53 protein-coding genes (2 of these 53 running past the window's edge) are annotated in these 57052 nt (G+C 62.2%); 26 read left to right on the forward strand and 27 right to left on the reverse strand.

The genetic code is table 11. The features are described from left to right. Window positions 1-495, reverse strand: partial view of an HlyD family secretion protein gene (locus I2H36_RS11990; protein ID WP_196264133.1) — the beginning only. Its footprint begins 693 nt before the window's first position; the window shows 495 of its 1188 coding nt (coding positions 1-495); it begins with the start codon at window positions 493-495; its stop codon lies beyond the left edge, outside the window. A gap of 134 nt (window positions 496-629) precedes the next feature. Between I2H36_RS11990 and I2H36_RS11995 the strand changes: the two genes are divergently transcribed. Beyond that, a complete protein-coding gene (locus I2H36_RS11995; protein WP_196264134.1) occupies window positions 630-1298 on the forward strand; it encodes a TetR/AcrR family transcriptional regulator in 669 nt (222 codons plus the stop codon). 70 nt (window positions 1299-1368) lie between these two features. Next, window positions 1369-2283, forward strand: a complete 915-nt coding sequence (locus tag I2H36_RS12000) for a DMT family transporter (protein WP_196264135.1) — start codon at window positions 1369-1371, stop codon at window positions 2281-2283. Here I2H36_RS12000 and I2H36_RS12005 read toward each other — a convergent pair. Beyond that, window positions 2280-2966 (reverse strand): Crp/Fnr family transcriptional regulator, encoded by a 687-nt coding sequence (locus I2H36_RS12005; RefSeq protein WP_196264136.1) that lies wholly within the window; start codon window positions 2964-2966, stop codon window positions 2280-2282. The genes I2H36_RS12000 and I2H36_RS12005 overlap by 4 nt on opposite strands. Window positions 2967-3169: 203 nt before the next feature. Here I2H36_RS12005 and I2H36_RS12010 point away from each other — a divergent pair, with 203 nt between their 5' ends. The 4 genes from I2H36_RS12010 (at window position 3170) to I2H36_RS12025 (ending at window position 7075) form a co-directional block, all read left to right on the forward strand. Continuing rightward, a complete protein-coding gene (locus tag I2H36_RS12010; RefSeq protein ID WP_196264137.1) occupies window positions 3170-5047 on the forward strand; it encodes an ABC-F family ATP-binding cassette domain-containing protein in 1878 nt (625 codons plus the stop codon). Window positions 5048-5409: 362 nt separating this feature from the next. Continuing rightward, window positions 5410-5547, forward strand: a complete 138-nt coding sequence (locus I2H36_RS12015) for a hypothetical protein (RefSeq protein WP_196264138.1) — start codon at window positions 5410-5412, stop codon at window positions 5545-5547. Between the two features lie 88 nt (window positions 5548-5635). After that, on the forward strand, window positions 5636-6046 hold the full coding sequence (locus I2H36_RS12020) for a hypothetical protein (RefSeq protein ID WP_196264139.1): 411 nt from the start codon (window positions 5636-5638) through the stop codon (window positions 6044-6046). Between the two features lie 360 nt (window positions 6047-6406). Next, window positions 6407-7075 carry a calcium-binding protein gene (locus I2H36_RS12025; RefSeq protein ID WP_196264140.1) on the forward strand — a complete coding sequence of 223 codons (669 nt, stop codon included), beginning with the start codon at window positions 6407-6409 and terminating at the stop codon, window positions 7073-7075. Between the two features lie 78 nt (window positions 7076-7153). Here I2H36_RS12025 and I2H36_RS12030 read toward each other — a convergent pair whose 3' ends face one another. The 5 genes from I2H36_RS12030 to I2H36_RS12050 all read right to left on the reverse strand — a co-directional run bounded on the left by I2H36_RS12030 (window position 7154) and on the right by I2H36_RS12050 (window position 12871). Beyond that, entirely contained in the window at window positions 7154-7534 is a 381-nt protein-coding gene (locus tag I2H36_RS12030; RefSeq protein ID WP_196264141.1) for a hypothetical protein, read from the reverse strand. Continuing rightward, window positions 7534-9087, reverse strand: a complete 1554-nt coding sequence (locus tag I2H36_RS12035; RefSeq protein WP_196264142.1) for a S10 family peptidase — start codon at window positions 9085-9087, stop codon at window positions 7534-7536. Before I2H36_RS12035 ends, I2H36_RS12030 begins: the two co-directional genes overlap by 1 nt. Before the next feature lie 101 nt (window positions 9088-9188). Next, complete coding sequence (locus tag I2H36_RS12040) at window positions 9189-10703, reverse strand: alpha/beta fold hydrolase (RefSeq protein WP_196264143.1); 1515 nt, start codon at window positions 10701-10703, stop codon at window positions 9189-9191. A 100-nt stretch (window positions 10704-10803) separates the two neighbouring features. Continuing rightward, on the reverse strand, window positions 10804-11256 hold the full coding sequence (locus I2H36_RS12045; protein ID WP_196264144.1) for a DNA polymerase III subunit chi: 453 nt from the start codon (window positions 11254-11256) through the stop codon (window positions 10804-10806). A gap of 121 nt (window positions 11257-11377) precedes the next feature. After that, on the reverse strand, window positions 11378-12871 hold the full coding sequence (locus tag I2H36_RS12050; protein ID WP_196264145.1) for a leucyl aminopeptidase: 1494 nt from the start codon (window positions 12869-12871) through the stop codon (window positions 11378-11380). 214 nt (window positions 12872-13085) lie between these two features. Here I2H36_RS12050 and lptF point away from each other — a divergent pair, with 214 nt between their 5' ends. From lptF to I2H36_RS12080, 6 genes are all read left to right on the forward strand, one after another. Continuing rightward, window positions 13086-14246: an LPS export ABC transporter permease LptF gene (gene lptF / locus I2H36_RS12055; protein WP_196264146.1), complete on the forward strand. Its 1161-nt coding sequence runs from the start codon at window positions 13086-13088 to the stop codon at window positions 14244-14246. A gap of 2 nt (window positions 14247-14248) precedes the next feature. Continuing rightward, a complete protein-coding gene (lptG, locus tag I2H36_RS12060) occupies window positions 14249-15334 on the forward strand; it encodes an LPS export ABC transporter permease LptG (protein ID WP_196264147.1) in 1086 nt (361 codons plus the stop codon). Between the two features lie 34 nt (window positions 15335-15368). Continuing rightward, window positions 15369-17912, forward strand: a complete 2544-nt coding sequence (locus I2H36_RS12065; protein WP_196264148.1) for an LPS-assembly protein LptD — start codon at window positions 15369-15371, stop codon at window positions 17910-17912. A gap of 24 nt (window positions 17913-17936) precedes the next feature. Further along, entirely contained in the window at window positions 17937-18938 is a 1002-nt protein-coding gene (gene pdxA, locus I2H36_RS12070) for a 4-hydroxythreonine-4-phosphate dehydrogenase PdxA (protein WP_196264149.1), read from the forward strand. Further along, window positions 18935-19795, forward strand: a complete 861-nt coding sequence (gene rsmA, locus I2H36_RS12075) for a 16S rRNA (adenine(1518)-N(6)/adenine(1519)-N(6))-dimethyltransferase RsmA (RefSeq protein ID WP_196264150.1) — start codon at window positions 18935-18937, stop codon at window positions 19793-19795. Before pdxA ends, rsmA begins: the two co-directional genes overlap by 4 nt. 149 nt (window positions 19796-19944) lie before the next feature. Further along, window positions 19945-21057, forward strand: a complete 1113-nt coding sequence (locus I2H36_RS12080) for a D-alanine--D-alanine ligase family protein (RefSeq protein ID WP_196264151.1) — start codon at window positions 19945-19947, stop codon at window positions 21055-21057. A gap of 8 nt (window positions 21058-21065) precedes the next feature. Here I2H36_RS12080 and gmk read toward each other — a convergent pair whose 3' ends face one another. The 7 genes from gmk to fabD form a co-directional block, all read right to left on the reverse strand. Next, entirely contained in the window at window positions 21066-21716 is a 651-nt protein-coding gene (gene gmk / locus I2H36_RS12085; protein WP_196264152.1) for a guanylate kinase, read from the reverse strand. Between the two features lie 4 nt (window positions 21717-21720). After that, the gene (locus I2H36_RS12090; protein ID WP_196264153.1) at window positions 21721-22608 is read right to left on the reverse strand and encodes a YicC/YloC family endoribonuclease; all 888 of its coding nucleotides are present in this window, start codon (window positions 22606-22608) and stop codon (window positions 21721-21723) included. A gap of 93 nt (window positions 22609-22701) precedes the next feature. Next, window positions 22702-24063 carry an endolytic transglycosylase MltG gene (gene mltG / locus I2H36_RS12095; protein ID WP_196264299.1) on the reverse strand — a complete coding sequence of 454 codons (1362 nt, stop codon included), beginning with the start codon at window positions 24061-24063 and terminating at the stop codon, window positions 22702-22704. 95 nt (window positions 24064-24158) lie between these two features. Continuing rightward, on the reverse strand, window positions 24159-25421 hold the full coding sequence (gene fabF / locus I2H36_RS12100; RefSeq protein WP_196264154.1) for a beta-ketoacyl-ACP synthase II: 1263 nt from the start codon (window positions 25419-25421) through the stop codon (window positions 24159-24161). Window positions 25422-25488: 67 nt separating this feature from the next. Then, window positions 25489-25725 (reverse strand): acyl carrier protein, encoded by a 237-nt coding sequence (locus I2H36_RS12105; RefSeq protein WP_036347903.1) that lies wholly within the window; start codon window positions 25723-25725, stop codon window positions 25489-25491. Window positions 25726-25960: 235 nt separating this feature from the next. After that, window positions 25961-26698 carry a 3-oxoacyl-[acyl-carrier-protein] reductase gene (fabG, locus tag I2H36_RS12110; protein ID WP_196264155.1) on the reverse strand — a complete coding sequence of 246 codons (738 nt, stop codon included), beginning with the start codon at window positions 26696-26698 and terminating at the stop codon, window positions 25961-25963. A 14-nt stretch (window positions 26699-26712) separates the two neighbouring features. After that, window positions 26713-27660 (reverse strand): ACP S-malonyltransferase, encoded by a 948-nt coding sequence (gene fabD / locus I2H36_RS12115; protein WP_196264156.1) that lies wholly within the window; start codon window positions 27658-27660, stop codon window positions 26713-26715. A 412-nt stretch (window positions 27661-28072) separates the two neighbouring features. Here fabD and rpoZ point away from each other — a divergent pair, with 412 nt between their 5' ends. From rpoZ to I2H36_RS12135, 4 genes are all read left to right on the forward strand, one after another. Beyond that, on the forward strand, window positions 28073-28480 hold the full coding sequence (gene rpoZ, locus I2H36_RS12120; RefSeq protein ID WP_196264157.1) for a DNA-directed RNA polymerase subunit omega: 408 nt from the start codon (window positions 28073-28075) through the stop codon (window positions 28478-28480). 190 nt (window positions 28481-28670) lie between these two features. Continuing rightward, window positions 28671-30842, forward strand: coding sequence for a RelA/SpoT family protein (locus I2H36_RS12125; protein WP_196264158.1), 2172 nt, complete (start codon window positions 28671-28673; stop codon window positions 30840-30842). Between the two features lie 6 nt (window positions 30843-30848). Continuing rightward, on the forward strand, window positions 30849-31550 hold the full coding sequence (locus I2H36_RS12130) for a gamma-glutamyl-gamma-aminobutyrate hydrolase family protein (RefSeq protein WP_196264159.1): 702 nt from the start codon (window positions 30849-30851) through the stop codon (window positions 31548-31550). A gap of 21 nt (window positions 31551-31571) precedes the next feature. Then, window positions 31572-32267 carry an HAD family hydrolase gene (locus I2H36_RS12135; protein WP_196264160.1) on the forward strand — a complete coding sequence of 232 codons (696 nt, stop codon included), beginning with the start codon at window positions 31572-31574 and terminating at the stop codon, window positions 32265-32267. Window positions 32268-32328: 61 nt separating this feature from the next. Here the strand turns inward: I2H36_RS12135 and I2H36_RS12140 are convergent, their stop codons facing one another. Continuing rightward, on the reverse strand, window positions 32329-33132 hold the full coding sequence (locus I2H36_RS12140; RefSeq protein ID WP_196264161.1) for a LuxR C-terminal-related transcriptional regulator: 804 nt from the start codon (window positions 33130-33132) through the stop codon (window positions 32329-32331). Between the two features lie 375 nt (window positions 33133-33507). On the opposite strand from I2H36_RS12140, the gene pyrE reads away from it, so the two are divergent. Beyond that, entirely contained in the window at window positions 33508-34095 is a 588-nt protein-coding gene (gene pyrE, locus I2H36_RS12145) for an orotate phosphoribosyltransferase (RefSeq protein ID WP_196264162.1), read from the forward strand. A 238-nt stretch (window positions 34096-34333) separates the two neighbouring features. After that, window positions 34334-34978 (forward strand): LabA-like NYN domain-containing protein, encoded by a 645-nt coding sequence (locus I2H36_RS12150; protein ID WP_196264163.1) that lies wholly within the window; start codon window positions 34334-34336, stop codon window positions 34976-34978. A 67-nt stretch (window positions 34979-35045) separates the two neighbouring features. On the opposite strand, the gene I2H36_RS12155 is transcribed toward I2H36_RS12150, so the two are convergent. The 3 genes from I2H36_RS12155 to dapA are packed head-to-tail and all read right to left on the reverse strand — an operon-like array spanning window position 35046 to window position 36997. Then, window positions 35046-35576, reverse strand: coding sequence for a glycine cleavage system transcriptional repressor (locus I2H36_RS12155; protein WP_196264164.1), 531 nt, complete (start codon window positions 35574-35576; stop codon window positions 35046-35048). Between the two features lie 51 nt (window positions 35577-35627). After that, a complete protein-coding gene (gene smpB / locus I2H36_RS12160; RefSeq protein WP_196264165.1) occupies window positions 35628-36101 on the reverse strand; it encodes an SsrA-binding protein SmpB in 474 nt (157 codons plus the stop codon). An 11-nt stretch (window positions 36102-36112) separates the two neighbouring features. Then, on the reverse strand, window positions 36113-36997 hold the full coding sequence (dapA, locus tag I2H36_RS12165; RefSeq protein WP_196264166.1) for a 4-hydroxy-tetrahydrodipicolinate synthase: 885 nt from the start codon (window positions 36995-36997) through the stop codon (window positions 36113-36115). Between the two features lie 190 nt (window positions 36998-37187). Between dapA and I2H36_RS12170 the strand changes: the two genes are divergently transcribed. Beyond that, complete coding sequence (locus I2H36_RS12170; RefSeq protein WP_196264167.1) at window positions 37188-39230, forward strand: lytic transglycosylase domain-containing protein; 2043 nt, start codon at window positions 37188-37190, stop codon at window positions 39228-39230. Window positions 39231-39275: 45 nt separating this feature from the next. Beyond that, complete coding sequence (locus I2H36_RS12175) at window positions 39276-40157, forward strand: alpha/beta fold hydrolase (protein WP_196264168.1); 882 nt, start codon at window positions 39276-39278, stop codon at window positions 40155-40157. A gap of 129 nt (window positions 40158-40286) precedes the next feature. Here I2H36_RS12175 and I2H36_RS12180 read toward each other — a convergent pair whose 3' ends face one another. The 6 genes from I2H36_RS12180 to I2H36_RS12205 form a co-directional block, all read right to left on the reverse strand. After that, window positions 40287-41498 carry a porin gene (locus I2H36_RS12180; RefSeq protein ID WP_196264169.1) on the reverse strand — a complete coding sequence of 404 codons (1212 nt, stop codon included), beginning with the start codon at window positions 41496-41498 and terminating at the stop codon, window positions 40287-40289. Window positions 41499-42011: 513 nt separating this feature from the next. Further along, on the reverse strand, window positions 42012-43118 hold the full coding sequence (gene hppD / locus I2H36_RS12185; RefSeq protein WP_196264170.1) for a 4-hydroxyphenylpyruvate dioxygenase: 1107 nt from the start codon (window positions 43116-43118) through the stop codon (window positions 42012-42014). Between the two features lie 85 nt (window positions 43119-43203). Next, entirely contained in the window at window positions 43204-43830 is a 627-nt protein-coding gene (maiA, locus tag I2H36_RS12190) for a maleylacetoacetate isomerase (RefSeq protein ID WP_196264171.1), read from the reverse strand. Continuing rightward, complete coding sequence (locus I2H36_RS12195; protein ID WP_196264172.1) at window positions 43827-44330, reverse strand: MarR family winged helix-turn-helix transcriptional regulator; 504 nt, start codon at window positions 44328-44330, stop codon at window positions 43827-43829. The genes maiA and I2H36_RS12195 overlap by 4 nt, the downstream gene beginning before the upstream one ends. 105 nt (window positions 44331-44435) lie before the next feature. After that, entirely contained in the window at window positions 44436-45200 is a 765-nt protein-coding gene (locus I2H36_RS12200) for a hypothetical protein (protein WP_196264173.1), read from the reverse strand. Between the two features lie 2 nt (window positions 45201-45202). Next, window positions 45203-46291 carry a TRAP transporter substrate-binding protein DctP gene (locus I2H36_RS12205; protein ID WP_196264300.1) on the reverse strand — a complete coding sequence of 363 codons (1089 nt, stop codon included), beginning with the start codon at window positions 46289-46291 and terminating at the stop codon, window positions 45203-45205. Between the two features lie 73 nt (window positions 46292-46364). Between I2H36_RS12205 and I2H36_RS12210 the strand changes: the two genes are divergently transcribed. The 4 genes from I2H36_RS12210 to I2H36_RS12225 all read left to right on the forward strand — a co-directional run bounded on the left by I2H36_RS12210 (window position 46365) and on the right by I2H36_RS12225 (window position 48914). Further along, the gene (locus tag I2H36_RS12210) at window positions 46365-47384 is read left to right on the forward strand and encodes a fumarylacetoacetate hydrolase family protein (protein WP_196264174.1); all 1020 of its coding nucleotides are present in this window, start codon (window positions 46365-46367) and stop codon (window positions 47382-47384) included. Further along, window positions 47384-47737 (forward strand): VOC family protein, encoded by a 354-nt coding sequence (locus I2H36_RS12215; protein ID WP_210331056.1) that lies wholly within the window; start codon window positions 47384-47386, stop codon window positions 47735-47737. The genes I2H36_RS12210 and I2H36_RS12215 overlap by 1 nt, the downstream gene beginning before the upstream one ends. Window positions 47738-47881: 144 nt before the next feature. Then, a complete protein-coding gene (locus tag I2H36_RS12220) occupies window positions 47882-48631 on the forward strand; it encodes a tellurite resistance TerB family protein (RefSeq protein ID WP_196264176.1) in 750 nt (249 codons plus the stop codon). Between the two features lie 67 nt (window positions 48632-48698). Beyond that, the gene (locus tag I2H36_RS12225) at window positions 48699-48914 is read left to right on the forward strand and encodes a dodecin (protein ID WP_196264177.1); all 216 of its coding nucleotides are present in this window, start codon (window positions 48699-48701) and stop codon (window positions 48912-48914) included. A gap of 28 nt (window positions 48915-48942) precedes the next feature. Here I2H36_RS12225 and I2H36_RS12230 read toward each other — a convergent pair whose 3' ends face one another. Both I2H36_RS12230 and I2H36_RS12235 read right to left on the reverse strand, forming a co-directional pair. Next, on the reverse strand, window positions 48943-49884 hold the full coding sequence (locus I2H36_RS12230; RefSeq protein ID WP_343234440.1) for a DUF6454 family protein: 942 nt from the start codon (window positions 49882-49884) through the stop codon (window positions 48943-48945). A gap of 274 nt (window positions 49885-50158) precedes the next feature. Beyond that, window positions 50159-51967: an ABC-F family ATP-binding cassette domain-containing protein gene (locus I2H36_RS12235; RefSeq protein ID WP_196264179.1), complete on the reverse strand. Its 1809-nt coding sequence runs from the start codon at window positions 51965-51967 to the stop codon at window positions 50159-50161. A gap of 112 nt (window positions 51968-52079) precedes the next feature. On the opposite strand from I2H36_RS12235, the gene I2H36_RS12240 reads away from it, so the two are divergent. Then, the gene (locus I2H36_RS12240) at window positions 52080-54143 is read left to right on the forward strand and encodes a sensor histidine kinase (RefSeq protein ID WP_196264180.1); all 2064 of its coding nucleotides are present in this window, start codon (window positions 52080-52082) and stop codon (window positions 54141-54143) included. On the opposite strand, the gene I2H36_RS12245 is transcribed toward I2H36_RS12240, so the two are convergent. Next, a complete protein-coding gene (locus I2H36_RS12245; protein WP_196264181.1) occupies window positions 54127-55554 on the reverse strand; it encodes an aldehyde dehydrogenase family protein in 1428 nt (475 codons plus the stop codon). The genes I2H36_RS12240 and I2H36_RS12245 overlap by 17 nt on opposite strands. A 135-nt stretch (window positions 55555-55689) precedes the next feature. Between I2H36_RS12245 and I2H36_RS12250 the strand changes: the two genes are divergently transcribed. Continuing rightward, a protein-coding gene (locus tag I2H36_RS12250; protein WP_196264182.1) for an ABC transporter ATP-binding protein crosses the window boundary here: on the forward strand, window positions 55690-57052 show its 5' portion. It continues 251 nt past the right edge of the window; 1363 of the gene's 1614 nt are visible here — the first part of the coding sequence; the start codon lies at window positions 55690-55692; the stop codon falls past the right edge of the window.

Here is a 57052-nt window from a genome sequence, read left to right on the forward strand (position 1 = left end):
TTTTGCAGCGGCGATCTGCGCCTGAGCCTGCGCCACAGAGGCGCGACCAGCCTCGATCTGGCGGCCGATGCGCGTGACGGCGCTCTGCTGAGTCGCGAGCTTGTCCTTGGCAGACTGGAGGGCGAAGCGGTAATCGCCGTCGTCGATCCTGGCGATCAGGTCGCCGGCCTTGACGCTCTGGTTGTTGGTAACGGCAACCGATTCAACATAGCCGGACACCTTGGCCGACAGGATCGTGATGTCTGCCTGCACATAGGCATCTTCGGTCGAAACCATGAAGCGCCCGTTCGTCCACCACTCATGGCCCTCATAGGCGCCAAAAGTCAGCGCGGCCGCCAGAACAGCAAGGATTACAGGCTTCTTGCCGAGGCCCTTCTTCTTGGCTTCAGAGGCAGCCGCTTTCGGAGCGCCCTGATCAGGCTGGTGCGCTGGAACCTCCACAGCACCTTCGGGGACGCTCTTTGCGCCCGGCTCAAACTCTTGCCGATAAGCCATGTTAAACCTCTGCAAAGCCTGTAGAATCTATATGAACCGATTGCCAGACAGGCCTTGATCTCTGTTGTCTGCTGGCCATATATGAGTTGACCGAACCGTTCGGTCAATAGTCTAAAAGGGAATTTGTAGAAGTTATGAGCGCCGTGCATGACAGCACCCGGGATCGAGAGTTCTCGCCAACCGCCGAGGAGAATGCCGAGAGCGCCAAGCGCCGCCAGATCCTGGAAGGCGCCCGCAAGGTGTTTTTGGCTCAGGGGTTCGACGGCGCCAGCATGGGCGAAATCGCCAAGGTCGCCGGCGTCTCCAAAGGCACGCTCTATGTTTATTTCGACAGCAAGGAAAGCCTGTTCGAGGCCCTGACCACGGAAGAGAAGCGGGGCTTGGCGGAAGTGCTGTTCAAGCTCGACCCTGATGACCCCGACGTTCGCGGAGTCCTGCGAAATCTCGGCCTCATCTATTTGCGCCGCATGGGCAAGCCCGAGCATATCTCGTCGATCCGGATGGTCATGGGCGCGGCGGAGAAGTTCCCGCGTCTGGGTCAGGCCTTCTATGAGGCCGGCCCCTGCCAGGGCATCGCCCGGCTCAAGGCCTATTTCGACCGGCAGGTCGAAGCGGGACGGCTTTCTATAGAAGACACGGAAATTGCTGCCCAGCATTTCCTCGATCTCTGCGTCTCCGGCATGCTGCGACGCCTACTCTTTTCCGTCGGCGAACCGCCGGCCGAAGCTCAGATCCAGAAGAACGTGGAGAACGCCCTGCGGGTCTTCTTCGCGGCTTATGGGCCGGATGCTCCGAAACAATAAGCATCGACTGGAGCTTCCCCGCCGCCTTGCCCTTCACTAGTCTGTCTCCGCAGGCGGCGGAGAGCGGGCGATGGGGAAGCGTGAGGGCAGCGAAGCAGGACACGTCGTGGCCTTTGCCGGGATGGCGCTGATCTGGGGCCTGACCTGGCTTCCGATGAAGATCGCCTCCGAGGCGGTGCCGCCGATCTTCCTGGCGTTGATGCGCTTCCTGCTCGCGAGCCTCTGCTACCTCGCCTTCATTCTCATCAAGGGGCTGCCGTTGAAGATGGCGCAGCCGGGGCGGGTCATCGTCGCGTCGGTTCTCATCACGACCGGCTGCTACAGCCTGCTGTTCTGGGGCGTGGCCCGGGCGCCGACCGGCCTGTCGTCCATCGTCAATCTCTCCCTGATGCCGATCTTTGTGATCCTCATTGGCGCCCTCTACGGCCAGGAGCGGATTATGCCCCGCAGGCTGGGAGCCATCGCGCTTGGCGTCCTCGGTCTCGTGATGCTCTTCTCCGGACGGACCGGCTCTTCACAGGATGGCGCCCTGGTCGGCCTCGCCGCTGTGGCCCTGGCAACCTTGAGCTATGCCTGGGGCGGTGTGGTGAGCCGGCCGCTGATGCAGACCATGCATCCGATCACCCTCGCCTTCTGGGAGACGAGCATCGGTGCACTCGGCCTCATCCCGGTTTCGCTCGTGGTAGAGGGGTATGATCCGGCCTACTTCGCGGGGCTCACCGACGGACGGGCGATCATGGGCCTCACGATCCTGGTCCTCGGCGGGTCGCTCGGAGGGTTCTCGATCTATCTCTGGCTGGTGCGCGACTGGGGCGCCTTCCGGGCCGGGCTGTACTCCTTCGTCAGCCCCGTCGTGGCGGTCGCCGTCGGCGTCGCCTTCGCCAATGAGGCCTTCGGCTGGCCGGAAGCCATCGGGATGGCCGTGATGCTGTCTGCTACGGCTCTCGCCCTTACCGAGGGCAAGCGTGCCGCGATATCGGCCTAATGATCGGTCCTAAAGGCCTCGGCCACCCGGGCCTTGAGCACATCCGGCTGGCGCAGGATCAGAGCGCCTCGGGTCCGCTCGATCAGGCCCTCCTGGGACAACATCGTGAATTCACGAGTGATCTGCTCGCGGCGACACCCGATGCGGGCGGCCACGATATGATGGAAGGGCGGCGGCGTGATCACCCGCTCTCCGGACTTGTCCGTTCGCGGCGTCGACAGCCGCAGGAGCTCCGAATAGAGCCGGTGCCGCAGATCGAGAACCGTCTGCTCCATGAAGCGGGCATTCAGCTCGCGGATGCGGGAGGCCATGAGGCAGAACAGGCGCTCGGCCACGGGCTGGTGGGAGAACAGCATCTCCTTGAAGACGGAAGCCGGCATCACGCAGGCCTCACCTCGAGTCAGCGCCGTGACATTGGCCGATCTGGGAACGCCGTCGAGGGCGGCCAGCTCGCCGAACAGGTCGCCGGGCTTCATCTCGTGGAGGATGACTTCCTTGCCGGAGGCCGTGCGCATGAGAACCCGCACCTCCCCGGAGAGAAGGAAATACACGTCCGTTGAAGGCTCGTCGAAGTCGACGACGACTTCCTCAGGGTCGAAGCGACGCCAATTGGCCCGCGTCTCGAACGGCGCAAGGTCTATCTCCAGCCCCTTGAATAACTTGATCCCAGTGAGCCGACCCATGGGTTTCCTCCCTGCACGATATCTTGGCTATACCATAGATCCCGTACTTTTTGTACGGAAGAGATGCCTTATCCCTTTGTCAAGTCTTCAGTATCTTGTCACTGGCGATTCCGGCTATCGCACAGGCTTTGTTCGCGGCACCGGCAGAGCGTGAAGCCGCCCAGACACCTTGCCAGCACGGCTTTCCCGCGCCAAAAGGCGGCATGCTTCACGTCAACGACCTGACCTACCGCATCGGCGACCGGCTGATCCTCGACCACGCCTCCTTCAACCTGCCCGACGGTGCGAAGGTGGGGCTTGTCGGGCGCAACGGTGCCGGCAAGACCACCCTGTTCAAGATCATCCAGGGCGATCTCGCCACCGAGAGTGGCAGCGTCACCCTGCCCCGGGGCATGAAGATCGGTGCCGTGGCCCAGGAGGCGCCGGGCGGCCCCGAGACCCTGATCGAGGTGGTGCTGGCGGCCGACAAGGAGCGGGCTGCCCTCCTCACCGAGGCCGAAACCGCCGATGGCCTCCGCAGGGCCGAGATCGAGATGCGGCTCACCGACATCGACGCTCATTCAGCCCCTGCTCGCGCGGCCGCCATCCTCCATGGACTTGGCTTCGACGCCGAGGCGCAGAAACGGCCCTGCTCGGACTTTTCCGGCGGCTGGCGCATGCGCGTGGCCCTTGCCGCCGTGCTCTTCACCGAACCCGACCTGCTGCTGCTCGACGAGCCGACCAACTACCTCGACCTGGAGGGCACGCTCTGGCTCTACGATTATCTCGGGCGCTATCCCCATACCGTGCTGGTCATCAGCCACGACCGCGAACTGCTCGACACCTGCGTCAACCACATCCTCCATCTGGACCGGGGCAAGCTCGCGATCTATCGCGGCGGCTATACCTCATTCGCCAAGCAATACGCCGAAAAGCGCGAGCTCACCGCAAAAGCGGCCGCCAAGCAGGAGGCCGAGCGCAAGCACCTGCAGGCCTTCGTGGACCGCTTCAAGGCCAAAGCCTCCAAGGCCCGGCAGGCCCAGTCCCGCGTCAAGCGGCTCGAGAAGATGGAGGCCATCACCACCATCGTGGAAGACGACGTTCTGCCCTTCAATCTGCCGGGTCCGGAGCGGCCCGCTGCGCCACCACTAATTACGGTGGAGAGCGGCGCCGTCGGCTATGGCGAGCGCATCATCCTCGACCGCCTCAACCTGACGATCTCGCCGGACGACCGGATCGCGCTCCTCGGCTCCAACGGCAATGGCAAGTCCACCTTCTGCAAGCTCATCGGCGGAAGGCTGGCGCCCATGAAGGGCGAGATGCGCACGCCAACCCGCATGGATGTCGCCTATTTCGCCCAGCACCAGCTCGATGAGCTGAACCCGAAGGCGACCGCCTATGACCATGTGGCTGAGCGCATGCCGGACACGCCCGTCGCCAGGATCCGCGCCCGCACGGCGCAGATCGGCTTTCCGGGCGCGAAGGCCGACACGCCTGTCTCCGCCCTCTCCGGCGGCGAGAAGGCGCGCCTGCTCATGGGTCTTGCCGCCTTCAACGGCCCTCACCTGCTCATCCTCGACGAGCCGACGAACCATCTCGACATCGACAGCCGCACGGCCCTGATGGAGGCGATCAACGATTATACGGGCGCGGTTATCCTGGTGAGCCACGATCGCTTCCTGATCGAGGCTTGCGCCGATCGCCTCTGGATCGTCGGCAACGGCAGCGTGAAGCCGTTCGACGGCGACATGGACGATTACCGCCAGCTCGTTCTCTCGGGAGAGCTCGATCCGCAGAAGCGTTCCGACAAGCCGCAGGCTCCGATCGCTTCCAAGACCGACGAGCGCCGGGCCGCCGCCGAGCGCCGGGCAGCGCTCGCCCCCCTGCGCAAAAAGCTGGAGGCGCTCGAGAACCGGATGGCGAAACTTACGGACGTTATCGGCAAGGTCGATTCAGCCCTTGCTGACGGTACCGCCTTCCAGAAGGATCCGGCAAAGGCATCCGAGCTGTCCAGAATGCGCGCGGAGGCCGCGTCAACCCTGGAAACAGTCGAGGAGGAGTGGCTGGCCCTGAGCAGTGAGATCGAGGAGGCGGGCGTTTAGGAGCAGCCTGGCCCTACTCCCCCAGAGCAGTGTAGCTACCTCCTCGGAGTGCACCCAAAATCGAAGCATGATCGTAAGCTGATCTTAGCCTTTGGGGGTGGCTGACCATGAAAATCCTGATTTCCGCCTGCACCGACAGGGCCTTCACGGGGGGCCTCATACCGATGGCCCATCTGACGATCGGATCGGCATCGGCCGTGAATGACAACGCGGCTCAGGCGCAATCCAAATGGAAGCTTCGTCTGCACCGGACACATTCTGCCGATCTGACACGGCAGGTTGCCTCTTAAGCCGGGTGCGGCGGAGCACATCGGGCTTTTCCGTCTCGGGCTAGCTTCCTGCTACCCTCGATGGAGGCTTCAATGGCTCAAATCCTGTCCTATTGCACCACGAAACTGTTCTCCCACGCCATTCTGCCGCTGGTGATGATCAAGCCGCAGCAGGTCGCAAGCGCCAATGACGACGATCCCCTGGCGCCGTTCCCGAGTGTGTGGCGGTAAGCATCCACCCCGGTTTTGAACACACGCCATTACTGCGGCGTTCATCATGAGAGGCGTATATTGGTACACCTGGAATGGAGAACGGACCATGTTTCGTGCAGTTTTGGCCACGGCTTTGCTCATCGGTGGCGCAATCGTCGGGATGCCGTCGGGGGCACAGGCGCAAGGATTGGTGCCTTGCGCTCGGGAGGACGGTTTCTGCCGCGTTCCCTATCCGACCCGTGTGATCTACGGCATTCCCGGTCGGAGCGTCGAGGTTTTCGTCCGGGACGGCGGCATTCCTTGTTCCAACCGGATGTTCGGCGATCCTGCTCCGGGCGTTGCCAAGCGATGCGCCTATATCGCCCGCGGGGCTGAGAGAGGCCCGAGACGATACGAGGAGCGGCCGAGAGGATACGACGACGGATATCGCAGGTCCTACCGCCAGTATGATCGTGGCCCGCAGGATTATTATGAAGACGGGTATGAGCGTCCCTACAGATCCTATGAGGTCTACTGAGCCGCGAAACTGACGGCCGATCCTCAACACAGATTCAAGTAGGCGAGCGTGCGGGACTGGCATGCTCGCCTTTTCGTTGATGGGGAGGATGTGCTCCACCTATCAACGAATGATGAAAAGGGTCACGCCATGTATCTTGTTGTAAGCCCAAATCTTCATCAATCGTTAATCATGATCTCAGTTAGCGGCTAAAGCAGCGGTTATACGCCCGATGAACGGACCGCCTTGCCAGCATTCAGCCGTCCCGTCCGATGATGCAGTCACCAGGGGTTAACCGCCCTATGGCACTACTTGGGCCTGATACCTTCGACGGGTTTTGCCATGAAAGCAGCCCGGCAACAGAAGACTGCGGAGACAACGATGGCGACCATCTACGGGGATGATTTCGACGAAACGATCGAAGGCTTCGATAGCTCAGACACCATCTACGGCTATGACGGCAATAATCTGATCTACGGCTGGGATGGGCACGATGATATCTATGGCGGCTGGGATCACGATACGATCGATGGCGGCTTCGGTGATGACTACATTATCGCGGGCGCCGGCCATGACGACCTTTACGGCGATGCAGGGTTCGACGATCTCTACGGCGGGTCCGGTCTCGATTATCTCTCCGGCGGCTTCGGTGACGATCTTCTGTCCGGCGGCACCGGACGCGACACGCTGGCCGGAGGTGCAGGAGAAGACGAATTCGTCTTCAAGAAAGGCGATTCCGGCCTCACGAAGAGCACGGCCGACACGATCATGGACTGGAACCGCTACGACGATTTCATCGACATGACGATCAAAGGAACGTCACGCAACTACCGTGAGGTCAAGACGGATGCGTATTCCATCGCAACCGCCGCCTCCGATGCCGACTTCCTGTTCGGTGACACGAATGTCAGACACGTGTTCCTGTACAACCCCAAGACGGACAAGGGCTTCCTGATCTCCGACCTCAATGCGGACGGCTATTTCGAGACAGGCGTCGTGCTCAAGAATGCCGGACTGGCATCCGACATGAGGTTCGATTACATCATCTGAGACCGAACTTCTCGTGAACAAAAATGGCCGCACATATTGCGGCCATTTTTTGTTTGGAAGGCTCGAAGACGCTGACCCTTAAGGCTTCACGACCCGATCAAGCCTGTTGTTGACGAAGAAGTAGAGTTCGCGACCGCCGGGCTCGGAATAGAGCACCTGCACCTCGCGCTGGCCCTTGCCGCTCTCGCCCACGAGCACGTCCGTGGCGGGCTTGCCCTTCAGGCGCACGAGATCGCATTCGGCGATGCCGGGCTCGATGGCAGTCGCCGTGCCTGCGGACGTTCCGGTGCAGCGGCCATCGGGGCCGAGAACAGGACCGTCGATTTGCGGACCGATAGAGGCCGTCGGCGCAGGAGCCACGGGCGCTGCCACCGGCGATGCCGATTGGGTGCTGGTACACGCGGACAGGATTATCGCCGCAAGGGCTACACTCGACAGAACTCTTATACGCATTCCCATCAATCCTTGTTATCCGCCGCCCTCGCCTGCAGGGCCTCATCATAGAGCCGCTGCACATCGGCCTTGAAGGCCTGCCGTGACGCCTGCCGCGAATAGAACATGTGACCGCCTTCGTAAACTGTCAGGTCCACGCGCTTCCGAGGGCCGAGGTCGGGAAGCTGGTTCAGGAGCAATTGCGAGGCGAAGTAGGGCGTGACCAGATCGGTGAAGCCGTGGGTGACAAGGACGCGCATCTTGCCGTCAAGCGACAAGGCCTGCCGTAATTCTTCCAAATTCTCGGGACCATTGCGTCCGCTGCCCCAGCGCCATGCGCCGTTGACGGATCCGTTGAGCAGGCTGTAGCGCCCCTCCGCTTTATAATTCAGGGTGTGCGTCAGGTGATGAATAATCGCGCTCGACAAGGGTGCGGTCATAGCGTCGAGAACCGGATCCTCGAAACGGGAGACCTGGGCGTTCGGGTTCGGGTCGGCATTGGCCACGTTGGTATCGTAGGCGCTGACGATCTCGGACGAGCCGCGCCGCAATTCCCTCTGGGCAGCCCGCATGTCGATGCGTCCGGCCAAGCGCCGCGAGACTTCGAGGCTAAGCCCGCTCAGTTCGGCGACGCGCCGGCTGACACGCTCGACCGCCTCCTTGTCCTGGAGCCCGCGCATGAGATCGACGAGATACTCGCCGGACGCATAGACCTCCGCGTCCTTCAGCGCTTCGCGCGATACGGGGCCGTTCCGCGAAAGATTTGCCGCCGCAAGCGAGGGCAGGATCGCTGCATTGATCCATGGTGCGCCGGCACCCTGGTCGAGCCAGTCAAAGTCAAAGACTGGCGAAACGAGAACGAGACCGCTGAACCCGATGCCCTGATCGCTCTGGAGCTTCTGGGCCAGTAAAGGCCCCCGGAAACCGCCATAGCTTTCGCCGGCAAAGAATTTCGGCGACGTGAGCCGGTTCTTCTCCTTGAGCCAGCGCATGACGAAGGCGGCCAGTCCGTCGATATCGCCCTGAACGGAGTAGAACCGCTCCCGCACCTGGTCGCCGCCGACCACCCGGCTGTAGCCGGTCCCCGGCGGATCGATGAAGACGAGATCGGTAAAATCAAGCCAGGTCTCGGCATTGGGGACAAGGGTCGGAGAGGCCGAGGGGCTGATCGTCGGGCCATCGAGTGGCAAGAGCCAAGGCCCGACGGCGAGAAGATGCAGATAGGCCGAGGACGCGCCAGGACCGCCATTCACCGCAAAGGTCACCGGGCGGGTCACAGCGTCGGCATCGTCGCGCGTATACGCGACGAATCCGATCTCCGCCTGCGGCGCGCCCTGCGGGTCGGCCAGGGTCAGATGCCCGGCCGTTGCGGTAAACGATAGCGTCCGGCCAGGAAGTTGAAGCGTATGCCGGGTGACCGATTCCGGCGGCAGCGCCTGCGCGTCCCTGGCCTCGGGTCGGGGCCGACGCTGTTCCTGTTGCTGCCCTTGCGGCGGCTGTTCCTGGGCTCCGGCTCCAAGAGGCGCGACGAGTGACAGAAACAGGGCGGCGTAGAGAGGAAGGCGCAGCTTTCGGGTCATCGGAACATCCTTGTGGATGCCGTGAAACTGGAGGATTTGCTCCCTACGGCAAGCGTTGGGAAGATGAAGTCTTCGTGTGCGAGCTCTATGCAGGTGCGTTCCTATTGGTGACTTGGACTTTGTGCGGCCTGTTCATGTTCAAAGAAGGCCTTGGCGTCATCGCGGAAAGCCTTTCGGGATCCTTCTCGCGTATAGAACATATGATTTCCGCCATAGAGCTTGAAATCCAAGCGCCTTGGTTGACCCACATCAAGCTGGGAGGAAAGCACTTTCGTCGCATAATAAGGAGTCGTCAGATCGCTTGCCCCATGGGCAATCAGAACTCTCATACTTCTGTCAGCGCTCATTGCTTGCTGGAGTGTCGAGAGAGCCTCAACACCATAGCGCCCGTTATTCCATCTCCAGGTTCTCGTTAATTCATAATCGATGACTTTGTATTGCTCACTTGTTCGGAACTTCAGCATATTCATGAAATATCCATTCATCTCACCAGAGAGAATGCGGGTCACATACTCAAGGTCATGGTCCTCTGAATATGCAATAGTCCCTTTCGCTTCATAGACGTTGTAGGAGCCTAGATTCGGTGCTGGTTTCCGCTCCAAATCCCGGACAAAGCCCTGCACATCGACACGGCCCTTTGAGATTCTCGTCAAACTAGGCTGGATACCTGTCAGCTTTTCAATCCTCTGGGCAATACGCTCGATAGCCTGTGTGTCCTCCACTCCCCGCAATAAATCCGAAATATACTCCCCTGATGCATAAGCTTCAGCGTCCTGGAGAAGCTCAGGGGTCAAGGATGAGTTTCGCTCAGCCCATATCGCTGCGAGGCTCGGAAGGATCGATGCACTGACCCACGGGGGATAAATCACACGACCGAATGGCAAGAGATCAAAGTCGAGAGCAGGCGAAACAAGAATCAATCCCGCGAAATACTTGAGCGTATCAAGTTGAAGCTTTCGAGCCAGAAGAGGCCCGCGAAAGCCGCCGTAGCTCGCTCCCACAAAATATATCGGTGAGCGTTGGCGGTTCCGGTCCCTCAGCCATCTTCGTATGAAATCCGCAAGAGCATCGATATCGCCATCAACAGAACGGAAATACTGCCGCATCCTCTCGCCGCCGGTGACGCGACTATAACCGGTGCCAGGCGGATCAATGAAGACGAGGTCCGTGAAATCGAGCCAGCTTTCTGGATTCTGCTGCAGAGTCGAAAGGCTTGTCGAGTAGCGTGATCCGTCCAGAGGCGTGCGCCATGGGCCTATTGCCAACAGATTCAGGTATGCCGATGACGCCCCAGGACCACCATTCATGATGAAGGCAACCGGACGTATGGCCGGATCAGCATTGTCCTTCGTAAACGTAACAGAGGCAATCTCGGCTCTTGGCCCGCCCTCGGATTCGGTGAAGACGTAATTCTCCGCAATCGCAGTAAAATCTATTGCTCCCCCGGCAAGCTGAAGTAAATGCCGCGTCGCATAGCTTTGAGAAAGCTTCTCGATCTGAACAGTTGATGCACCCGGGGGAGCAGCTTTCAGGTCTCGGTTTTGAGCCTGCGCCTTCCCACCATGCAAAAGCGCGGCAATCAGAATGATGAAGAGGGGACGTATGATTGTGATCAAGAAAGCCTTCTAAGCGAAATCCAGCTTGACGAAACACAACTACATAACGCTTGATTGCTCAAGACCGCTGACACGATTTCTCATCGCAAAGAAAGGACTATCACGCCTTCCGCTGCCAGCGGCCGCTCTCGTCCTGCTGCCAATAGGTCGCGTCGTGCCCCCCTTCCTTTACCGCGCGCCACTGGTCACGGGCGAAGGCGAGCGCCTGGATGTCGTTGCCGTCGAACAGGATCGCCAGGCGCTGGTAGGCGGCCATGTCCTCCGGCAGGTCAGCACCTTCCACGAGAAAGCGGATGGAGGCGCCGTTGGGATTGACGCCCGATAGGGTGATGAGGATCGGCTGGTCCGCCGCATGAGCCTCCCTGTCCGTGCCATGCGGCAGGAAGCTCTCGTCCGTGAAGGTCCACAGGTGATCGTCGAGGGCGGACAGGCGCTCCTCGGTCGTCACCTGAATCACCGCGCGCCACCCCCGCTCCAGCGTCTTCTGCAGGAGCGTGGGCAGCACGGCCTCGAGCGGCTGCTGCTGGAGATGATAGAAAAGGACCTCGGTCATAATACTCCTGTCATCCCGGACGAACGTAGTGAAGATCCGGGATCGTTATCAGGATCTATCGCCATTCTCGTCCAGCGATCCCGGGTTCTGCTTCGCAGCCCCAGGATGACGCTTTGCCGGCTCACGCCTCGTAGTGATCGCGCACGAGCCGATCGAGGAGGCGCACGCCCCAGCCCGAGGCCCAGCCCTTGTTGATCTCGTTCTGCGGCGAGCCCATGGCCGTCCCGGCGATGTCGAGATGGGCCCAGGGCACGTCGTTGACGAAGCGCTGGAGCAGCGCCGCAGCTGTGCTCGACCCGCCGAAGCGACCGGCCGAGTTCTTCATGTCGGCGAACTTGGATTCGATCATCTTGTCGAACTCAGGCCCCAGCGGCATGCGCCAGACCCGCTCGCCCGTCGCCTTGCCGGCGATCGTCAGGCGTTCGGCCAGTTCGTCGTTGTTGGAGAACAGGCCGGCATATTCCTGGGCCAGCGCCACCATGATGGCGCCCGTGAGGGTCGCGAGGTCGATCATGAACTTCGGCTTGAAGCGGTCCTGGACGTACCAGAGCACGTCGGCCAGCACGAGGCGGCCTTCCGCATCAGTGTTGATGATCTCGATGGTCTGGCCCGACATGGTGGTGACGATGTCGCCCGGGCGCTGGGCATTGCCGTCAGGCATGTTCTCCACGAGGCCGATGGCGCCGACCACGTTTGCCTTGGCCTTGCGGCTCGCCAGGGCATGCATGAGCCCGACCACGCAGGCGGCGCCCGCCATGTCACCCTTCATGTCCTCCATGCCGGCGCCTGGTTTGATCGAGATGCCGCCGGTGTCGAACACGACGCCCTTGCCGACGAAGGCGATGGGCTTGTCACTGGCCTTACCGCCGTTCCAGCGCATGATGGCGACACGGCCGCCGCGCACGGAACCCTGAGCCACGCCGAGCAGCGCCCCCATGCCGAGCTTCTTCATAGCCTTGTCGTCGAGAATCTCGACCTCGACGCCAAGCTTGGTCAGAGCCTGGGCGCGGGCAGCGAACTCCTGTGGTCCCAGGACGTTCGGCGGCTCGTTGACGAGATCGCGGGCGATGATGACGCCCTGCTGGGTACCCTCGCGGGTCTTATAAGCCTTCTTGGCTGCCGCGGGATCGGCCACGCTGAAGACCAGCCGTCCGGCGCCCTTGCCGTTGTCATCGTCCTTTTTCTTCGTCCTGTAGCGGTCGAAGCTGTAGCGCCGAAGGCCAACGCCAACCGCGATGTCGGCCACTGCCTCTGGGGTAACCTCGATTTCAGGCAGGTCCAGAACCACCGTCGCGAGCTTGCCGTTGACCTTGCCGGCGATCAGGCCTCCCAGCTGAACGAAGTCCACGTCGCTCCGGTCCTTCTCGCCTCCTAGGCCGATGACGACCAGCCGATCGACCGAGAGGCCGGAGGGGATCAGAACCGACATGGCAGACTTGGCCTTGCCCTTGAAGCTTTCCGCAGCGGCAGCCTTGGCGATCAGATCGACGCCCTTCGGTCCGAGCTGCTTGGCCACGGCAGAGGAGGGCTTGAGATTCTCTCCGACGAAGACGATGAGATCGCCGGATTCGACCTTACCATGGGCTTGGAAGTCGATCTTTAAGCTGTCGGCCATGAAATCCTCTTTGTTCTGGTGCATGTCCGGTCTTAGGGCCGGCTGCGACGCTGATGCGCGATAGTGACGGTTGGGACATATATCATATTGCGTGTACGGCTACGGGAAAGCTGCCGTTAAATCGGCGCAATCCCGGGCTGTTGAAAACGGCCGTCTTGCCTGAGACTGTCCGACACGATACCCAGGGCGCAACCGCCCGGGGGCGAAGGGCCTTATGACACTTCTCGAACGCTACATCCTGAAAATCACATTCAGCGCCTTCGCCGCGTGCCTGCTCGCCCTCACAGGGGTAATCTGGATCACGCAGGCCTTGCGGGAACTCGACCTGCTGACCGGCAAGGGCCAGACCTTCCTGATCTTTCTGACCGTGACCGGGCTCTCGCTGCCGGCCCTGATCAGCGTCATCGCGCCGGTCGCTTTTTTCCTCGCCACCATCTACACGCTGAACAAGCTGAACGGCGATTCCGAGCTGATCGTCATGAGCGCCGGTGGCATGCCCCCGGGGCGCCTGCTGCGGCCGTTCCTGGCGCTGGCGGCCTTCGTCTGCCTGGCCGTGGGCATCATCTCGATCCACATCATGCCGGCGAGCTTCCAGGAGATGCGCCAGCTGTTCACGAAGATCCGGGCCGACTTCGTGGGCACCATGGCCAAGGAAGGCCAGTTCATCAGCCTGGAGAACGGCATCACCTTTCATTACCGGGAGCGCCAGGGCGATTCCTTGCTCGGGATCTTCATGGAGGATCTCCGGGAGAAGAACAAAGCCATCGTCTATCTGGCCGAGCGGGGCCAGACCGCCGAGCAGAATGGGACGTCCTATCTCGTGCTCCAGAAGGGAAGCGTTCAGCGCAAGGAGCCCAACAGCCGCGATTCCTCCATTGTCGCCTTCGAGCGCTATGCGGTCGATCTCTCGGCCTTCAACAAGGAGGGCGGAGAGGTCGTTTACAAGCCGCGGGAGCGCAGCACCCTGCAGCTTCTTTTCCCCGATAAGAGTGAACCGATCTACCGGGAACAGTCGGGGCGGTTCCGGGCCGAACTTCATGAGCGTCTGTCCTCCTGGCTCTACCCGCTCGCCATGATGATGATCGCCTTCGCGGCTCTCGGGGAACCCCGCACGACCCGCCAGGGCCGTGGCATGGCAATTGCCAGCGCAGTTGTGGCGATCGTGCTGATGCGGATCCTCGGCTTTGCCGCTTCGAGCGGCGTGGCCCGGACCTCAGCAGCGGTCATCGCGATTTATGCCGTGCCGTTGGCAAGCATTCTCATCAGCCTGCTGCTGATCCTGCAAGGTTCTGCCATGCGGTCCACCCAGGCCAAGTTTCTGAGAATGCTCAACAATCTGTTGCTGGCACGCTCCCCCGCCACCCAGAAAGCCTGACCATGCTGATCGGCCGGACCCTTGGCTTATATTTCTCGCGGCAGTTTCTCAAGACCATTTTCCTGGTCTTCGCGACCGTCTTCACGCTCGTTTATACCCTGGACTTCGTGGAGCTCATGCGCCGGGCCGGTGATGCGCCGAGCGCAACGGCGGCTGTGATTGCGCAACTGGCCCTGTTCCGCACCCCGGCCATCGCCGAGCAGGTCATGCCGTTTGCCGTGCTGTTCGGCAGCATGGCGGCTCTCCTGCAGCTCAGCCGCAAGCTCGAACTGGTGGTGGCGCGGGCAGCGGGAATCTCCGCCTGGCAGTTCCTTCAGCCAGGGCTCCTGATCGCGGTGCTGATCGGAGTGCTTTCCGTTACGGTCTACAACCCCCTTTCCGCCGTCCTCAAGCAGCGCGCCTCGGCCTTGGAGACAAGCATCTTCTCCAGAAACGTCCAGACCCGGGAAAAGCCGATCTGGCTTCGCCAGAAGAGCCTGGACGGGCAAGCTATTTTTCGTGCGAACGGCTCAGCGACGAATGCTGCGACCCTCTATGACGTGACGGTCTATGTCTTCGACAATGACGGCGCGTTCAGCCATCGGGTCGAGTCCCGTGAAGCGAACCTGCATGAAGGCTTCTGGGAACTGAAAGACGCCAGGGTTCTGTCCGCAACCGAGGAGCCCCGATCCCACGACCGCTACCTGATCGCCTCGAGCCTGAAGCCCTCGGAGGTTCGACAGAGCTTCATCGACCCCGATGCGGTCCCGTTCTGGGAGCTGAAGGAAACGATCAGCCGGATGGAGCAGGCGGATATCAACGCCACCACCTATCAGCTCCATTACGACCTGCTTCTGGCCCGTCCCCTGCTCTTCATCGCCATGGTGTTTGTTGCCGCATCCGTCTCGTTAAGATTCTTTCGATTTGGCGGTGTGGCCATGATGGTTCTGGGTGGCGTCGCAGCCGGGTTCATGCTTTATGTCGCCACTGAGCTTATGGCGGAGCTTGGAGCCTCCGGAATCATCAGTTCGTTGGTTGCGGCCTGGTTCCCTGCTGTTGTAGGCAGTCTTTTAGGGACCTTGGCCTTATTGTACCAAGAGGACGGCTGACCGTTCTCAAAAAGAGTATTGCGAAGGAGTGGGGATGCGGCGGCTTAAGACAACGATCGCAACGTCTGCGATCGCAGCGGCACTGATGTTTGCCGCTGGGTCAATGCCTGCGCTTGCCCAAGCCACGCTCAACGAGGCCATCGGCGCCCGCGCCCAGTCGGGATCCGGGGAGGACCGCCTCCTCGTCGACGCCAAGGAAATCGTCTACGACAACGACCGGAACACGATTGCCGCCTCCGGCGACGTGCAGATGAATTACCAGGGTCGGACCCTCCAGGCCGACCGGGTCACCTATGACCGGAACACTGGCCGGGTCTTTGCCGAGGGTAATGCCCGCCTGACGGATGCCAACGGCACCGTCGCAACCGGCGACCGTTTCGAGCTTACCGACGACTTCAAGAACGGCTTCATCGATTCCTTAAGGGTCGTCCAGACCACCATCGAGCAGGGCCGTCCCCTGACGACCCGATTCTCGGCTCCGCGGGCCGAGCGGGCCGAGGGCGAGACGACGACCTTTGAGCGCGGCACCTACACCGCCTGCGAACCGTGCAAAGACAATCCGGAACGCCCCCCGCTCTGGCAGGTGAAGGCGGCGAAGATCATCCACAACAACAGCGAGCGGACGATCTATTACGAAGATGCGACCCTCGAGCTCCTTGGCATCCCGGTCGCCTATCTGCCCTATTTCTGGACGCCGGATCCGACCGTCAAGCGCAAGACAGGCTTCCTGGCGCCGCGTTACGTCTTTTCGAACACCCTGGGCTACGGCGGCTCGATCCCGTTCTTCTGGGCTATCGCTCCCAATTATGACCTGACGATCAGCCCGACCATCCTGAGCCGCCAGGGCCTTCTCGGGCAGGTCGAGTGGCGCCATCGGCTGGAGACGGGCGCCTACAGCATTCGCGCGGCCGGGATCAATCAGCTTGATCCGGAGGCCTTTCTCCCCGGCCCCTACGGAGCGGGCGATCGCGATTTCCGGGGCTCCCTGGAGACCAAAGGCGAGTTTTTCATCAACCAGAACTGGCGCTGGGGCTGGGACATCGCCCTCGTGTCCGACAAGTGGTTCCTCACTAACTACCGCATCCGCAGCGAGAGCCTGAGCAACTATTACGTCAAGGAATCGATCTCGACCGTCTATCTTCAAGGCCAGGGAGATCGCTCGTTCTTCGATGCGCGGGGCTACTACTTCAAGACACTCTCGACCTACGACTGGCAGAAGCAGCAGCCGATCGTCGCTCCGGTGATCGACTACAACAAGCGTTTCACACCTCCAACCATCGGCGGCGAGTTCGCGCTCGATGTGAACGTGACCAGCCTGTCCCGCGAAGCCGCCCAGTTCGATCCGCTATTTCCTGACAGTACCGCCTACTACGGCATCGCCCGGACCTGTCGCGCGGGTGACGATGGATTATTCAATCCTGCCAATTGCCTCGTTCGCGGTATGAGCGGCTCGACATCGAGAGCGTCGGTCACGGCATCCTGGCGGCGCGAGTTCATCGATCCCATCGGCCAAGTCTGGACCCCATTTGCCTATCTGCGGGCTGATAATTTCTGGATCGCTCCCGACTTCAACGGTTACCAGAACCCGCAGCTCGCCAATTTCATCGATGCTGATGACGATTATCTCTTCCGCGCCACCCCGGCGATCGGGCTCGAATACCGCTATCCCTTCATCGCCAGCCTCGGCACCTCGGGCCAGCAGATCCTGGAGCCGATCGCCCAGATCATAGCCCGCCCGAATGAGACCCGGATCGGCAGTCTTCCCAATGAGGATGCTCAGAGCCTCGTCTTCGACGACACGTCCCTCTTCGATTGGGACAAGTTCTCCGGCTACGACCGCGTCGAGGGCGGCGTGCGCGCCAATGTGGGCGTGCAGTACACAGTCATGGGCGCGGACGATTTCTATGCCAACGTGCTGTTCGGCCAGTCTTATCAGATCGCGGGACGCAACTCGTTCCGGCAAGGCGACCTGGCCAATGTGGGCTTGGATTCAGGTCTCGATTCCAGGGCGTCCGATTATGTCGGCCGCTTCCAGATCTCGCCGAATGCCAATTTCGCTTTCGTCTCGCGCGGACGTTTCGATCAGGAAGATTTCGGCCTGAACCGGTTCGAAGCCGGCATCCGGGCGAACTTCAATCCCTACCTGCCTGTCTCGACTTCGCTGACCTATGCCCGCTACGAGGCTCAGCCCGCGATCGGCTATCCGACCCGCCGCGAGGGCGTGCTGGCCTCCGCCCGTTGGGACATGACGCCGAACTGGTTCGTCACGGGCTCGATCCTCCTCGATCTGGACCGGTATCTCGTGGCGCGCGAGACGTTTGCCGTTCCTACAGCAGTCGCTCCAGGAGCAGCGATCTCCCAGCGGGAGAATGTCGGCTATGTCGCCGGTATGTCTCTGGGACTGGGTTACATCGACGAGTGCACGACCTTCTCGGTGAGCTATAGCATCGCTCCGCGCGACGTCACCCTGACCTCGGGTGAGAAGGAGCAGAACCATACGGTCGCCTTCAGTCTTGAGCTCCGCTCCCTTGGCGAGGTGGGCTATACGCAGAGACTCAGCGGCTCCGACGATGAGTGATGGTGAAGGACACCGGTGCCAGACTTGAACCAGTCCTCACTCCTGCTGACGCAGGGTGACCCTGCCGGGATCGGGCCGGAATTGGCCCTGAGAGCTTGGATGCTGCGAGACGAACGGGCCCTGCCCCCCTTCGCAGTCTTGAGCGACCCCGCATTCCTTGAGCGCGTTGCGCAAAACCTGGGCTGGGACGTGCCGGTCATCTCTGTCGAGATGGCACAAATCCCAAAAGCGTTCCCAAAGGCTCTGCCGGTTCTCCCCTTGAGCGTTTCGGTCTCGGCACAGCCCGGCCAGCCTGATGCAGGCGCTGCTGCGTCGGTGATCGAGTCCATCGAGATGGCCGTGAGCTCGGTCCAAGAGGGCTCAGCCTCGGCACTCGTCACCAATCCCATAGCCAAGCATGTCCTCTATGAAGGTGGATTTAGGTATCCGGGCCATACGGAGTTTCTGGCTGCCCTCGCCTCTGAAGGCCGGGAGGAGACCTGCCATCCCGTGATGATGCTCTGGAGCGAGCAGCTGGCGGTGGTGCCTGTGACTGTGCACATCCCTCTTGCGAGCGTTCCTACTGCCCTCACTACAGACCTGATCGTGCTGACGGGACGGATCGTAGCCCGGGAACTGCGGGAGCGTTTCGGCATCGCCAATCCAAGGCTGGCGCTCGCAGGCCTCAACCCGCACGCGGGCGAAAATGGCGCGATGGGAACGGAGGATGCCAGGATCATCGCCCCGGCCGTCGATGCCCTGCGCGCCGAGGGGATCGACGTGGCAGGCCCCCTGCCCGCGGACACCATGTTCCACGCCCGCGCCCGCAGCCGCTATGATGCGGCGCTCGCCATGTACCACGACCAAGCCCTCATCCCAATCAAGACCATCGCGTTCGACGAGGCGGTCAACGTGACCCTCGGGCTCCCCTTCGTGCGCACTTCGCCGGATCATGGCACGGCCTTCGATATCGCCGGCAAGGGTATTGCCCGGCCCGACAGCCTCATTGCCGCCATCAAGCTCGCCGCCCGTCTGGGGGGTTCATGAGCCAGATCGACGACCTTCCCCCTCTGCGCGACGTGGTCCGGAGGCACGGGCTCATGGCCAAGAAGTCGCTGGGCCAGAACTTTTTGTTCGACCTCAACCTCACAAGCCGGATTGCCCGCTCCGCGGGACCGCTGGAAGAGGCAACTGTCATCGAGGTCGGCCCCGGCCCCGGAGGCCTGACCCGGGCAATCCTCGCAGCCGGCGCCAAAAAGGTCATCGCCATCGAGCGTGACACCCGCTGCCTTCCGGCTCTCGCCGAGATCGCCGAGCGCTATTCGGGCCGGCTGGAGGTAGTCGAGGCCGATGCCTTAGAGTTCGATCCTCGCCCGCTGGTGGGCGACAGCCTCGTCCGCATCATCGCCAACCTGCCCTACAATGTCGGCACCGCCCTGCTCACGGGTTGGCTCACCGGCGCCCCCTGGCCGCCCTGGTGGGCCTCGCTCACCCTCATGTTCCAGCGTGAAGTCGCCGAGCGCATCGTGGCCGACGAGAACGATCCAAAGAATTATGGTCGTCTGGGCGTCCTTTGCGGCTGGCGCGCGGAATCGCGCATTCTGTTCGATGTGCCGCCCTCCGCCTTTGTGCCGCTGCCGAAGATCACCTCGAGCGTGGTTCACCTTACGCCACGGGCGAACCCTCTGCCCTGCAGACTTGAAGCGCTGGAAGCGGTCACGCGGGCTGCCTTCGGGCAACGCCGCAAGATGCTTCGCCAAAGCCTGAAATCCATCGCTCCGGGCCCGGCCGAGATCATCCAGGCGGCTGGGCTTGAAGAGACGGCGCGGGCCGAGAACATCCCGGTTGCGGGCTATGTGGCGCTGGCCAATGCCTTGGATGCCACCCGCGGCTTCAGGGCTTGAAGCGCTCCGAAGCTCGTCCCACCTTCGACACCGCCTATATGCAGCCGCTCGACGGGAGCCGCGCGTCTTTCATGGGACCTTAACCGCGCGTCTTCCATGATTGGTTCAGGAGAGCGGCTTTATCACAGCCGCGAGGGGAGGAAGCGGACATGTCGCAGCCGCGCAATAGGATTGGGCTTCTGTTCGGAGGGCGTTCTGCGGAGCACGAGGTCTCCAAGCTCTCAGCCGCCAATGTCCTGCGCGCCCTTGACTCGGACCGCTACGATATCATCCCCATCGGCATTGGTCGGGATGGACGCTGGCTTCTCTGCGACAACGGCAATGGCGGAGGACGGGGCGCAACATCCCTCGAGATCCCCGAGGGATCGCCTCAGGTAGCCCTGTTGCCGGGCGGCGGAGGCGAGATGCTGGTCCTCAACGGCGATGCAGGCTCCACCACGCTCAACCTCGATGCAATCGTGCCCGTGCTCCACGGGCCGAACGGTGAGGATGGGACGGTTCAGGGTTTTCTTGAACTCGCCAATATTCCCTATGTTGGCTCCGGCGTGATGGGCTCAGCTGCCAGCATGGACAAGGACGTGGCCAAGCGGCTGCTCCGGGACAGCGGGTTGCCGGTCGTTCCCTACTTGGCAATGACACCCCGCACTCGTGTCGACTACCAAACCGCCGTGGATGCGCTCGGCACGCCCGATTTATTCCTGAAGCCCGCTAATATGGGTTCCTCGGTGGGCGTTTCCCGCGCCTCATCGGCCGAGGAATTCGACCGGGCCTGCGAACGCGCCTTCCGCTACGACAGAAAGGTGCTGGTGGAGCGCAGCGTCACGGGTGCGCGGGAGATCGAGTGCTCGGTGCTGGAAAATGCCGCGGGGGAGATCAAGGCCTCCCCGCTCGGCGAGATTGTGCCCGCGGGCAACCACGGCTTCTACAGCTATGACGCCAAGTATATCGACGCGGACGGCGCTCTTCTGCGCATTCCGGCGGAGCTCACTTCAGACCAAGCACAGCGCATCCAGGAGCTTGCGGTTGAGACCTTCAAGGTTCTCGGCTGCGAAGGCTTGGCGCGCATCGATTTCTTCGTCGATCCGGAGAACGAGAGCAGCCTGTTCGTCAACGAGGTGAACACCCTGCCGGGCTTCACGGCGATCAGCATGTATCCGAAACTCTGGGAGGCCGGCGGTCTGCCGCAAAGCGAGCTGATGGACGTGCTGATCGGGCATGCCATCGCCCGTCACGAACGCCGGAACCAGCTGGCGCTCGTCTGACCGGCGCTCTAGTCGAGCTTCTCAGCCAGCAACCCTTCGACGAAATCTGAGAGGCCCACGAGGCGATCGCGCTTGAGGCGCTCGGCGGTCTGAATCGCCTTGAGGCTCTGGAAGGAGCGGTCGAGGTCCTCGTTGACGATCACATAATCGTACTCGACCCAGCGCTCCATCTCGATGCGAGCGTTGGCGAGACGCTTGGCGATGACATCGGGCGCATCCTCCGCCCGGCGCTCAAGGCGTGCCTTAAGCTCCTTGAAGCTCGGAGGCAGGACGAACACAGTCACCACGTCGTCGGGCAGTTTCTGCCGCACCTGGCGGGTGCCCTGGTAGTCGATGTCGAAGACCATGTCCTGGCCCGATGCCAGCGTCTTCTCTACTGGCTTTCGCGGCGTGCCATAGAAATTGCCGTGTACCTCGGCCCATTCCAGGAGTTCATCGCGATCACGCATCGCCTTGAACTCTTCGACGTCGATGAAGTGATAGTGCCTGCCCTCGATCTCGGACGGACGCTTGGGACGGGTGGTGACAGAAACCGACAGGACACCGGCCCGCTCTTCCACGAGGCTGCGGGTGAGCGTGGTTTTGCCGGCGCCGGACGGTGACGACAGGATGAGGATCAGGCCGCGACGGCCGACCTGAGACTTCGGATCTTGGCTCACCGCATCACTCCACGTTCTGAACCTGCTCGCGGAATTGCTCGATCACGGCTTTCAATTCAAGGCCGATCCGCGACAGGGAGACATCATTGGCTTTCGCGCACAGGGTATTCGCCTCGCGGCCGAATTCCTGCGACAGGAAGTCGAGACGCCGGCCGACCGGGCCGCCTTCCTGCAACAGGCTACGGGCTGCATCCACATGGGCACGCAGGCGATCGAGCTCCTCTCGGATATCGGCACGGGCCGCGATCAGCACCGCCTCCTGATGGAGGCGTGCCGTATCAAGCGCATGCTTGCCCTCGAACAATTCTGCGATCTGAGATTCCAGCCGGGTGCGGATTGCATCGGGCTGGCGGGCTGGCGCAGCCTCGGCTTCGTCGACGAGCCGGGAGACCAGATCGAGCTGCTGCCCGAGAACCGCGGACAGCGCCCGCCCCTCCATCAGGCGCGCTGCCTTGAGCGCTTCAATCAGCGCTCCGACGCCACCGCGCAATGCGGCCGCGAGCTCCTTATTCTGCGCCGGATCGTCGACATCGTCGTCGAGTTCCACCACACCGCGCACGGCGAGAAGACCGTCTAGGGAAGCCGGTTTCACATTCTCCGGAAGCGACAGACCACTGAGAGCGGAGAGGAGCGACTGCAGCACATCCTGGTTGACGCGCAGCTTCGGAGCAGACGATGCCTTACTCAAGGACAGATTAAGTTGGCCCTGCCCCCGGGTGAGCGCCTTGAGGATCTGCCCGCGCGCTTCCTCGCCCATGCCGTCGAGGCCTGACGGTGTCCGAACCCGCACTTCCAGCCCACGACCGTTCACGGTCTTGAGTTCCCAGGCCCATTGATAGGCACCGGCGACACCGGCCTCGCGGGCAAAGCCGGTCATACTCGCAATGGACATGCGTGAAACCTCGAACGGAATGAAAATCGGCGCGACCATAATGCGCGCCGATCCAAGAGTCGATTGCAAGGATTGGAGATCTTCCCCAGCCGCTCAGGGCTGCCGGAGGGCCGGAACGCTCTTCGGGTTGTTCAGGTCGAAGCTCTTGTTCTTAAGCGGGTCCTTCTCGGTGCCTTCGCTGGCATCGAAGCCGCGTCCGGGGCGGCCGCCGACAGCCGGCTGGGCATTCGCGGTGCCGCGCAGCGCGGGGGCAGCACCGGGCGGCAGGCTGGTCTGGTCGCCATCGGGCACAACCCGGTCCACATCCCCAGGGCCGGTCGCGGGACGGCTCTTCTCGAGTTGCCGCCACCGGGTCACGTTGCGCTGGTGCTGCTCATAGGTCTCGGCGAAGGCATGGCCGCCGGAACCGTCGGCCACGAAGTACAGATCCTTGGTCCGGGACGGATTGGCGACCGCTTCGAGCGCCGCCCGGCCAGGATTGGCGATGGGACCAGGAGGCAGGCCCTCGACCACATAGGTGTTGTAGGGTGTCGCGGCCTCGATCTCGCTGCGGAGAATGCCGCGGCCCAAGGTGCCCTTACCGCCCACCAGCCCGTAGACGATGGTGGGGTCGGATTGAAGCCTCATGCGCTTCATGAGGCGATTGATGAAGACGCCGGCCACCCGCGTGCGCTCATCGGCACGGCCCGTCTCCTTCTCCACGATGGAGGCGAGGATCACGAGTTCCTGAGGCGACTTGATTGGCAGCTCGGGCGAGCGGCGCTGCCAGATCTGCTCGATCGCCTGTCGCTGGGCTGCCTGCATGGTGTTGATGATCTGCTGTCGCGTGGTGCCGCGCTCGAACTTGTAGGTATCGGGCAGGAGCGAGCCTTCGCGGGGCGTCTCAGTGACATCGCCGGTGAGGATCTCGTGCTCATAGAGACGAGCCAGGATCTGCTCGCTGGTGAGCCCCTCGGGAACCGAGACGGTGTGCAGGATGGCACGCCCCTGGATCAGCGTGTCGATCGCCTCCTCGACGCTAGTGCCGGCCTTGAACTGGAACTCGCCGGCTTTGAGCTGCCCGCGCTGGCGGTTCATGTAGGCATAAGCCTGAAACAGCAGGGGCTGCTCGATGACGCCTTCCTGCTTGAGGATCTGGGCAATCTCGCCCGTACCGGTATTGCGGGGAATCACCACGACCTTGTCGCTCTGCAGCGGCCCGTCGGTCGTCACCGCCTGCTGCAGCATGGAGAAGCCGAAGATTCCGGCAATCGCTGCAGCCACGAGCAGGGTCAGCAAGCCACTGAGAAGGGACAGCATGCCCCTGCGGCGGCCGCGGAGCTTCGGTGGCGGCGGCGGAGCCATCGAGGGCTTGATGGCTTCGCTCGGAGACCGGGGTGCCAGACGCGGCTGGGACGATCCGTTGTCGGCATCATCCACGGGAGCCAGAAGTATCTTTTTCTTTCGTCCAAACATCACGCCGCTTTTCTGGTATCGGCCGGCGGTCCTACCGGTCCGCCGACACCCTAGCCGGGATTATGGCGAAAAGCCGTAACAGGCCCTCACCGGCTTCAGGATACCCGACGAAGAATGAGCGAAGCGTTAGTTCCGCCAAAGCCGAAGGAGTTCGACAGGGCCACGTTGACTTGCTTGCGCTTGGCCTGCTTCGGCACGAGGTCGATAGCCGTCTCCACAGATGGATTGTCGAGATTGATGGTCGGCGGGATGATGCCGTCGCGCATGGCGAGGATCGAGAAGATCGCCTCAACGGCGCCGGCGGCGCCGAGCAGGTGACCGATCGCCGACTTGGTGGACGACATGGAGAGTTTGCCCGCGGCATTGCCCATGATCCGCTCGACGGCCTTCAGCTCGAGCTCGTCGCCCAGAGGCGTCGAGGTGCCGTGGGCGTTCACATAGTCGATCTCCGACACGGCGATGGCAGCGCGCTTGAGAGCAGCAGCCATACAACGATAGGCACCGTCGCCATCCTCGGATGGAGAGGTGATGTGGTAGGCATCGCCCGACAGGCCATAGCCGATGACTTCGGCATAGATCGTGGCGCCGCGTGCCTTGGCATGCTCGTACTCTTCCAGAACCACGATGCCGGCCCCCTCGCCCATGACGAAGCCATCACGGTCCTTGTCGTAGGGGCGCGAAGCCTTCTCGGGCGTGTCGTTGTAGCCCGTGGAGAGAGCCCGGCACGCGGCAAAGCCTGCGATGGAGAGGCGGTTGACTGGGGATTCCGTACCGCCGGCCACCATCACGTCCGCATCGCCGAGCGCGATCAGGCGGGCTGCGTCGCCGATGGCATGCGAGCCGGTGGAGCAGGCCGTCACCACCGCGTGGTTCGGACCCTTCAGGCCGTGCTCGATGGACACGTAGCCGCCGGCCAGGTTGATCAGGCGGCCCGGAATGAAGAAGGGCGAAATTCGGCGGGGGCCGCGCTCGATCAGGGTAGCGGACGCCTCATAGATGCCGCCGATGCCGCCGATGCCGGAGCCGATCAGCACACCGGTGGCGCACTGCTCCTCATAGGTCTTCGGCTCCCAGCCAGAATCGCGAAGAGCCTGGGTGGAAGCTGCCATCGCATAAACGATAAAGGGATCGACCTTGCGCTGCTCCTTGGGCTCCATCCAGTCGTCGGCGTTGAAGGTGCCGTTGGTCCCGTCGCCGCGTGGGATCTGGCAGGCGATCTGGCAGGCCAGATCGTCGACCTGGAAATCCGTGATCTTGCCGGCGCCGCTCTGCCCCTCGACGAGGCGCGACCAAGTGGCATCGACCCCGCTGCCCAGCGGGGTGACCATGCCAAGACCTGTAACAACTACCCGGCGCATGAATTCCTGCCCTATCGATTGATAAAATTCGGGCGTCGGATGAGTCACCCGACGCCCTTTACAGCTCTTAGGCTGCGTTCTTCTCGAGGAAGCGGACAGCGTCACCGACCGTCACGATGGTCTCAGCCGCGTCGTCCGGGATCTCGACGTTGAACTCTTCCTCGAACGCCATCACCAGCTCGACCGTGTCCAGGCTGTCGGCGCCCAGGTCGTCGATGAAGTTCGCGTTCTCGACCACCTTGTCGGCTTCGACGCCGAGGTGCTCGACAACAATCTTCTTCACGCGATCAGCGACGTCACTCATCGTTTTTTCCTCAGTGGCTGCCGCCTCAGGATTGGGCGGATTGAAAGAAATCAAAATAGATCAGCTGCTCAGCTGACAACGCTGAAACGGCTACCCTGCGCCGTGCAAAGCCGCATTTTTAAGCGCCGGTCAACCCCTTTGACCTGATCGGGATCATGCTTAACACAAGCTTATCCGGTCTGGCGAGAGGGTGCCGGCACCTGCAAACAGATTCCGGAAACAGCTATAAGTTCCTTTAGAACATAGCCATTCCGCCATTTACGTGCAGGGTCTGGCCCGTCACGTAGGCGGCCTCAGTCGATGCGAGATAAACCACGGAAGAAGCGATTTCGTCGCCTTGCCCCAGCCGACCCATGGGGATCGTGCCCAGGATTCCCTCGCGCTGCTTGTCGTTGAGAACATCGGTCATGGGCGACTCGATGAAGCCCGGTGCCACGCAGTTGACCGTGATGTTGCGGCTTGCCACCTCGGCGGCCAGCGCCTTGGTCATGCCGATCAGGCCGGCCTTGGAGGCCGCATAGTTGCCCTGCCCCGGATTACCCGTCGAGCCGACCACGGAACCGATATTGACGATGCGGCCGTAGCGGCGGCGCATCATGTTCTTCACGGCCGCCCGGGACAGGCGGAAGGAGGCGGTGAGATTCACGGCGATCACCGTGTCCCATTCCTCGTCCTTCATGCGCATGAACAGGTTGTCCTTGGTGACGCCGGCATTGTTGACCAGGATGTCAAGCCCTTCCATGGCCGCCTCGGCGGCCGGGACGAGAGCCTCGACAGAATCCTTGTCGGACAGGTTGGCTTCGACCACGTGGACCCTTTCGCCCAGCGACGAGGCAAGCTCATCCAGGGCAGCCCGGCGGGTGCCGGAGAGGGTGACGATCGCGCCCTGGGCATGGAGCGCGCGGGCGATGGAGCCGCCGATGCCGCCCGTTGCGCCGGTAACGAGAGCCTTGCGGCCGGTGAGATCGAACATGGCGGGGTTTCCTCTTATCCGTTCAGGGACGCCTTGAAGGCAGCGATATCCTCAGGGGTTCCGATGGCGGTGCACGTAGCGCCCGCGGCGATGCGTTTCACCAGGCCGGACAGCACCTTGCCGGAGCCGACCTCATAGAAGGAATCGACGCCCTGGGAGGCCATATAGGCGACGCTCTCCCGCCAGCGCACAGTGCCGGTGACCTGGCGAACCAGGGCATCGCGGATCGCCGAGGGGTCTGTGATGGGAGCAGCCTCCACATTGGCCACGACAGGAACGACGGGAACATTCACGGTCACACGGTCCAGGGCTTCGCGCATGGCGTCGGCCGCCGGCTGCATGAGAGCGCAATGGAAGGGGGCGGACACGGCCAGCATCACGGCGCGCTTGGCGCCCTTGGTCTGGGCGATGGCCACAGCCCGCTCGACAGCGCTCTTATGGCCGGACACCACCACCTGGGCGCCGCCATTGTCATTGGCCGCATCGCAGACCTCTCCTTCAGCCGCCTCGCGGGCAACCTCAAGGGCAGCGTCGTATTCCAGGCCCAGAAGCGCCGCCATGGCGCCCTGCCCCACGGGAACGGCATTCTGCATGGCATTGCCACGGATCCTCAAAAGCCGGGCCGTATCTGAAATGGACAGGCTGCCAGCCGCCGCGAGAGCCGAATACTCGCCCAGGGAATGGCCGGCCACAAAGGCGGCATGCTGCTTCAGATCGAGACCGGCCTCGGCCTCCAGGACGCGGATAGCCGCCAAGCTTACGGCCATTAAGGCCGGCTGAGTGTTAGCCGTGAGGGTTAGTTCCTCGGCAGGCCCCTCCCACATGAGGGTGGAGAGCCTTTGGGACAGAGCCTCATCCACCTCGTCGAAGACAGCTTTGGCTTGCGGGAAAGCCTCGGCCAGGGCCTTGCCCATTCCGACCGTCTGGCTTCCCTGTCCGGGAAAAATGAATGCGCGCGTCATCAGGAATGGAACCTTCAGTTCAACGAATCCGCGCGGGACTCGCACCCGGAAGGCAAGGAGTCAAGGCGTAGGGCGCGGCGCCGCACTTGACCTGTGATCAGATATGGCGCCGCCACCCCCGCAGCATGCCTCGGTTCACGGGAGGCCTTTGCAGGCTCAATTGCCTCAGGACGGCGTCCAAGGCATGACCGACACTTCGCAGAACGGATCGTAAGGCTCCCAACATCAACCCTCCCCAGGCTTGACCTTGGGAGACTCTACCCAGGCCGGAGTACCCATGCCGTGCGCCCTCGCACCTGTCCCCGGCTTGGTCATCGGCCCCTGCCACGGAACGCATCCTCTTGTTTTCTCTGGGCAACCGGTGTATCCGGTCCCTCTTCCGATATTCTCATGACTGAAGAAGGAGCCCCGCATGGCTCGCGTGACCGTCGAAGACTGCATCGACAAGGTCGACAACCGGTTTGAGCTCGTGCTGCTGGCCAGCCACCGGGCCCGCCTCATCTCGTCCGGCTCGCCGCTGACGATCGACCGCGACCGCGACAAGAACCCGGTCGTGGCCCTTCGTGAGATCGCGGACGAGACCATCGCTCCGGACGACCTGAAGGAGCAGCTCATCCACTCCATGCAAAAGTATGTCGAGGTGGACGAGCCGGAGGCCGAGGCCGTTCCGATGCTCAGCAACACCGCCGCAGCCCCGTCCAAGGGCGGCGACAACGACGCGGACGTGCAGTTCGACCGCATGAGCGAGGACGACCTGCTGCGTGGCTTGGAAGGGCTCGTGCCCCCGAGCAGCAGCGCGGACGACGACGAGCGCGAGTAAGCATTCCCAAGACATTTTCAGAAAGCCCGGCCTTTGCCGGGCTTTTTTTTGTTGGACGCCTTAACCACGGACCGGCATGGCTGGCATGCGACGAGCTATTCAGCTTGCGGTCGGAAGACGTTGTACAATATCTTCAATACCTTGCTGATTTTAAGCCAGATCGAACAGGCCCAAAGGAGATGTCGGCCGTATGATGCGCCAGTATGAACTCGTCGAGCGGGTCAAGCGCTACAACCCCTCGGCCGACGAGGCGCTTCTGAATCGCGCTTACGTGTACGCCATGATGGCTCACGGAACTCAGAAGCGTGCATCCGGCGATTTGTTCTTCGGCCATCCGCTCGAAGTGGCCGCCATCCTGACGGATCTCAAGCTCGACGACGCGACCATCGCGGCAGCCGTCCTTCACGACACGGTGGAGGATACCCAGGCGACGCTTGAGGAGATCAACAAGACCTTCGGGCCCCAGATCGGCGCCCTCGTCGACGGCCTCACCAAGATCAAGCGGCTCGATCTCGTGTCGAAGCGGGCGGCTCAAGGAGAAAACTTCCGCAAGCTCCTGCTCGCCGTCGCCGACGACGTGCGCGTGCTTCTGGTCAAGCTCGCGGACCGCCTGCACAACATGCGAACCCTGCAGTTCATGCCGGCGGAGAAGCGCAAGCGCATCGCCGAGGAGACCCTCGACATCTATGCGCCGCTTGCCGGTCGCATGGGTATCCAGGAGATGCGCGAGGAGCTGGAGGAGCTGTCCTTCCAGAACCTCGACCCGGAGGCCTATGAGGCGATCCGGCGCCATCTTCATGAACTCTCGGCCAAGAGCGAGAAGCTGGTCGAGGAAATCGAGCGGACACTGACCACGAAGCTGCGCGCCCAAGGAATCGAGGCAGTGGTGACGGGGCGTCAGAAGCGGCCTTATTCCATCTGGCGCAAGATGGAGCGCAAATCCGTCTCCTTCGAGCAGCTCTCCGACATCTTCGCCTTCCGGATCATCGTGGGCAACATCGACGAGTGCTACCGGGCGCTCGGTATTGTGCATACCAGCTGGCCGATGGTTCCGGGGCGGTACAAGGACTACATCTCGACCCCGAAGCAGAACGACTACCGCTCGATCCACACCACGGTGATCGGCCCCGGCAGCCAGCGCGTCGAACTGCAAATCCGCACCGAGGACATGGACGAGGTGGCGGAATACGGCATCGCGGCCCATGCCCTCTACAAGGAAGGCGTGAACGACGATTCGCGCCTGGCGACCGAGAGCCGGGCCTATCAGTGGCTCAGGCGCACGATCGACCTCCTGGCGGAAGGCGACAACCCGGAGGAGTTCCTCGAGCATACGAAGCTCGAACTTTTCCATGACCAGGTCTTCTGCTTCACGCCCAAGGGCCGCCTGATCGCCCTGCCCCGTGGTGCGACGCCCATCGACTTCGCCTATGCCGTCCACACGGATGTCGGCAACACCGCAGTTGGCTGCAAGATCAATGGCCGTATGTCGCCGCTGCTGACTGAATTGCAGAACGGCGACGAGGTGGAGATCGTCCGCGCCGAAGGGCAGACGCCCCCGGCCGCCTGGGAATCCCTGGTGGTCACCGGCAAGGCGCGCGCCTCGATCCGCCGAGCGACCCGCGCCGCCGTGCGCCGGCAATATACCGGCCTCGGCCACCAGATTCTGGAGCGCGCCTTCGAGCGGGCCGGCCGTCCCTTCTCCGACGAAAAGCTGAAAGGCGCTCTGCCCCGGCTGGCGCGGATCTCGGTCGAGGACGTCCTGGCGGCGGTGGGGCGCGGTGAGATGTTCTCCGGGGACGTGGTGCGGGCCGTTTATCCCGACTACTTCGAAGAGCGGCGCGCCGGCAGCGACGGCAGGGGCGGCGGACAGTCCGATGGCGCCGGCAAGAAAGGCGCCGGCGAGCATGCGAGCGGCATTCCGATTCGCGGCCTCAGCACCGACATGCCGATCAGTTTCGCGCCGGAAGGTGGCGCCGTGCCGGGAGACCGCATCGTGGGCATCATGACCCCCGGCGAGGGCGTGACGATCTATCCGATCCAGTCACCCTCGCTCGCGGCCTACGACAACGAGCCTGACCGCTGGATCGACGTGCGCTGGGACCTGGAGGCAGGTTCGACCCAGCGCTTTCCGGCGCGCATCAAGCTACAGTCGATCAACGAGCCCGGATCGCTCGCCCAGATCACGCAGGTGATCGCCGACCATGACGGCAACATCGACAATGTCTCCATGAAGCGGCGCACGCAGGACTTCACCGACATGACCATCGACTTGACGGTCTGGGACCTGAAGCATCTCAATGCCATTATCGCGGAGCTGCGCGCCAAGCGCGTGGTGAGTCGCGTCGACCGCATCACCGGATAGAAGCCTATGTCTCCTAAACCTCGCATCGCTGTTATCATGGACGAGAACACCAGCAGCGACGGCACCCGCTATGAAACCACGAAAGCGTATTTCGTCGCCATCCAGCGCGCCGGCGGCCTGCCTTTCGGCATCCCCTATATCCCGGAGATGATCGACCCTGTCGTGAACGAGTTCGACGGCTTCGTGAGCGTCGGCGGACGCATCCGGTTTCCTCGTGATTGGTACATTGCCGGTGACGAGTCGCATTATCCGTCATCGGAGCGGCTCAAGGTCGAGCAGGCGCTCATGCGGGGATTCCTCGAACGTGACAAGCCGGTGCTCGGCATCTGCAACGGCATGCAGATGCTCGCCTGTCTTCACGGAGCGCGCATGGTGCATGAGGTGCGGAAAAGTGGCCCGCATATTCTCACCCATGATGATCGGACGGCCATGCACTCCATCGAGATCGTGTCGGGTACCATGCTGTCGCGCATTCTGGGTGCGACGCGCCTCGAGGTGAACAGCCGCCATCAAGAGGCAGTCGTTGCAGTGTCCGATCAGGCCGTCATTGCCGCTAAAGCGGATGACGGCGTGATCGAGGCTGTTGAGATCCCATCGAGGCGCTTCGCGATCGGCGTCCAGTGGCACCCGGAGGCCTTCGCGACTCAGGATAATCCTGGCAACAGGCTATTCAGCGCCTTCGTGCAGGCGGCGCAACAGCGCCACTGATTGCCACTACAGGAATACCCCATGCCGATTTCGGTTCTCGGTCTCGATGCCGACGATACGCTCTGGCACAACGAGACGTTCTATCAATCAACGCGCCAGCGCTTTAACGAACTGCTCGCCGATTTCGTCGATGCCAAGCGGCTCGAAGAAGAGATTGAGGCAACGGAGATGCGCAATCTCGGCCTCTACGGCTATGGGGCAAAAGGCTTCACGCTCTCGATGCTGGAGACTGCCATCCAGGTGAGCGACGGGACGATTTCGAGCCGGGCGCTCAGTGATATCCTCACGATCGGTCGTGAGCTGATGAACCATCCCGTGGAGCCCCTCCCCGGCGTTCATGAGACACTCGAAGCGCTCTCGGCGGAATACAAGCTCGTGCTGATCACCAAGGGCGACCTCTTCCACCAGGAATCGAAGCTCGCCGCCTCCGGCCTCGGCAACTTCTTCTCAGGCGTTGAGATCGTCAGCGAGAAGAAGGCGGACACCTATGCCCGCATCTTCTCGCGCCACGGGGTCGGCCCGGAGCACGCCGCCATGGCCGGGAACTCCGTGCGCTCGGACGTGCTGCCCGCGCTCGAAGCCGGCAGCTACGCGGCACTCATCCCGTTCCATCTGGTCTGGGCGCACGAAGACGCGCCACTTCCCACCGACAACCCGCGCTTCACTGAGTTGCCGTCGTTGACGGAGCTTCCCCGATGGCTGGCGGAGGTTTCCTGACTCTCGAACACGTCCTGCTTGCCGTGAGCCATTGCTGATCGAAAGGCGGGTTGCCAAGTCTTCAGGTGGAACTTACATCACGCGTAGGAGCATCCTCATCGCGTTCCAGATGACTCATGCCCCATATGGCTGCTTGCGTCCGGTTCTTGGCCCGTATTTTACGAAGTATTGCCTTGATGTGAACTTTTACGGTCGCCTCAGCGATCTCAAGCTTACGGGCAATGACCTTGTTTGGATCGCCATCCATAAGGCATCGAAGGATGGCCAATTCTCGACACGACAGAATTCTGGAATACTTTGTATCGACCGAAGCACTGTTGCTCCGCAATGAACCGAGGGTCTCTGCGGGATAAACGGGCTCGCCCAAGACCACGAGATCAAGGGTTTTCAAGAGAACTTCGCACGAGATCGATTGTATTAGATATGCGTCTGCACCTGAGTGGAAGGCGGCGATAACCTTTTGCAATTCGTACTTGTCGACCAGCAGAACGACTCGGCTGGAGGGATGGCGATCTTTGATGTCTCTGACTTGGTGGCAGGCATTGTCATAATCCTCCGCCACGCCCATGATGAAGATGCTTACCTCGTCTCCCGGCGATGGGAGTGAACCGACTTCCTCCAGGGACGAAGCTAGGGCGATAGGATTGTACCTCGTTTCAGCCAAGATGCTGCGCAGGCCTTCGCGGAGGAGCGCGTTCGGCTCTATCAAGACCGTGACGACGGATTGACCGTTGCTTCCCTCTTTCAAGGTTGTCTGCTTGAGGGAAGGCCCAGCTGCATTTCCTGAGGCTGAATAGTCTATTTGATCAGCGCGCGGCCGATTCATAAAGGGGATATCTTTCAAGGCTATGCTGTTGTTTGCCATGATCCTAATCCTTCAATTCCATGAAAAATTCTTCTGCTGAACTTTTCATTTGTGTGACATCAGGATTGATCATCAGGTCCGCATGCATAACCAGATCTGCAGAAGTGGCGATTACTTCACCCTCAGAATCCGCAAGTGCTGCTCAGATGATCACAATCCAAAATTCGACGCTCTCGTAAGCCATTCTACTTTGCCCCTAGCTTTCTATATTCATGCACCTTGGCGGTGAGTTCGTCCTATAAATGCAACAATATATAATTTCTCAAGTGCGACTCCGCACATGAAGAGTAAGCGGGTTCAAGTTCACACATCTTTTGAAAGCTCTTGCCTCCTGCCCGCCCCCCTGCCAAACAGCCCCTCGCAGGAGGCACAGCCATGACCCCCAACGAGATTCTCGAAGAATTCCGCTCCGCAGGCGCACTGCTGGAGGGGCACTTCATTCTCTCTTCGGGACTGCACAGCCCCGTCTTCCTGCAAAAGATGTTCGTGTTTCAAGATCCGGCTCGCACCGAGCGGGTCTGCCGAGCGCTGGCAGGGAAGATCAGAGATACGTTCGGGCCTGTTGACTATGTTGTCTCCCCGGCTGTCGGCGGCATCGTGCCGGGCTATGAGACGGCCCGGCATCTGGGGGCCAAGGCGATCTTCGTCGAGCGCGAGAACGGGATCTTCGTTCTGCGCCGTGGGTTCACGATACCGGAGGGCGCCCGCGTCGTGATGGTCGAAGACATCGTCACCACGGGCCTTTCCTCTCGGGAATGCTTGGCGTCTCTTCAGGAGCATCCCGGAACGATGCTCGGCGCCGCCTGCCTCATCGACCGCTCCGGCGGCAAGGCCGATCTCGGCGTTCCCCTCGTGTCACTGGTTCAACTCGACATTCCGGCTTATGCGCCGGACCAGCTGCCACCCGAATTGGCGGCTCTTCCGGCCACCAAACCGGGTAGCCGAAGCCTGAAATCAAAATAGCTGTTCATTTGTCACACACCGGCTTGACTGCCTTGGTTCCGACAACTTGACTCTTGGAATTTACACGCCATTAAGTATTTTCCATTGTCAGGATTACTGGTCCGAAGGGTTAATAGCAGCCTGTTTTGGGGCACGTCATACATTCTTCGCGCAGTTTTATTGCCTGCGTAAATAATAGATGTTGCTTGAATAATGAAGGTTGTTAGGCCGCTCCGGCAGACACGGATAGAGAATACTTATGTCAGGCCAGCAGCGGATCGCTCTCTTCATTGATGGCGCCAACCTTTACGCTACAACGAAAACTCTCGGCTTCGATATCGATTACAAGCGCCTGCTGAAGGAATTTCAGGGCCGCGGCTCCCTCGTGCGCGCTTTTTACTACACGGCCCTTGTGGAAGATCAGGAATATTCTTCCATTCGCCCGCTGATCGATTGGCTTGATTACAACGGCTACCGCGTGGTCACGAAACCCACCAAGGAGTTCGTCGACTCGGCTGGCCGCCGCAAGGTCAAGGGCAACATGGACATCGAGCTTGCCATCGATGCGCTGGAGCTCTCGCCTTTTATCGATCACATGGTTCTGTTCTCCGGCGACGGCGATTTCCGCTCGCTCGTCGAGGCGATGCAGCGGCGTGGCGTACGGGTTTCGGTGGTGTCCACTGTCACCACGCAGCCACCGATGGTGGCCGACGAGTTGCGTCGGCAGGCGGACGAGTTCCTCGACCTGTCGCAGCTCGCCTCCCGGATCGGCCGCGATCCCTCGGATCGGCCGCAGCGTCCCATGAACGAGAATGGAGAGCGCCCGCGTCCGCAGCCCCGCAGCCCCGCGCTCGAGAGCCGCTACGGCATCCGCCAGCCCCAGGACGACGAGCTCGATATCTGACGTGGATGAATGAACAGCAGCATGGCCGTTCCCGGGCTTGATCCGGGGACGGCCATTTTCGTTTGGATCAGAGCGAGCTCTCTTCCACTTGGCAGCTCAGTCCCAACGCGCCGGCGGTGTTGCTGACGGTGGCCAGACACAGGTCAGTCCGCTTGGGCGGGATCGAAACCGCGAAGCGCGTCACGTAAAGCCCGCCCTCCGCATCCGGCAGCTTGCGCGCCTCGAGCCGCACGATGTTGGCCTCGTATTGCTTGAACACCTCGGCCAGCCGGGCCACGAGGCCGAGCTGATCGCCACCGCTGATGGCGATGCGATGAGTGACGCTTCCCGCAGGGCCTGGGCTCGGATCGAAAGCATAAGGAACCGCGCGGATCTCGGCGCCTTCGAGTTCTGCAAGCTGCTTGAGACCGGCCTCCACGTCGCCGGCCGTCACTTCCGGCGGGAGTTCGCACAGGGCCACGAACTCGGCGCCGGAGCCGAGGGACGCAAAGGTCGCGTCCCGCAGGTTAACGCCGATGTTGAACAGGTGCTCGGCGATGGCCGCAACGAGCCCGACCCGATCGGGCCCGAGAATCGACACGAGAGCCACGGACGCCATGTCTTCCCTCCTGATCAAGCCAGAGGGGATCTAGTGCACAATGCCCTTGCGTCAGCCCTTGTCGCGCATGAGACGGGCCTTCTCCCGGTTCCAGGAGCGCTCCTTCTCAGTCTCACGCTTGTCGTGCAGCTTCTTGCCCCGGCCGAGGCCCAGTTCCACCTTCGCCCGCCCGCGATCGTTGAAGTAAATCTTGAGCGGAATCACCGTGAACCCCTCCCGCTGCGTGGCGCCGATCAGCTTGTTGATCTGGTTCTTGTGCAGGAGCAGGCGCCGGGGACGCTTGGTTTCATGGTTGAAGCGGTTGGCCTGGAGGTATTCCGGGATATAGGCGTTGAAGAGATAGAATTCCTCCCCAGAGGGTCCGGCATGGGCCTCGCCGATGGTCGCCTTGCCCTGGCGGAGGGATTTCACCTCCGTGCCGGTAAGCGCGATCCCTGCCTCGTAGGTATCGATGATCTCATAATTAAACCGCGCCTTCCTGTTGTCGGCGACGACGCGGTTGGGACTCTTCGTATCTTTTGCCATGAGCTCTGTTTTTAAGCGTTGATCAGGCCCGCATGGACCATGGCCGAGCGAACGGCCTGCTTCGCGTGGTCGGAGGCCGGCACCAACGGCAGGCGCACATCGGCCTCCATGAGGCCAAGCAGCGATGCCGCATATTTCACGGGCGTCGGATTGGTCTCGATGAACAGGTTTGTGTGCAGGGGCATGAGACGGTCCTGCACCTTCAGGGCCGAGGCATAATCCCCATTCAGGCAGGCGCTCTGCATCTCGGCGCAGAGGCGGGGCGCCACGTTGGAAGTGACTGAAATGCAGCCATGTCCACCATGGGCCATGAAGCCAAGGGCCGTGGCATCCTCGCCGGAGAGCTGGATGAAATCCGGCCCCATCACCTGCCGCTGCAGGCTGACCCGCGCCATGCTGGCAGTGGCATCCTTCACGCCGGCGATATTCTTCAGCTCAAAGAGCCGAGCCATCGTCTCCACCGACATGTCGATCACGGAGCGGCCGGGGATGTTGTAGATGAAGATCGGAATGCCGATGGCGTCGTTGATGGCCTTGAAGTGCTGGTAGAGGCCTTCCTGCGTCGGCTTGTTGTAATAAGGCGTCACGATCAGCACCGCGTCGGCGCCGACCTTTTCTGCGTGCCTGGAGAACGCCACCGCCTCCGCGGTGCTGTTGGAGCCGGCGCCAGCGATCACCGGCACCCTGCCCTTCGTCTCCTCGACGCAGATCTCGACGACCCGGTCATGTTCCTTGTGGGTGAGCGTCGGGGTCTCGCCGGTCGTGCCCACGGGAACGAGGCCGCTGGTGCCCTCCTGGATCTGCCAATTGATGAAGGACCGGAACGCCGCCTCATCCACGGCGCCATCGTTGAACGGAGTTACCAGAGCCGTGATGGAGCCTTTGAATTGGGTCATGAATCTTCCTCGGGTAAAAACGCGCCGGGTCCTAGAGGCCACAAGGGCTTAACACATAGGGGGTGCGGCGCATGGGCGCAAACGTTCCTTCGGGGAGTTGTCCTAGCTCGGCTCTTAGTGTTTCCTCAAGAGAAACGTCGTCACAATGAGATGCGGGCGACAGCAAAGGGGTTAGCGGGTGAGCCTCAATATGCGTCTTTTCATGGGTCTTGTGACATCCGCTGCGCTTGTCCAACTCTCCACCCTCGCGGTCCAGGCCAACACAACGCCTCCTTTGAAGACCGAGGCGCCCCAGACTAGTACCCTTGAAACCTTTGTTCCGGCCAATCCAGTGCCGGGAGACCTGGATCACTTGGCTGGGATCTTCAAGGCCTATCGGGACAACGATCTGACCGAGGCCGAGATCCTCAAGACCAAGCTCACGCAACCGGCCCCTCGTGCGCTCGCAGAATGGTTTGCCATCCGCAGCGGCGCGCCCATCACTTTCGACCGCATCTCGGCCTTCCGGAAGGATTTTCCGGATTGGCCGGTTACCAACCAGATCCGACGCAGAAGCGAGGACACCCTGCTGGCCGAACGCCGGTCGCCGCCTCAGGTCCGCTTCTTCTTCGCCAATCAGGCGCCTGTTACGCCGGGGGGACGGATCGCGCTCGCCTTCGCCCTGAAGGCGGACGGCCTGACGCAGGAGGCCCATGAGAAGATCCGTCATGTGTGGCGCGAGGACACGTTCGGCCCTGACGTGGAGCGTCGCATCCTCGACCAATTCCCCGGCGTGCTCACTCAGGCCGATCACCGCTTCCGCATGGAGCGGCTACTCCTTAAGGAGAACTGGGGTGGCGCGCAGCGGGCGGCGGGTCATGCGGGCAAAGATTACGAGCTTCTCGTCAAAGCGCGCATGGCCGTGTTCCAGGGCAAGAAGAAAGCCCAGAAAGCATTCGGGGCCGTTCCGGCTTCCCTCAGGAGCGACCCCTCCTACCTGTTTTCCCGCGCCCTGCTCCAGCGCCGGAGCAACAACCTAGTCGAGGCCGCCAGCATCATCATGCAGGCGCCTCGGGATCCGGAACTCCGGGTCGATGGTGACGAATGGTGGGCCGAGCAGCGCCTGATCACCCGTGAGCTTCTCGACAAGGGCGATGCCAAGACGGCCTATGAGGTGGCAAGCCACCACGCCGCCGAGTCCCCGGTGCAGCAGATCGAGGCGGAGTTCCACGCAGGTTGGATCGCCCTGCGCTTCCTGATCGAGCCTGCGAAGGCCTCTCAACACTTCGCAGCTGTCGCCAAGACGGCCTCGACACCCATCTCCCTTTCACGAGTTGCCTATTGGCAGGGCCGCGCGGCGGAGGCCACCGGCGAGGCTGAGAACGCCCGACTGTTCTATGAGCGCGCCGCCGACAACCCCACGACCTATTACGGGCAGCTCGCCCAGGCAAAGCTTGGTCGGACCATAACCTTGAGAAAGGTCGATCCTCTGACGGAGGACGAACGCAATGCCTTCAACACCCTCGTTCCGGTTCAGGCAATCCAGCTGCTGCATCAGATCGGCGAGCAGGATCTGGCCATGGGCCTCTATTCCGATCTCGCCCAGACCCTGAGCGACCCTGGTCAGCTCGATGCACTCGCAAGCCTCGCCACATCGCAGCAGAATCCCCGCGCGGTGCTCGCCATTGGCAAGATCGCCCTGCAGCGAGGCTTCCCGCTCGATCAGCATGCCTATCCATTGGCGGCCATCCCGGACTTCCAGCCGGTCGGAGAAGATGTGGAGCCTGCGATGGTCTATGCCATTGCCCGCCAGGAAAGCGCCTTCAATTCCCGCGCCATCTCCAGCGCCGGAGCCCGCGGCCTCATGCAGCTCATGCCGGCGACCGCCAAGAGGACGGCCCAGCGCTTCGGCGTCGGGTTCGATCTCAATCGTCTCATTGACGACCCATCCTACAACGCGAAGATCGGCTCCGCCCATCTCGGCGAATTGATGGAGGATTGGAAGGGCTCCCATATCCTTGCCTTCGCATCCTATAATGCAGGTGGCGGCAACGTGATCAAATGGGTCCGATCCTACGGCGACCCCCGCAGGCCCGACGTGGACGAAGTCGACTGGGTCGAGCGCATCCCCTTCTATGAGACCCGCAATTACGTGCAGCGGGTTCTCGAGAATCTGAGGGTCTATCGGCAGCGCCTGAACGAGAAGGCAACACCGGCAGCTCCTGCGACGGCGGACGCGACAAGCACCAACTAGTCAGGCAAGATGCGGCTCATCGATGTCCAATGATTATGGAATGAGATGAGCGACACCTACCGGGATCTTTTCGTGTCCGCAGCCGACGGGCTGCGCCTTTACGCCCGAGATTACGACCCTGGCACGTCAGGTGCCTTGCCAGTCGTTTGCCTTTCGGGCCTTACGCGATCATCCGAAGATTTTCACGAACTCGCCATGGCTCTGAGCCGGGGTACATCGCGGCCCCGCCGCGTTTTATCCTTGGACTATCGCGGCCGCGGCCGTTCCGACTGGGATCCGGACTGGCTCAACTACGACATCAAGATCGAACTGAACGATGCCTTGCAAGTGCTCACCGTAGCGGGGATCGAAAAGGCCGTGTTCGTCGGCACGTCCCGGGGCGGGTTGATCACCATGGCCTTGAGTGCGGCCCGCCCTACCGTGATTGCCGGTGCGGTCCTCAACGATATTGGTCCCGTGCTCGAAGCCGGAGGGCTTACCCGGATTCGCAGCTATGTCGGCAGGCTGCCGACGCCTCGCACTATTCAGGAGGCTGTGCACATCCTGAAGCAGGCCTCGGCAGCAGAATTTCCTGCTTTCACCGATGAGCAGTGGCAGGCCTTGGTACGGGTGACATGGCGCGAAGCCGATGGCCAATTCGTTCTCAACTACGACCCGAACCTGATGAAGACCCTTGAGGCTGCCGATCCGGAGGCGCCTCTGCCGGATCTCTGGCCGCTCTTCGATGGATTGAAGCCTTTACCTGTTCTCGTCATTCGCGGTGAGCATTCGGACCTGCTGTCAGCCGAGACGGTGCAGGCCATGCGGGACAGGCATCCAGGGCTCATGGCGATCACGGTTCCCGGTCAGGGACATGCCCCTGCCCTGGATGGCGATCTCGTTCACGCAATCGAGCAGTTTATTCTGTCACTGGAAGGTTTGGCCTAAAGGTTGAACACACCGAGACCTGACGCCCGCAGCCTTGAGACATTAAGGCCATTTGACTCAGATCCACGGCATCCAAAAGAAAACCCCGGTGTTGCCACCGGGGTTTTCCTGTCCAATCAGACGAGCTGATTAGAAGTCGCGCTGGATGCGGAAGCGAGCTTCCCAGCGATCGTCGTCGATACCGGCAGTGATGCCATCGACATCGAGGTTAGCATAGAGAGCCTCAACACCGATGTTCAGGCCCGAAACCGGGGTCCAGAAGGTGTTGACGCCAACGCGCCACTCAGTGAAGTCAGCCAGGCCGATCGGAGCGTCGTCGAACTCGACGCTGGCGTACGAACCGTGGACAGCCGAACGGATGGTGGGCGTCCAGTAGTGACGCAGACCACCGGCGACCTGCCAGCCGCTAGCCGTCTCGACCGAGCCATCAGCGCCGATATAGGCGTCGAAGACCGAGGCGGAAGCATCGCTCGTGTTGGTCACGTTGCCGGAGAAGCCGAGGTAGCCGAGAGCGCCGTCAGCATAGGCAGCAGCAAACCACAGGGCATCGCCTGCACCCAGAGCCGGCAGGTTGAAGCCGATCTGCGTGCCGATGGCCCAGCCGAGCTCGCTGTCGTACACCGGGTCGATGCTGCGGGCCTGGTGCAGAGCACCGGAGACCTGCACCGAACCCCAGGTGCCAGCGTACTTCAGGTTACCGACGAGGTCGGGATAACGCTGGCCGCCCTGGCCGAAGAGAGTGGCGTTGTTGACAACGGTGGTGGCACCGTCTTCCAGCGACAGGGTGGCCGAGAAGCCATTGCCGAAGGAGAAGGTGTAGGCGAGCAGGTTCACGTCCGGATAGTCATAGAAGCGGAGCGTGGTGATGTTCTCGTTCGGCAGGTCGCCATTGGCGAAGAACGAGGTCGTGCGACCAGCGGTCAGGCCACCAAACTGAATGTAGGCCTGAGCCAGGTTCGACGTACCGGCTGCGCCAACGCCCGAGCCGGAAGCGTAAACGCCGGTGTTGCGGTCCATCTCCATGCGGACGTAAGCACGCAGAAGGCCGTAGGCGGTCGCCGTACGAGCGTCGAGAGCGACGCGACCACGAGCGCGGAACCCGATCGCGTTGCTGGCGCGGCTGATCGGCTCAAGGTACTGATACTCAGCGCGGACGCGGCCGGAGACGCGCAGGCAGGTTTCAGTGCCGGGGATGTAGAAGAAGCCTGCACCGTAGGTCGAGCAGACGCGAACGTATTCAACAGCAGCTGCCTTCTTCACGGGAAGGTCGGCAGCTTGAGCTCCGGCAACAGCCGCGAGACCCGCGACCGATCCGAGGAAGAGGCTCTTAACGAGCTTCATGGTTAAACCTCCAAAGTTTCGAGACCCTGGGGGGCCGGGTTTTTGTGCTTCGGTAACTTCATCGAAGCCCTAAACACGTCCCTTTTCCCCTTAAGTACCCGGCGGCTCGCCTTTTCGGTCGAACCCACCAGGATCACGACTGGGGTGCCCCCGTCGCTGGAGCCACATTATCCATCGTTGACCCGCAAGCAACCGAATGAAGGCGCAAAACGGGCAGCAGCGGGGGCTTTTCAGGGGCATGTTGCACAAACGCAACGTTCACGGCGCGCTTCTTTACTTTTCGTTAGGACTTTGACCCGGGTCTTCATAAATCCTTAAGGAAAAAGGCTTTTGGCGCGATCTCAAAGTCGCGTGATCATCGGCGGAACCCTCTTTCGCCGCCGAACCACAGGGCTCCACCTGTGCATAACAACGTCGCAATGGCGGACACGGCTTCGTCCAATTCCAAAAGAAAGAAGGCCGGAATGAGCCCGGCCTCCATCGAATCGGCGAATGCTGTGAAGGTCAGGCGACCTACGGACCAATCACGCCGCGGCGAATCTGATCCTCCTCGATGGATTCGAAGAGAGCCTTGAAGTTACCCTCGCCGAATCCGTCGTCGCCCTTGCGCTGGATGTACTCGAAGAAGATCGGCCCGATAGCCGTCTTGCCGAAGCGCTGGAGCAGCACCTTCGTGAAGCCGCCTTCGACCACGCCCTCTCCGTCGATGAGGATGCCGTTCTTCCTCAGGCGATCAAGGGGCTCCTCATGCTTCGGAAGGCGCTTGTCGATGCGCGAGTAGTAGATCTCGTTCGGCGCTGGCATGAACTCAAGACCGGCGTCGATGAGCGATTCGATGGATTCGTAGAGATCAAGAGATCCCAGCGCCACATGCTGGATGCCCTCGCCCTTGTATTCCTGCAGATACTCTTCGATCTGCCCGGTCTCGCCCGCATCCTCATTGATCGGGATGCGAATCTTGCCGTCCGGGCTCGTCATGGCGCGGGAGTGAAGACCCGTCAGCTTGCCCGCAATGTCGAAGTAGCGAATCTGGCGGAAGTTGAAAAGGCGCTCGTAGAAGCCGGCCCATTCGTTCAGCCGCCCGCGATAGACATTGTGGGTCAGGTGGTCGATGTAATAGAGGCCGACGCCCTTCGGCTTCGGATCAGGTTCGCCGAGCCATTCGAAATCCACGTCGTAGATCGAGCCCTTCGCGCCGTAGCGGTCGACGAAATAGATCTGCAGGCCGCCGATGCCTTCAATTGCCGGGATCTCAAGCTCATTCGGCCCGACCTGCGTCTGCACGGGCTTGGCTCCCATGGAGAGCGCCCGCTCATAGGCATACTTCGCATCGGCAACCCGGAAAGCCATGGCCGGAGCTGAGGGACCGTGCTGGGCCGCGAATCGCTCGGCGAAGGAGCCCGGTTGGGCATTGACGATGAAGTTGATGTCGCCCTGCCGGTAGAGCAGCACGTTCTTTGAACGGTGCTTGGCGACGACGCTGAAGCCCATGGTCTTGAAGAGACGGTCGAGAGCCTGCGGATCGGGATGGCAGTATTCCACGAACTCGAAGCCATCCGTCCCCATCGGGTTCTCTTCGGAAATGGCGGCCGGGGGCGCATCGTGCGGGAACGGTCCCATGGTCTTCCTCCTGTCATGCCTCCAGTGAAGGAGGTCTTTACGTGTGGAACCAACGCATCTGCCGTGCAGCGGATGCAGTTCTTCATCAGGCAGCGTCAGGCTGGTTGGCCGGCGCGGCGCTCTGAAAGGCCTTGAGCTCGGCGCAGGCCGCATCCACAGCGACGATCTTCGGGTACGCATCGAGCGGGACATTGAAGCGCCGGGCGTTGAAGACCTGCGGCACAAGATAGACATCCGCCAGCGTGATCTTGGACCCGAAAGCGTAGGGCCCTGGGCCGAGCAGGGTCTCGATGGCATCGAAGCCTTCACGGACCCAATGGGCGTACCACGCGTCCGCTGCGGACTGATCGTGTCCGAGGCGGTTCTTGAGATAGCCGATCGTTCCGGAGTTGTTGAGCGGGTGGATATCGCAGGCGATCAGGCTGGCGATGGCCCGGACCTTGGCCCTGTTGATGGCGCCCATCGGCAGCAGCGGGGGCTCCGGATAGACCTCGTCGAGATATTCGAGAATGGCCGGTGACTGGATCAGCGTCGTATCGCCAATGTCGAGGGACGGCACGCGCATCTGAGGGTTGAGCGATTTGTAACCTGCCTCGCGCTGCTCACCTTTCAGCAGGTTCACCGTCACGGACTCATATGACACCCCCTTGAGATTGAGGGCGATCCTCACCCGGTAGGCGGCGGACGAGCGGAAATAGGTGTAGAGCTTCACGCCTCGCTCCCCTCTGTATCCCGCGGCGCCAGCAATCGCGCCTGTCGGGTCAGCTTGTCGATCAATGTGGAGAGCGTCTTCTGCTCCTGGGGAGTCAAAACGGACAGGAGGCGCTCCCCGACAGCGAGGGCTTCCGGAGCCACTGCCTCGTAGATCGCCCGCCCCTCCGGCGTAAGAGCCAGCCATTCCTCACGGCGGTCATCCAGGTTTGGGCGCCGCTTGACGAGCCCGCGCTTCTCAAGGGCCGAAACCGCCCGCGAAACCGTCGATTTGTGCATGACGCCATCTGGCGCCATATCCCTTGCCGTCCGGCACTCATATTGCCCGAGGGTCACGATCACGCGCCAAGCCGGAATCGAGAGACCGAACCGCTCGGCATAGATCTGGGCGAGCGCGCTCGACGTCAGCCCTGCCAGTACATTGAGCCGGTAAGGCAGAAACTCCTCCAGAACCACCAAAGGCTCAGGAGCCGGCTTCCTTGCTGCAGATCCGCTCGCCATTGCCATTCCGTTCGTTGCTCATGCAACCAATAACATGATTTGTTGCATGAGCAACTAGATTTTCCTGACGAAACGTCAAGTCATTCCAGTTCTAACCTGACGGGATCATTGTTTGGGCTCGAAGCTCAGCCCATCGCCGATGGTTTCAAGTGTTGGAGACGGCCTCTGCGGGAGTTTTTGCCAGCGAACCTTATCGGCGTCGCGACTGATGTGCCCCGTGGTCCTTTTCACTTTTCGTGTCAGGTAGTTGACGCTGAGGGAACTCGTGTCGCCGCTGCCCCGATGGGTCGTACTCCGGTCATAACCGATCAGCTCGAAGCGGCCGGATCTGTGCCGGAACGTATAAGTCGTGTTGAAAGTCTCCCATCCTCCAGCGCTCATGAACCAATCCAGACGCACCTGAAAGCCGTCACGCACGACGGCAATCCCAAGTTCCTTGTCGAACGGATCATCGGCAGCGGGCTCCGTGCGGCGGGGAATGAGTGTGTGGTTCTCGAACTGCAGGGCGAACTTGCCTGAACCCCCATCACGAAAGGCGATAGCCAGAATGCGAGGATTGGTGTCGAACGGCTTCTCGCCAAGTCCCTCGAAATCCTCAATCACATTTGCAGGATTGTTCTGGCGCACGACCAGGATCAGATCAGCTTTTCCATCCTGGTTGAGGTCGCCGGACGCTTGCACCTCAAGCATCCATCCCGGTGGAACGAAGCCTTCCGCCCTCCCGGCCTGCCGCGGCAGGCTCGGGTAAGAGACCTCGGGAATCGTGAGGGACTGAGCCGCTGCGATGGGCGAAAGCAGAATCGCAGCGGCAACAGCAACGCAAGAGAGAATGGCCGTCAGGTAGGAAGCGAGCCCCGCCCGACGATTCATGCTTACGCCCGTCCGCGGGTGCGGATCATGAAGGTGTCGAAGGCGTATTCGTTGAGTTGCCACCAGGGCAGAACGTCGGTGCGGTAGGCTACCATGGAATCGTAGACCTTCTTGAAGTTGGCGTCCTTGGCGGAGAGTTCCCCATAGAGCTCGTTCGCCGCCTTGAGCGATGCCTCCATGATGGCCGGCGAGAAGGTGCGCAGTTCCGCGCCGGCGCCGACCATGCGGCGCAGCGCCTGGCCGTTCACCGCATCGTACTTGGCGAGCATCCAGTTGTTCGCCGCCTCGCAGGCATTGGACATGATGGCCTGATAGTTCTTTGGCAGCTCGTTCCACTTCTGCTGGTTGACGACGAGATGCAGCATGGCGCCGCCCTCCCACCAGCCCGGGGCGTAGTAGTATTTGGCCACTTTCAGGAAGCCGAGCTTCTCGTCGTCATAGGGGCCGACGAATTCGGCCGCGTCGAGCGTGCCGCGCTCCAGCGCCGGATACACATCGCCCGGTGCAACCTGCTGCGGAACAACCCCGAGCTTGGCCAGCACCATGCCGCCAAGGCCGCCGATGCGGAATTTCAGGCCGTTCAGATCCTCGACGGTGTTGATCTCCTTGCGGAAGAAACCGCCCATCTGCGTGCCGGAATTGCCGCAGACCAGGGAGGTGCAGTTATACTTGGCCAGGATCTCGTTGATGATCTCCTTGCCGCCGGCGAAGTGCCACCAGGAATGAAGCTGGCGCGCGTTGAGACTGAAGGGCAGCCCCGTGCCCATGCCGAGCGCCGGCTCCTTGCCAACCCAGTAATAGGTCGGGGTATGGGCGCATTCTACGGACCCGTTCTGCACCGCATCCATGGCCTGGAGCCCGCCGACGATCTCGCCCGGGGCGAAGACCTGGATCTGGAACTTTCCGTCGGTCGCGTCCGCCATGTACTTGGCGAAGGTCTGGGCGGTGCCGAAGATGGTATCGAGGGATTTCGGGAAACTCGAGGTCAGGCGCCAGCGGATTTCCGGATTCGATTGGGCGATCGCGGGAGCCGCCACGGTGCCGGCCACTGCGGCGAGGCCGGCGCCTTTCAGGAAGTTTCTTCTCTTGATCGTTGTCATTGGCGTTTCCCCGGAAAGCATTTCGTTGCAAGTTGAGTGGACCATAACAAACCGGTCGGTGGCAATGAAGCTCTCTTCCCTGAATCAAGGCCGTGACGGCCGCCTCGTCGTCGTGTCGAAGGACCTGACTCGCGCAACGGACGCATTTTTCATTGTTCCGACGCTCCAGCAAGCCCTGGACGATTGGGAAAAAGTCGAGCCGCGCCTGCGGGATCTCGCCGAGCAGCTCGAGCACGGCTCGGTTCCGGCCTTCCGCTTTCACGAACACGACTGTGCCTCGCCCCTGCCCCGCGCCTACCAATGGGCCGACGGCTCGGCCTATGTGAATCACGTGGAGCTGGTGCGCAAAGCCCGCGGGGCGGAGATGCCCGCCTCCTTCTGGACCGACCCGCTCATGTACCAGGGCGGCTCCGACTCGTTCCTCGGCCCACGCGACCCGATTCAGGCGGCCGACGAGGCGCATGGCATCGACTTCGAGGCGGAGGTGGCGGTGATCACCGGCGACGTGCGCATGGGCGCCAGCCGCGAGGATGCGGCGGCTGCCATCCGGCTGGTGGTTCTCGTCAATGACGTCAGCCTGCGCAACCTCATCCCGGGCGAGCTCGCCAAGGGCTTCGGCTTCTTCCAGGCCAAGCCCTCTTCCACCCTGTCGCCGGTAGCGGTCACGCCCGATGAGCTGGGGGACGCGTGGGATGGCGGCAAACTGCACCTGCCGCTGCTCTCCGCCCTGAACGGCAAGCCCTTCGGCCGGCCCAATGCGGGCGTCGACATGACCTTCGACTTCCCGACCCTGATTGCCCATGCGGCCAAGACCCGGCCGCTCGGGGCCGGCACGATCATCGGCTCGGGCACCGTCTCCAACAAGGATGCGGGCGGCGGACCGGGCAAGCCCATCGCGGACGGAGGCCTGGGCTATTCCTGCCTGGCGGAGCTGCGCACCGTGGAGACGCTGGTTCACGGTGAGGCCAGGACGCCGTTCATGCGCTTTGGCGATACGATCCGCATTGAGATGAAGGACAAGGCCGGCCAATCAATCTTCGGGGCCATCGAGCAGGAGGTCCAGGCTTACCGCAAAGAGGCGTGATGCTGCGCCTGGATCACGTCCAGCTGGCTATCCCGAAACGCGCGGAAGACTTGTGCAGGGCGTTCTATGCCGGCTTGCTCGGTATGAGGGAGGTGCCGAAGCCTCAGGCGCTTGCCAAGCGCGGAGGCCTCTGGCTGGAGAGCGGCTCGGTGCGGATCCATCTCGGAATCGAGGAGGATTTCCGCCCGGCCCGCAAGGCGCACCCAGCCATCGCCGTCGCCGATCTCGATGCCCTGGCGCGGCTCCTGTTCCAGGCTGGCCATGAGCCTGCCTGGGACGATGCCATTCCGGATGTCCGGCGGTTCTACGTTCAAGATCCGGTCGGCAACCGGATCGAATTCATGCAGGGCTGATGTCCCTCAAAACCTTTGGAGCACCATTCCAGACCCGAACCCTGCCGTCGATGGCCTAACCAATCGGTGAACCCGCCGAACGGAACTCTTGGAAATGCCCTGCCTTTTCCTGGTGCACATCCTTAAGCACAGGGAGAATAGACCATGAATCTCGGCAGCATCCTCGACGGCCTGATGCGCAGCCAGGGCTCTTTTGGTGGCCGCCCGCAGCAGGGCGGCCTTGGCGGCATGCTCGGTGGGTCCGGCGGCTTCGGCTCCCAGATCCCAGGCGGCATGGGCGGCCTCGCGGCCGGAAGCCTCCTGTCCCTGATCCTGGGCTCCCGCGGCGGGCGCTCCGCCGGCGGCTCGCTCATGAAGGCTGGCGGCCTCGCGGTGCTCGCGAGCGTCGCCTTCAAGGCCTATCAGGACTGGCAAGCCAATCAGGCGCCGAGCACCGGACGCCCAGGAAGCGTACCCGCCCAACCACCCGCAGGCAGCGGCTTCCACCTTGATGAGGAAAAGGACAAGAACGGCCATGAAATGGGCCTCGCCCTGGTCCAGGCCATGATCTCGGCGGCGAAATCCGATGGGCATCTGGACGGAGAGGAAAGCACCCGGATCCAGGAGCAGATCCAGCAGCTCGGCCTCGGCAACGCGGAGAAAGGCTTCCTGCTCGACATGATGGCCAAGCCCGCCGATGCCGCCGCCATCGCCCGCCTGCCCAAGACTAAGGAACAGGCCGCCGAGCTCTATGTAGCCTCGCGGGTCGCCATCGGCGACGCGGACACGCCTGAAGAGAAGGCTTATCTCGACCGTCTCGTGGCGCTCATGGATCTTCCCACCGATCTGGTCACCCATCTCGACGCACAGATCGGAGCCGTCCGCCAGACGGTCGCCGCCGGCACGGGAGCCTGACTTAAGCAAAGAGGCTCCATAGGATGGCTATGGAGCCTCATCTCTCCAAACACCCATGGAGCGCCCCATGAGCGACCACGTCTACAAGATCGTCGAACTCGTCGGCTCGTCCGAGACCAGCATCGAGGATGCGATTCAGACCGCGATCCGGCGTGCCAGCGAGACCTTGCGAAACCTGCGCTGGTTCGAGGTTATTCAGACCCGCGGGCACATCGAGAACGGCGAGGTGCACCATTATCAGGTCGTGCTGAAGGCGGGGTTCACGCTGGAAGCGGGCAGCTGACGGGCTGCCCGCCGTTCCCGTCCTTGCCCTACTTCACCTCGGTCTCGTAGATGTAAAGGGTGGACTTGTCGTCCTCGGGCATGAAGTAGCCGCGGATCCCTGCGTCGCTCGCTTCCATCCAGACCGGGTTGTGGGTCATGTCCATTCCGCCTGCGGTCCAGAGCAGCACCGGGGTCTGAAAGAGTGGACGGCCATCGGCGAGGCTCACGAGGTCGAGCCCGCCGAGGCGGAACGGAGCGGCATCCGGCGTGACCCGCATCTCCGTTACGCCGGAGCACAGCATCCGACTTTTGCCGGCATATTTGCAGTCCTGGTAGTCGAGATAATGCGACGTGTTGAGCGCCCTCAGCTTCTCGGGCGCTTCGCTTGCATTGGTGGGCTTTCCGTCGCCACCGAGCGACCAGCGATAGAACCGGCGCGATCCCCAGCTCACCCCGTGCAGCGTCTTGTCGTCCGTGTTGTGCACCACGCCGCCGACATGATCGGCAAAGCGGAACATCTCCTCCGCCTTCATGGTCTCCGGATCGACGCGGTAGACAATGGAGCGGCTGTTCGGCCGGTACTCGGCCACCGGCACCCAAATGTACTCGCCGTCATAATCGATCCCGCCCGGATGGTAGATCGTGCCTTCGCCGAGGGTGATGTCGGCGATGAGGTTGCCCTTCATGTCGATCTTGAACAGATGCCCGACGCCCGCGCCCGTGTCGCGATCGTAGCCATCCACCGGCTGCGGAAACCGCTTGGTCGGCTGCTGGATTTCGACGGAGGACACGAACATCGTGTCGCCGATCTTCACCATGCCCTGCGGGTGATGGGTCACGAAATTGATCGGAACCGCCGAAACGGGCTCCCATTGCGTGCCCCGCGACAGCTTCGTCACGCGCTCGGCTATAGCATCGCGATCAGGCTCTGCGGCGTTTGAGATCGCGGGGAAAGCTATAAGGCAGAGGGTCGTCAAAACGGTAGCCACCTGGCGTTTCGATAAGCAGTCCATCGCGCTCCTCCATTAATGACGTCCGCTTCTATTGAGCGGTAATGTCACTTTAATGAAGCCAGAAATCCTGTCAGCCTTTACATTCACATCATCACCCTCTCCCGTCATGGCCGGCCTTGTGCCGGCCATCCCGATTGGAAGAGAGCTGCGCCCCACAGAATCGTCATCACCGGCGCAAGGCCGGTGATGACGAAGGAGGACACTCCTCAAGATCGTTTACCTCAGGGATCATTGAGCTATAGGGAACAACCTACCCCTCCAGCTCCTCCCGCAGCATCTCCAGTTCCAGCCAGCGCTCCTCGGCTGCGTGCAGCTCCGTTTGCAATTGCGTCAGCGCGTCCATGGCCTTCTGGAAGCGGGCCGGGTCGCGGGAATAGAGGTCCGCGTCGGCGAGGATCTCCTGCACCTTGGCGATCTTGGCCTCGATCCCGCTCATGCGCTTCGGCAGCGTCTTGAGGTCGTGCTGCTCGTTGAAGGAGAGCTTGCGCTTGTTCTGCGTTGGAGCCGAGGGAGCCGCCTTGTCGGTGTTCCTCGGCTTCGCTTCCTTCTCGACGACGCGTGCCTGAACGCCGCGTCCGCGCTGGGCCACCATGTCGGTGTAGCCGCCCGCATATTCGAGCCAGCGACCCTCACCTTCCGACACCAGGACGGAACTTACTGTCCGGTCGAGGAAGTCTCGGTCGTGGCTGACGAGAATGACCGTGCCGGAATAATCCTGGATCATCTCTTCCAGGAGGTCGAGTGTTTCCAGGTCGAGGTCGTTGGTGGGCTCGTCGAGCACCAGGAGATTGGAAGGCTGCGCAAGCGCCCGGGCCAGCATGAGGCGGTTGCGCTCGCCGCCGGAGAGCACGCCCACGGGCGTGCGGGCCTGTTCGGGCGAGAACAGGAAGTCCTTCATGTAGCCGATCACATGCTTGGTCTGGCCGCCGATGGTGACCGTGTCGCCGCGCCCGCCGGTGAGCGTCTCGGCTACGGTCGCATCCGGGTCGAGGCTCGCGCGGCGCTGGTCGAGGGTGACCATCTGCAGGTTGGAACCGAGGCGCACCCGACCCTCGTCCGGCTCCTGAACGCCCGTGAGCATGTTGATCAACGTGGTCTTGCCCGCGCCGTTCGGCCCGATGATGCCGAGCCGGTCTCCGCGCAGGACGCGCAGGGACAGGTTCGTGACGATGGGCCGGTCGTAAGCTTTCGAGATGCCCTCCGCCTCGACCACGAGTGTGCCGGACTGCTCGGCCTCGGCGAGGCTCATGTTGACCGTGCCGACCGCGCGGTTGCGGTCGCGGTACTGCTGACGCATGGCGTGAAGATTGCCGAGGCGGCGCACGTTTCGCTTGCGCCTAGCGGTCACGCCATAGCGCAGCCAGTCGGCCTCGGCCACGAGCTTGCGCCCGAGCTTGTGATGCTCTGCCTCCTCCTGCTCCAGCACCTGGTCGCGCCATTCCTCGAAATGAGCAAAGCCCCGGTCCATGCGGCGGGTGCGGCCCCGGTCGAGCCAGACGGTCGCCTGGGAGAGGCTCTCCAGGAAGCGTCGGTCGTGGCTGATGAGCACGAGCGCCGAGCGCAGGCTCTTCAGCTCGCCCTCAAGCCATTCGATGACGGGCAGGTCCAGGTGGTTGGTGGGCTCGTCGAGGAGCAGGATGTCCGGCTCGGGCGCCAGCACATGGGCCAGCGCCGCCCGGCGGGCCTCGCCGCCGGAGAGGTCCGCGGGCTTTTCTTCCCCGGTCAGCCCCAGCTGCTCCAGCAGGTAGCGCGCCCGGTAGGGATCGTCACCCGGTCCGAGACCGGCCTCCACATAGGCAAGCGTCGAGGGATAGGCGGAGAGGTCCGGTTCCTGGGCGAGATAGCGAACGGTCGCGCCCGGCTGCACGAACCGCTTGCCGCGATCCGCCTCGATTTGCCCTGCCGCGATTTTCAGCAGGGTGGATTTGCCCGAACCGTTGCGGCCCACGACGCAGGCCCGCTCGCCGGGAGAGACGGAGAGTTCCGCGCTCTCGATGAGCGGAGTGCCGCCGAAGGTGAGAGCGATATCTTGAAGGGACAGAAGAGGAGGAAGTGCCATTCCCGGTCACCTGACACCTCTTGGTCGCAGATGCAAGGCCGCTCAGGAATGGTACGGGGTGGACGCTCTCCCATCTTTGTGCTCCCCTGCTGAGGTTAAGCTGAGCGTTTGCATGACACTGACGAAGCGTCTGCTCCTTCTGGCGTTGATTTCGGTTCTGCCGGCCATCGTCATCTGGACTTACACGGAAGTCTCCCTGCGCCGGGCCCGGGAAGCGGAGGTGAACGATCTTGCGATCCGGCAGGCGCAGCTGGTGGGCGCGGAAATCGAGCGGATCTTCGATGGGGTCCAGGGGCTTCTGCTCGCCATCGACGAGACCCAGTCCATCCGTAACTTCGACACGGCCGTCTGCAGCCCGTACCTGAAGGCCATTCAGGAGAAGGTGCCCTACATCCTGTCCTTCGTGGCCATGGATATCAGCGGGCATATCCGCTGCCGGCCGACCGGCACCATCGACACCCAGCACTATTTTGCGGACAGGCCCTACTTTCACAACGCTTTGGGCCAGAAGGGCTTTGTCGTCGGCGAGTATACTCCCGCCTTCGAGGAGGGCGGATTGGGGCGGCATCCGGTGCTGCCGCTGGCACTGCCGATCTGGAACAACAGGGGCGACGTGGTCGGCGTGCTGGCTGCGGCGCTGGATCTGAAGTGGCTCAGCCAGAAGCTGAAGGAGCGCACCGTGCCGGAAAACGGCTCGGTCACCGTTGCCGATCGGAACGGCATCGTTCTCGTGCAGGATCCCCAGCCCGAACGGTTCCAGGGAAGGTTGCTGCCGCAGGAATTCCTGGTGCAGGCCCGGGCCCGAGAAGCCATCACCGCTCAAAGCACCATTCCCGATGGACTGAAGCGCGTCCTTGCCCACGTACCGCTGCAGCTCCCGCCGAGGGACATCTACGTCAATGTCGGCTTGTCGACAAAAGCCGCCTTCGCAACAATCAACCAGGCCGCCCGACGCGGCTTCCTGCTGATTACGGCGGCGCTCATTCTGGCATTGTCCCTGTCGGCGCTGCTCAGCCGCGCCTTCATCACCAAGCCGTTTGAGATGGTCACAGACGGCATCCAGGCCTGGCGGCGTGGCGATTACCGGGCGCGGATTTTGCTGCCGCGCAAATCCGGTGAGTTCAGCATCCTGGCCAAGGCCTTCAACGATCTGATGGACGACGTGGCCGAGCGTCAGCAGGCGCTTCAGGTGAGCGAGGAGCGGGCGCGTCTAGCCTTGGAAGCGGGACATATGGGAACCTGGTGGTACGACCCGGACAAGAATGTCGGCGGATTGTCCAGTCAGGCTTCATCCATGATCGGGATTTCCCAGGCCACGACAACGATGAACCCCAGGGCCTGGCGGGATCTGCTGCATCCCGAAGACATGGAGCGTGTGGTCGAGAAATGGCGGAATGCCATCCAGAATCGCGGTGACTACGAAGACGAGTATCGGATCCGCAACAGGAATGGCACCATCCGCTGGATCAGCTCCAAAGGTCGTGTATTTCTCGATATCGAGAAGCGGCCGGTCTATTTCGTCGGCATCTTCCAGGACGTTACGGAGCAGAAGCACGCGGAGGAGCAGCAGCGCTTCTTCCTGGATGAGCTGAACCACCGAGTGAAGAACACGCTGGCCACCGTCCAGTCCATCGCGTCCCAGACTCTGCGCACGACGGAATCGTCGGCGCAGTTCAAGGAAGCCTTCGAAGGCCGCTTGCTGGCGCTGTCGAAGACCCACAATCTGCTGACCCGCAAATCCTGGCGCGAGGCGGAACTGCGCGATGTGGCGGAGCAAGAACTGGCCCCCTATCGCAAGGCCGGCGACGCGCGAGTCGTGCTGGAGGGTCCGGACGTGAAGCTCCCGGCGCGCTACGCCATCAACCTCGGCCTTGTCCTACATGAACTCGTAACGAATGCCGCCAAGTACGGTGCGCTCTCGACCAATGCAGGCCATCTTGAGGTGGCATGGTCGGTCGTTGAGGGCGATGATCGCCCGAAGCAGCTGCGCATTCATTGGTCTGAAAGCGGCGGGCCACCCGTCGCGCCGCCCAAGCGCCAGGGCTTCGGATCGCGCCTCATCCGCCGCAGCATCGAGGGCGAACTTGGCGGCAACATGGTGCTTAACTTCGCCGAGGGCGGCGTTGCCTACGACATCTCCGTTCCATTGACCCCACCGGCTAGCGCAGCAGCATAGACAACAAGCGGCTCATGCTTCTGCCATAAGGCGCCTTCGTCATGCCGGCCCCGTTAAAGCGCGCCTGCCGGAACACGGATCGGGCATGGCTGAAGGTGCGAAAGCCAGCCTCACCATGATAGGCGCCCATGCCGCTCAGCCCCACGCCGCCGAAGGGCAGTTCCTCCTGCACGCAATGCAGCAGCGTGTCGTTGATCGCGACGCCGCCAGATTGCGTGCGCGCCAGAACGCTTTGGGTGGTCGTCCTGTCGTGGCTGAACAGGTAAAGGGCCAAGGGATGCGGACGCGCGTTGATGAAGCGGCAGGCCTCATCGACATCATCATACGCGATAACAGGAAGGAGGGGGCCGAAGATTTCTTCCTGCATCACCTGCGCCTGTTCGGGCACATCGGTCATCACGACGGGCGCGAGCTTGCGATGCGCCGTGTCGAGCGTCTCGCTGCCTGGATTGATCTCAACCACCTGAGCGCCGTGCTCCCGCGCATCGGCGATCAGGTGGTTGAGGCGCGCATGATGCCGCTCGCTGATAATGGCGGTGTAATCGGGATTGGAGCCAAGTGTCGGATACAATTGCGAGACCGCGTCTCGATAGGCCGCGACGAAGGCCTGTTCCTTTTCGCGCGGCACGAGCACGTAGTCGGGCGCGATGCAGGTTTGGCCCGCATTGAACAGCTTGCCGACCGCGATCCGCTCGGCCGCCTTCTCGACCGGGTAATCCGCCGCGACGAGCGCAGGCGATTTTCCGCCCAGTTCCAGGGTCACCGGCACGAGATTGCCGGCGGCCGCCTGCATGACCTGGCGCCCGACCTGGGTCGAGCCGGTGAAGAGCAGGTGATCGAACGGGAGGTGCGTGAACGCCCGCGCCACATCGGGCCCACCCTGCACCACGGCCACCTCCGACGGATCGAAGACCTCAGCGATCACATCCTCCATGAGCGCGGAAGTGCGTGTCGTCATCTCGGACGGCTTGATCATCACCCGGTTGCCTGCCGCCAGCGCTCCTGCAAGCGGCGAGAGCGCGAGCTGGACTGGGTAATTCCATGGGCTCACGATGCCCACGACGCCGAGCGGCTGGTAGATAATGCGCCCGGTACCGGGCTGGAACATCCACTGGATTGGCCGCCGCCGTGGCTTCATCCATCGGCGGAAGTTTTTGCGCGCATGGCGCAGGCTCGCGATTACCGGATAGAGATCGGCGAGCTTCGTCTCATGCGGCGAGCGATGCCCGAAGTCCTCAGCGATGGCCTTCGTAAAACCGTCCGCATGGCGCACGAGCGCCTTGGCAAGGGCACCGAGAACCTCATCACGCCGCTCAGGCGACAGGCCTCCCTGCTCCGCCCAGGCGCGTTTCTGGGCCTGGAAACAGGCCTGCAGCCGGTCTCTGGCCGAATTGGGAACGGCGTCGTGCACGGGTCGGAGGCTCCTCTGGCTCCAGGCATCATATGGCGGAGGAAACATCATTCTCAACACGGCATCGCCCGAGATGGATTGACGGGACGTGCGGGATCGTAAGGATACCCCTTTGACCCGTCCCGCAGGAGAACCATGGTGAGCAGCCCCTCCCCCGTGCTGTCGATTGAGAATCTCTCCATCGGCCTGCCGGCCCTGGCCGATCGTCAGCACGCGATCAGGAACCTGTCGCTCTCCATCAATCCGGGCGAGACCCTGTGTGTGGTCGGCGAATCCGGATCCGGAAAGTCCATGACCGCCATGGCGACCATCGGCCTGCTGCCGAGCGGCGTCGAAGTCCTGTCGGGCACGATCAAGCTTGCGGGGCGCGATCTCCTCTCCCTCGACGAGACCGGCTGGTGCGATGTTCGCGGCCGGGAGGTTGGAACGGTGTTTCAGGAGCCAATGACCTCGCTGAACCCGGTGATGCGCGTGGCCGATCAGATTTCGGAGACTTTCCGCGCCCATGGGCTGCTCAGCCCCGCAGAGCGGGACAGGCGCGTGCTGGACCTCCTCACGGAGGTGCACCTGCCGCATCCTGAGCTGATCGCGAAGGCCTACCCGCACGAACTCTCGGGCGGCCAACGCCAGCGGGTGATGATCGCCATGGCGCTGGCGCTCGAGCCGAAGCTCCTCATCGCCGACGAGCCGACCACGGCGCTGGATGTGACCACACAGGCCCAGGTGCTCAAGCTCATCGACAACCTGCGCCGCAAGATGGGCGCGGCGGTGCTGTTCATCACCCACGATTTCGGCGTGGTGGCCGAGATCGCCGATCGGGTTGCGGTGCTGCAGCAGGGCGAACTCGTCGAGGAAGGACCAGTCGAAGAGGTGCTCACCCGCCCGCAGCACGCCTACACCAAGCGACTCCTTGCGGCGGTGCCCTCACTGACGCCTCCTGCCCCCAAGGCGCTTGCAGGCGAGCCCATCGCCCTCAAGGTCGATGCACTCACCAAGACATATGGCGGGCGCGGCCTCTTCCGCAAAGGCCGCGAGGTTCAGGCGGCGGACGCGGTGAGCTTCGACATCCGCCGCGGCGAGACGCTCGGGCTCGTGGGCGAGTCCGGCTCAGGCAAGTCGACGGTCGGGCGCTGCGTGCTCCGGTTGATCGAACCCGACGGCGGTGCCATCACCATCGGCGATCTTCCGTTCGGCACCCTGTCCCAGCGCCAGCTGCGATCCCACCGCCAGAAAATCCAGATGGTGTTTCAGGATCCTTTCGCCTCCCTCAATCCACGCCGCACAGTCGGGCGCATCATCGCCGAGGGGCCGGTCACGCAAGGAATGGATCCAGCCAAGGCTCTCGACGATGCGCGCATCCTGCTGGAGAAGGTCGGGCTCCCGGTACAAGCTATCGAACGCTATCCGCATGAGTTCTCCGGCGGCCAGCGCCAGCGCATCGGCATCGCCCGCGCGCTCGCCATGAGGCCGGATGTGCTGGTCGCGGACGAGGCCGTGT

This window comes from Microvirga terrestris, assembly GCF_015694425.1.
Taxonomy (GTDB): Bacteria; Pseudomonadota; Alphaproteobacteria; order Rhizobiales; family Beijerinckiaceae; genus Microvirga; species Microvirga terrestris.

Coding starts and splice junctions, on each gene's coding strand:
- I2H36_RS12220 (WP_196264176.1), top strand. CDS start 47,882: ATGAATCTCGGCAGCATCCTCGACGGCCTGATGCGCAGCCAGGGCTCT.
- I2H36_RS12000 (WP_196264135.1), top strand. CDS start 1,369: ATGGGGAAGCGTGAGGGCAGCGAAGCAGGACACGTCGTGGCCTTTGCC.
- I2H36_RS12015 (WP_196264138.1), top strand. CDS start 5,410: ATGGCTCAAATCCTGTCCTATTGCACCACGAAACTGTTCTCCCACGCC.
- I2H36_RS11995 (WP_196264134.1), top strand. CDS start 630: ATGAGCGCCGTGCATGACAGCACCCGGGATCGAGAGTTCTCGCCAACC.
- I2H36_RS12080 (WP_196264151.1), top strand. CDS start 19,945: ATGTCGCAGCCGCGCAATAGGATTGGGCTTCTGTTCGGAGGGCGTTCT.
- I2H36_RS12025 (WP_196264140.1), top strand. CDS start 6,407: ATGGCGACCATCTACGGGGATGATTTCGACGAAACGATCGAAGGCTTC.
- I2H36_RS12225 (WP_196264177.1), top strand. CDS start 48,699: ATGAGCGACCACGTCTACAAGATCGTCGAACTCGTCGGCTCGTCCGAG.
- fabD (WP_196264156.1), bottom strand. CDS start 27,660: ATGACGCGCGCATTCATTTTTCCCGGACAGGGAAGCCAGACGGTCGGA.
- I2H36_RS12135 (WP_196264160.1), top strand. CDS start 31,572: ATGCCGATTTCGGTTCTCGGTCTCGATGCCGACGATACGCTCTGGCAC.
- rsmA (WP_196264150.1), top strand. CDS start 18,935: ATGAGCCAGATCGACGACCTTCCCCCTCTGCGCGACGTGGTCCGGAGG.
- I2H36_RS12105 (WP_036347903.1), bottom strand. CDS start 25,725: ATGAGTGACGTCGCTGATCGCGTGAAGAAGATTGTTGTCGAGCACCTC.
- mltG (WP_196264299.1), bottom strand. CDS start 24,063: ATGTTTGGACGAAAGAAAAAGATACTTCTGGCTCCCGTGGATGATGCC.
- I2H36_RS12240 (WP_196264180.1), top strand. CDS start 52,080: ATGACACTGACGAAGCGTCTGCTCCTTCTGGCGTTGATTTCGGTTCTG.
- rpoZ (WP_196264157.1), top strand. CDS start 28,073: ATGGCTCGCGTGACCGTCGAAGACTGCATCGACAAGGTCGACAACCGG.
- fabG (WP_196264155.1), bottom strand. CDS start 26,698: ATGTTCGATCTCACCGGCCGCAAGGCTCTCGTTACCGGCGCAACGGGC.
- smpB (WP_196264165.1), bottom strand. CDS start 36,101: ATGGCAAAAGATACGAAGAGTCCCAACCGCGTCGTCGCCGACAACAGG.
- I2H36_RS12180 (WP_196264169.1), bottom strand. CDS start 41,498: ATGAAGCTCGTTAAGAGCCTCTTCCTCGGATCGGTCGCGGGTCTCGCG.
- lptG (WP_196264147.1), top strand. CDS start 14,249: ATGCTGATCGGCCGGACCCTTGGCTTATATTTCTCGCGGCAGTTTCTC.
- I2H36_RS12210 (WP_196264174.1), top strand. CDS start 46,365: ATGAAGCTCTCTTCCCTGAATCAAGGCCGTGACGGCCGCCTCGTCGTC.
- I2H36_RS12140 (WP_196264161.1), bottom strand. CDS start 33,132: ATGGCAAACAACAGCATAGCCTTGAAAGATATCCCCTTTATGAATCGG.
- I2H36_RS12170 (WP_196264167.1), top strand. CDS start 37,188: ATGCGTCTTTTCATGGGTCTTGTGACATCCGCTGCGCTTGTCCAACTC.
- I2H36_RS12155 (WP_196264164.1), bottom strand. CDS start 35,576: ATGGCGTCCGTGGCTCTCGTGTCGATTCTCGGGCCCGATCGGGTCGGG.
- I2H36_RS12235 (WP_196264179.1), bottom strand. CDS start 51,967: ATGGCACTTCCTCCTCTTCTGTCCCTTCAAGATATCGCTCTCACCTTC.
- I2H36_RS12050 (WP_196264145.1), bottom strand. CDS start 12,871: ATGGCCGACAGCTTAAAGATCGACTTCCAAGCCCATGGTAAGGTCGAA.
- I2H36_RS12020 (WP_196264139.1), top strand. CDS start 5,636: ATGTTTCGTGCAGTTTTGGCCACGGCTTTGCTCATCGGTGGCGCAATC.
- lptF (WP_196264146.1), top strand. CDS start 13,086: ATGACACTTCTCGAACGCTACATCCTGAAAATCACATTCAGCGCCTTC.
- pyrE (WP_196264162.1), top strand. CDS start 33,508: ATGACCCCCAACGAGATTCTCGAAGAATTCCGCTCCGCAGGCGCACTG.
- I2H36_RS12010 (WP_196264137.1), top strand. CDS start 3,170: ATGCTTCACGTCAACGACCTGACCTACCGCATCGGCGACCGGCTGATC.
- I2H36_RS12035 (WP_196264142.1), bottom strand. CDS start 9,087: ATGACCCGAAAGCTGCGCCTTCCTCTCTACGCCGCCCTGTTTCTGTCA.
- I2H36_RS12005 (WP_196264136.1), bottom strand. CDS start 2,966: ATGGGTCGGCTCACTGGGATCAAGTTATTCAAGGGGCTGGAGATAGAC.
- I2H36_RS12065 (WP_196264148.1), top strand. CDS start 15,369: ATGCGGCGGCTTAAGACAACGATCGCAACGTCTGCGATCGCAGCGGCA.
- I2H36_RS12200 (WP_196264173.1), bottom strand. CDS start 45,200: ATGAATCGTCGGGCGGGGCTCGCTTCCTACCTGACGGCCATTCTCTCT.
- fabF (WP_196264154.1), bottom strand. CDS start 25,421: ATGCGCCGGGTAGTTGTTACAGGTCTTGGCATGGTCACCCCGCTGGGC.
- I2H36_RS12030 (WP_196264141.1), bottom strand. CDS start 7,534: ATGGGAATGCGTATAAGAGTTCTGTCGAGTGTAGCCCTTGCGGCGATA.
- dapA (WP_196264166.1), bottom strand. CDS start 36,997: ATGACCCAATTCAAAGGCTCCATCACGGCTCTGGTAACTCCGTTCAAC.
- I2H36_RS12150 (WP_196264163.1), top strand. CDS start 34,334: ATGTCAGGCCAGCAGCGGATCGCTCTCTTCATTGATGGCGCCAACCTT.
- hppD (WP_196264170.1), bottom strand. CDS start 43,118: ATGGGACCGTTCCCGCACGATGCGCCCCCGGCCGCCATTTCCGAAGAG.
- I2H36_RS12175 (WP_196264168.1), top strand. CDS start 39,276: ATGAGCGACACCTACCGGGATCTTTTCGTGTCCGCAGCCGACGGGCTG.
- I2H36_RS12215 (WP_210331056.1), top strand. CDS start 47,384: ATGCTGCGCCTGGATCACGTCCAGCTGGCTATCCCGAAACGCGCGGAA.
- I2H36_RS12090 (WP_196264153.1), bottom strand. CDS start 22,608: ATGTCCATTGCGAGTATGACCGGCTTTGCCCGCGAGGCCGGTGTCGCC.
- I2H36_RS12195 (WP_196264172.1), bottom strand. CDS start 44,330: ATGGCGAGCGGATCTGCAGCAAGGAAGCCGGCTCCTGAGCCTTTGGTG.
- I2H36_RS12130 (WP_196264159.1), top strand. CDS start 30,849: ATGTCTCCTAAACCTCGCATCGCTGTTATCATGGACGAGAACACCAGC.
- I2H36_RS12045 (WP_196264144.1), bottom strand. CDS start 11,256: ATGACCGAGGTCCTTTTCTATCATCTCCAGCAGCAGCCGCTCGAGGCC.
- I2H36_RS12125 (WP_196264158.1), top strand. CDS start 28,671: ATGATGCGCCAGTATGAACTCGTCGAGCGGGTCAAGCGCTACAACCCC.